At 69.8% G+C, this 56037-nt stretch carries 57 protein-coding genes (2 of these 57 running past the window's edge); 36 read left to right on the top strand and 21 right to left on the bottom strand.

Translation table 11 applies throughout. The annotated features are described in order from the left end of the window. Positions 1 to 596 carry the 3' portion of a PhzF family phenazine biosynthesis protein gene (locus tag AB0L64_RS37345; RefSeq protein ID WP_363717699.1) on the top strand. The gene continues 211 nt to the left of window position 1, outside the view, so 596 of the gene's 807 nt are visible here — the last part of the coding sequence; its start codon lies off the left edge, out of view; the stop codon is at positions 594 to 596. Here AB0L64_RS37345 and AB0L64_RS37340 read toward each other — a convergent pair. After that, positions 593 to 1213, bottom strand: coding sequence for a hypothetical protein (locus AB0L64_RS37340; protein WP_355695425.1), 621 nt, complete (start codon positions 1211 to 1213; stop codon positions 593 to 595). The two genes, AB0L64_RS37345 and AB0L64_RS37340, sit on opposite strands and share 4 nt — an antisense overlap. Before the next feature lie 248 nt (positions 1214 to 1461). Between AB0L64_RS37340 and kdpF the strand changes: the two genes are divergently transcribed. The 7 genes from kdpF to AB0L64_RS37305 all read left to right on the top strand — a co-directional run bounded on the left by kdpF (position 1462) and on the right by AB0L64_RS37305 (position 10060). After that, positions 1462 to 1551: a K(+)-transporting ATPase subunit F gene (gene kdpF, locus AB0L64_RS37335; protein ID WP_137256202.1), complete on the top strand. Its 90-nt coding sequence runs from the start codon at positions 1462 to 1464 to the stop codon at positions 1549 to 1551. Further along, positions 1551 to 3212 carry a potassium-transporting ATPase subunit KdpA gene (gene kdpA, locus AB0L64_RS37330; protein WP_363717698.1) on the top strand — a complete coding sequence of 554 codons (1662 nt, stop codon included), beginning with the start codon at positions 1551 to 1553 and terminating at the stop codon, positions 3210 to 3212. Before kdpF ends, kdpA begins: the two co-directional genes overlap by 1 nt. A gap of 62 nt (positions 3213 to 3274) precedes the next feature. After that, on the top strand, positions 3275 to 5290 hold the full coding sequence (kdpB, locus tag AB0L64_RS37325; protein WP_363717715.1) for a potassium-transporting ATPase subunit KdpB: 2016 nt from the start codon (positions 3275 to 3277) through the stop codon (positions 5288 to 5290). Positions 5291 to 5303: 13 nt separating this feature from the next. Further along, complete coding sequence (gene kdpC, locus AB0L64_RS37320) at positions 5304 to 5921, top strand: K(+)-transporting ATPase subunit C (RefSeq protein WP_363717697.1); 618 nt, start codon at positions 5304 to 5306, stop codon at positions 5919 to 5921. A gap of 12 nt (positions 5922 to 5933) precedes the next feature. Further along, positions 5934 to 8513, top strand: coding sequence for a DUF4118 domain-containing protein (locus tag AB0L64_RS37315; RefSeq protein WP_363717696.1), 2580 nt, complete (start codon positions 5934 to 5936; stop codon positions 8511 to 8513). Further along, on the top strand, positions 8491 to 9168 hold the full coding sequence (locus tag AB0L64_RS37310) for a response regulator (RefSeq protein WP_363717695.1): 678 nt from the start codon (positions 8491 to 8493) through the stop codon (positions 9166 to 9168). The genes AB0L64_RS37315 and AB0L64_RS37310 overlap by 23 nt, the downstream gene beginning before the upstream one ends. A 49-nt stretch (positions 9169 to 9217) precedes the next feature. Beyond that, complete coding sequence (locus tag AB0L64_RS37305) at positions 9218 to 10060, top strand: hypothetical protein (RefSeq protein ID WP_363717694.1); 843 nt, start codon at positions 9218 to 9220, stop codon at positions 10058 to 10060. A gap of 93 nt (positions 10061 to 10153) precedes the next feature. Here the strand turns inward: AB0L64_RS37305 and AB0L64_RS37300 are convergent, their stop codons facing one another. Beyond that, positions 10154 to 11575 (bottom strand): aromatic amino acid lyase, encoded by a 1422-nt coding sequence (locus AB0L64_RS37300; protein WP_363717693.1) that lies wholly within the window; start codon positions 11573 to 11575, stop codon positions 10154 to 10156. Positions 11576 to 11680: 105 nt separating this feature from the next. Between AB0L64_RS37300 and AB0L64_RS37295 the strand changes: the two genes are divergently transcribed. Beyond that, positions 11681 to 12052: a nuclear transport factor 2 family protein gene (locus AB0L64_RS37295; protein WP_363717692.1), complete on the top strand. Its 372-nt coding sequence runs from the start codon at positions 11681 to 11683 to the stop codon at positions 12050 to 12052. Positions 12053 to 12113: 61 nt separating this feature from the next. On the opposite strand, the gene AB0L64_RS37290 is transcribed toward AB0L64_RS37295, so the two are convergent. Together AB0L64_RS37290 and AB0L64_RS37285 are read right to left on the bottom strand one after the other, a co-directional pair. Then, positions 12114 to 12359 (bottom strand): type B 50S ribosomal protein L31, encoded by a 246-nt coding sequence (locus AB0L64_RS37290; protein ID WP_359930961.1) that lies wholly within the window; start codon positions 12357 to 12359, stop codon positions 12114 to 12116. Then, positions 12356 to 13429 (bottom strand): GTP-binding protein, encoded by a 1074-nt coding sequence (locus tag AB0L64_RS37285; protein ID WP_363717691.1) that lies wholly within the window; start codon positions 13427 to 13429, stop codon positions 12356 to 12358. The genes AB0L64_RS37290 and AB0L64_RS37285 overlap by 4 nt, the downstream gene beginning before the upstream one ends. Positions 13430 to 13532: 103 nt before the next feature. Between AB0L64_RS37285 and rpmG the strand changes: the two genes are divergently transcribed. Further along, positions 13533 to 13700 carry a 50S ribosomal protein L33 gene (gene rpmG / locus AB0L64_RS37280; RefSeq protein WP_355695408.1) on the top strand — a complete coding sequence of 56 codons (168 nt, stop codon included), beginning with the start codon at positions 13533 to 13535 and terminating at the stop codon, positions 13698 to 13700. Continuing rightward, on the top strand, positions 13700 to 14005 hold the full coding sequence (gene rpsN, locus AB0L64_RS37275) for a 30S ribosomal protein S14 (RefSeq protein ID WP_363717690.1): 306 nt from the start codon (positions 13700 to 13702) through the stop codon (positions 14003 to 14005). Before rpmG ends, rpsN begins: the two co-directional genes overlap by 1 nt. 51 nt (positions 14006 to 14056) lie before the next feature. Here rpsN and AB0L64_RS37270 read toward each other — a convergent pair whose 3' ends face one another. The 3 genes from AB0L64_RS37270 to AB0L64_RS37260 are packed head-to-tail and all read right to left on the bottom strand — an operon-like array spanning position 14057 to position 15915. Next, on the bottom strand, positions 14057 to 14815 hold the full coding sequence (locus AB0L64_RS37270) for an IclR family transcriptional regulator (RefSeq protein ID WP_363717689.1): 759 nt from the start codon (positions 14813 to 14815) through the stop codon (positions 14057 to 14059). A gap of 15 nt (positions 14816 to 14830) precedes the next feature. Continuing rightward, complete coding sequence (locus AB0L64_RS37265) at positions 14831 to 15022, bottom strand: hypothetical protein (protein ID WP_363717688.1); 192 nt, start codon at positions 15020 to 15022, stop codon at positions 14831 to 14833. After that, entirely contained in the window at positions 15019 to 15915 is an 897-nt protein-coding gene (locus tag AB0L64_RS37260) for a GNAT family N-acetyltransferase (RefSeq protein ID WP_363717687.1), read from the bottom strand. Before AB0L64_RS37260 ends, AB0L64_RS37265 begins: the two co-directional genes overlap by 4 nt. A gap of 107 nt (positions 15916 to 16022) precedes the next feature. Between AB0L64_RS37260 and hutH the strand changes: the two genes are divergently transcribed. From hutH to hutI, 9 genes are all read left to right on the top strand, one after another. Continuing rightward, positions 16023 to 17564 (top strand): histidine ammonia-lyase, encoded by a 1542-nt coding sequence (gene hutH / locus AB0L64_RS37255; RefSeq protein WP_363717686.1) that lies wholly within the window; start codon positions 16023 to 16025, stop codon positions 17562 to 17564. Positions 17565 to 17580: 16 nt separating this feature from the next. After that, positions 17581 to 19236: a urocanate hydratase gene (hutU, locus tag AB0L64_RS37250; RefSeq protein WP_363717685.1), complete on the top strand. Its 1656-nt coding sequence runs from the start codon at positions 17581 to 17583 to the stop codon at positions 19234 to 19236. Positions 19237 to 19368: 132 nt separating this feature from the next. After that, complete coding sequence (locus tag AB0L64_RS37245) at positions 19369 to 20367, top strand: ABC transporter ATP-binding protein (RefSeq protein WP_363717684.1); 999 nt, start codon at positions 19369 to 19371, stop codon at positions 20365 to 20367. Continuing rightward, a complete protein-coding gene (locus AB0L64_RS37240) occupies positions 20364 to 21020 on the top strand; it encodes an ABC transporter permease (protein ID WP_363717683.1) in 657 nt (218 codons plus the stop codon). The genes AB0L64_RS37245 and AB0L64_RS37240 overlap by 4 nt, the downstream gene beginning before the upstream one ends. A gap of 1 nt (position 21021) precedes the next feature. Further along, complete coding sequence (locus AB0L64_RS37235; RefSeq protein ID WP_359930992.1) at positions 21022 to 21672, top strand: ABC transporter permease; 651 nt, start codon at positions 21022 to 21024, stop codon at positions 21670 to 21672. 79 nt (positions 21673 to 21751) lie between these two features. Then, positions 21752 to 22675: an ABC transporter substrate-binding protein gene (locus AB0L64_RS37230; RefSeq protein ID WP_363717682.1), complete on the top strand. Its 924-nt coding sequence runs from the start codon at positions 21752 to 21754 to the stop codon at positions 22673 to 22675. Beyond that, positions 22672 to 23859 (top strand): allantoate amidohydrolase, encoded by a 1188-nt coding sequence (locus tag AB0L64_RS37225; RefSeq protein WP_363717681.1) that lies wholly within the window; start codon positions 22672 to 22674, stop codon positions 23857 to 23859. Before AB0L64_RS37230 ends, AB0L64_RS37225 begins: the two co-directional genes overlap by 4 nt. Then, positions 23856 to 25166 (top strand): formimidoylglutamate deiminase, encoded by a 1311-nt coding sequence (locus AB0L64_RS37220; RefSeq protein WP_363717680.1) that lies wholly within the window; start codon positions 23856 to 23858, stop codon positions 25164 to 25166. Before AB0L64_RS37225 ends, AB0L64_RS37220 begins: the two co-directional genes overlap by 4 nt. Then, positions 25163 to 26326 carry an imidazolonepropionase gene (hutI, locus tag AB0L64_RS37215; RefSeq protein ID WP_363717679.1) on the top strand — a complete coding sequence of 388 codons (1164 nt, stop codon included), beginning with the start codon at positions 25163 to 25165 and terminating at the stop codon, positions 26324 to 26326. Before AB0L64_RS37220 ends, hutI begins: the two co-directional genes overlap by 4 nt. Before the next feature lie 60 nt (positions 26327 to 26386). Here hutI and AB0L64_RS37210 read toward each other — a convergent pair whose 3' ends face one another. Beyond that, positions 26387 to 27262: a type IV toxin-antitoxin system AbiEi family antitoxin domain-containing protein gene (locus AB0L64_RS37210; RefSeq protein ID WP_363717678.1), complete on the bottom strand. Its 876-nt coding sequence runs from the start codon at positions 27260 to 27262 to the stop codon at positions 26387 to 26389. Positions 27263 to 27559: 297 nt separating this feature from the next. Here AB0L64_RS37210 and AB0L64_RS37205 point away from each other — a divergent pair, with 297 nt between their 5' ends. After that, positions 27560 to 27994, top strand: coding sequence for a phosphoribosyltransferase family protein (locus tag AB0L64_RS37205; protein WP_363717677.1), 435 nt, complete (start codon positions 27560 to 27562; stop codon positions 27992 to 27994). Here the strand turns inward: AB0L64_RS37205 and AB0L64_RS37200 are convergent, their stop codons facing one another. Then, positions 27995 to 28435: a hypothetical protein gene (locus AB0L64_RS37200; protein ID WP_363717676.1), complete on the bottom strand. Its 441-nt coding sequence runs from the start codon at positions 28433 to 28435 to the stop codon at positions 27995 to 27997. Between the two features lie 119 nt (positions 28436 to 28554). Continuing rightward, positions 28555 to 29031 (bottom strand): GNAT family N-acetyltransferase, encoded by a 477-nt coding sequence (locus AB0L64_RS37195; RefSeq protein WP_363717675.1) that lies wholly within the window; start codon positions 29029 to 29031, stop codon positions 28555 to 28557. Between the two features lie 217 nt (positions 29032 to 29248). Here AB0L64_RS37195 and dnaK point away from each other — a divergent pair, with 217 nt between their 5' ends. The 11 genes from dnaK to AB0L64_RS37140 all read left to right on the top strand — a co-directional run bounded on the left by dnaK (position 29249) and on the right by AB0L64_RS37140 (position 41940). After that, the gene (dnaK, locus tag AB0L64_RS37190; protein WP_363717674.1) at positions 29249 to 31111 is read left to right on the top strand and encodes a molecular chaperone DnaK; all 1863 of its coding nucleotides are present in this window, start codon (positions 29249 to 29251) and stop codon (positions 31109 to 31111) included. Beyond that, positions 31108 to 31803, top strand: a complete 696-nt coding sequence (grpE, locus tag AB0L64_RS37185) for a nucleotide exchange factor GrpE (protein ID WP_363717673.1) — start codon at positions 31108 to 31110, stop codon at positions 31801 to 31803. Before dnaK ends, grpE begins: the two co-directional genes overlap by 4 nt. Before the next feature lie 27 nt (positions 31804 to 31830). Beyond that, complete coding sequence (gene dnaJ, locus AB0L64_RS37180) at positions 31831 to 32994, top strand: molecular chaperone DnaJ (protein WP_363717672.1); 1164 nt, start codon at positions 31831 to 31833, stop codon at positions 32992 to 32994. Beyond that, the gene (locus AB0L64_RS37175; RefSeq protein ID WP_359931025.1) at positions 32994 to 33449 is read left to right on the top strand and encodes a helix-turn-helix transcriptional regulator; all 456 of its coding nucleotides are present in this window, start codon (positions 32994 to 32996) and stop codon (positions 33447 to 33449) included. The genes dnaJ and AB0L64_RS37175 overlap by 1 nt, the downstream gene beginning before the upstream one ends. Positions 33450 to 33664: 215 nt before the next feature. Then, a complete protein-coding gene (locus AB0L64_RS37170; RefSeq protein ID WP_363717671.1) occupies positions 33665 to 34198 on the top strand; it encodes a GNAT family N-acetyltransferase in 534 nt (177 codons plus the stop codon). Between the two features lie 167 nt (positions 34199 to 34365). Continuing rightward, positions 34366 to 36945, top strand: coding sequence for an ATP-dependent chaperone ClpB (gene clpB / locus AB0L64_RS37165; protein ID WP_363717670.1), 2580 nt, complete (start codon positions 34366 to 34368; stop codon positions 36943 to 36945). A gap of 74 nt (positions 36946 to 37019) precedes the next feature. Continuing rightward, positions 37020 to 37568: a hypothetical protein gene (locus AB0L64_RS37160; protein WP_363717669.1), complete on the top strand. Its 549-nt coding sequence runs from the start codon at positions 37020 to 37022 to the stop codon at positions 37566 to 37568. 220 nt (positions 37569 to 37788) lie between these two features. Continuing rightward, positions 37789 to 38388, top strand: a complete 600-nt coding sequence (locus AB0L64_RS37155; RefSeq protein ID WP_363717668.1) for a hypothetical protein — start codon at positions 37789 to 37791, stop codon at positions 38386 to 38388. Beyond that, positions 38385 to 41006 carry a hypothetical protein gene (locus AB0L64_RS37150; protein ID WP_363717667.1) on the top strand — a complete coding sequence of 874 codons (2622 nt, stop codon included), beginning with the start codon at positions 38385 to 38387 and terminating at the stop codon, positions 41004 to 41006. The genes AB0L64_RS37155 and AB0L64_RS37150 overlap by 4 nt, the downstream gene beginning before the upstream one ends. A gap of 104 nt (positions 41007 to 41110) precedes the next feature. Beyond that, positions 41111 to 41575: a hypothetical protein gene (locus AB0L64_RS37145; RefSeq protein ID WP_363717666.1), complete on the top strand. Its 465-nt coding sequence runs from the start codon at positions 41111 to 41113 to the stop codon at positions 41573 to 41575. A 14-nt stretch (positions 41576 to 41589) separates the two neighbouring features. After that, complete coding sequence (locus tag AB0L64_RS37140; RefSeq protein WP_363717665.1) at positions 41590 to 41940, top strand: ArsC/Spx/MgsR family protein; 351 nt, start codon at positions 41590 to 41592, stop codon at positions 41938 to 41940. Here AB0L64_RS37140 and AB0L64_RS37135 read toward each other — a convergent pair. Both AB0L64_RS37135 and AB0L64_RS37130 read right to left on the bottom strand, forming a co-directional pair. Then, complete coding sequence (locus AB0L64_RS37135) at positions 41930 to 43084, bottom strand: pyridoxal phosphate-dependent aminotransferase (protein WP_363717664.1); 1155 nt, start codon at positions 43082 to 43084, stop codon at positions 41930 to 41932. The genes AB0L64_RS37140 and AB0L64_RS37135 overlap by 11 nt on opposite strands. A 3-nt stretch (positions 43085 to 43087) precedes the next feature. Next, on the bottom strand, positions 43088 to 43519 hold the full coding sequence (locus AB0L64_RS37130; RefSeq protein WP_363717663.1) for a MarR family transcriptional regulator: 432 nt from the start codon (positions 43517 to 43519) through the stop codon (positions 43088 to 43090). 94 nt (positions 43520 to 43613) lie between these two features. Between AB0L64_RS37130 and AB0L64_RS37125 the strand changes: the two genes are divergently transcribed. Continuing rightward, positions 43614 to 45161, top strand: coding sequence for an MFS transporter (locus AB0L64_RS37125; protein ID WP_363717662.1), 1548 nt, complete (start codon positions 43614 to 43616; stop codon positions 45159 to 45161). Positions 45162 to 45224: 63 nt separating this feature from the next. Here the strand turns inward: AB0L64_RS37125 and AB0L64_RS37120 are convergent, their stop codons facing one another. The 6 genes from AB0L64_RS37120 to AB0L64_RS37095 form a co-directional block, all read right to left on the bottom strand. Further along, positions 45225 to 45638 (bottom strand): hypothetical protein, encoded by a 414-nt coding sequence (locus AB0L64_RS37120; RefSeq protein ID WP_363717661.1) that lies wholly within the window; start codon positions 45636 to 45638, stop codon positions 45225 to 45227. Between the two features lie 55 nt (positions 45639 to 45693). Beyond that, the gene (locus AB0L64_RS37115) at positions 45694 to 46488 is read right to left on the bottom strand and encodes a LuxR C-terminal-related transcriptional regulator (protein ID WP_363717660.1); all 795 of its coding nucleotides are present in this window, start codon (positions 46486 to 46488) and stop codon (positions 45694 to 45696) included. A 69-nt stretch (positions 46489 to 46557) separates the two neighbouring features. Further along, positions 46558 to 48510 (bottom strand): glycosyl hydrolase family 28-related protein, encoded by a 1953-nt coding sequence (locus tag AB0L64_RS37110; protein WP_363717659.1) that lies wholly within the window; start codon positions 48508 to 48510, stop codon positions 46558 to 46560. A gap of 71 nt (positions 48511 to 48581) precedes the next feature. Next, a complete protein-coding gene (locus tag AB0L64_RS37105; protein ID WP_363717658.1) occupies positions 48582 to 49022 on the bottom strand; it encodes a GNAT family N-acetyltransferase in 441 nt (146 codons plus the stop codon). After that, entirely contained in the window at positions 49019 to 49717 is a 699-nt protein-coding gene (locus AB0L64_RS37100) for an FCD domain-containing protein (protein ID WP_363717657.1), read from the bottom strand. The genes AB0L64_RS37105 and AB0L64_RS37100 overlap by 4 nt, the downstream gene beginning before the upstream one ends. Before the next feature lie 94 nt (positions 49718 to 49811). Continuing rightward, entirely contained in the window at positions 49812 to 50450 is a 639-nt protein-coding gene (locus AB0L64_RS37095) for a pyrimidine 5'-nucleotidase (protein ID WP_363717656.1), read from the bottom strand. 53 nt (positions 50451 to 50503) lie between these two features. Between AB0L64_RS37095 and AB0L64_RS37090 the strand changes: the two genes are divergently transcribed. Beyond that, a complete protein-coding gene (locus AB0L64_RS37090; RefSeq protein ID WP_363717655.1) occupies positions 50504 to 51280 on the top strand; it encodes an SDR family oxidoreductase in 777 nt (258 codons plus the stop codon). A 115-nt stretch (positions 51281 to 51395) separates the two neighbouring features. Further along, the gene (locus tag AB0L64_RS37085; RefSeq protein WP_363717654.1) at positions 51396 to 53648 is read left to right on the top strand and encodes a N,N-dimethylformamidase beta subunit family domain-containing protein; all 2253 of its coding nucleotides are present in this window, start codon (positions 51396 to 51398) and stop codon (positions 53646 to 53648) included. A 1-nt stretch (position 53649) separates the two neighbouring features. On the opposite strand, the gene AB0L64_RS37080 is transcribed toward AB0L64_RS37085, so the two are convergent. Further along, on the bottom strand, positions 53650 to 54549 hold the full coding sequence (locus tag AB0L64_RS37080; protein WP_355695333.1) for a LysR family transcriptional regulator: 900 nt from the start codon (positions 54547 to 54549) through the stop codon (positions 53650 to 53652). Then, entirely contained in the window at positions 54506 to 54748 is a 243-nt protein-coding gene (locus AB0L64_RS37075) for a hypothetical protein (RefSeq protein ID WP_363717653.1), read from the bottom strand. Before AB0L64_RS37075 ends, AB0L64_RS37080 begins: the two co-directional genes overlap by 44 nt. 312 nt (positions 54749 to 55060) lie before the next feature. Between AB0L64_RS37075 and AB0L64_RS37070 the strand changes: the two genes are divergently transcribed. Beyond that, entirely contained in the window at positions 55061 to 55954 is an 894-nt protein-coding gene (locus tag AB0L64_RS37070) for a LysR family transcriptional regulator (RefSeq protein ID WP_363717652.1), read from the top strand. On the opposite strand, the gene AB0L64_RS37065 is transcribed toward AB0L64_RS37070, so the two are convergent. After that, a protein-coding gene (locus AB0L64_RS37065) for an aldo/keto reductase (RefSeq protein WP_363717651.1) crosses the window boundary here: on the bottom strand, positions 55951 to 56037 show its final stretch. The gene runs 738 nt beyond the window's last position; 87 of the gene's 825 nt are visible here — the last part of the coding sequence; the start codon falls outside the window, past its right edge — the gene reads right to left on this strand; it ends in the stop codon at positions 55951 to 55953. The genes AB0L64_RS37070 and AB0L64_RS37065 overlap by 4 nt on opposite strands.

Below are 56037 nucleotides of genomic sequence, written 5' to 3'. Positions count from 1 at the left end.
TGGTGCTCTGCGGGCACGCGACGCTGGCGACGGCCCACGTGCTGGCCGCGGACGGGAAGGTGTCCGGGAAAACCTCGTTCGCGACGCTGAGCGGGGTGCTGCTGGCGGACGTCGCCGACGACGGGATCACGCTGGACTTCCCGGTGAACCGGCCGATCGAGGAGCCGGTGCCGGACGGGCTGGCCGCCGCGCTCGCGGTCGAGCCGCAGCAGGTCTACGTCACCGGCGAGCTCCGTGACCTGCTGGTCGTCGTCCAGGACGAGGCGACGGTGCTCGCGGGCGTACCCGACTACGACGCGATCGCCGGGATCACCCGGCGCGGGAACCTGCGCGGACTGATCGTGACCGCGCAGGGGACGGAGTACGACTTCGTGTCGCGCTTCTTCGCGCCCGCGAGCGGGATCCCGGAGGATCCGGTGACGGGGAGTGCACACACCAGCCTGGCGCCGTACTGGGCCGAGCGCCTCGGGCGGGACGAACTGGTGGGCTACCAGGCGTCCGCCCGAGGCGGTGTCGTCCAGGTGGTGCCGTCGGGCGACCGCGTCTACCTGAAGGGCCGGGCCGTCACGGTGCTGGACGGTGAACTGCTGGTCTAGGCCCAGGTCTCGGCGTGGGTGGCCACGCCGTTCGGGGCGATCAGCTCGGTGACGACGTCCTCGGCGTCCGCGTCGAGCGGCTCGAACGGCGGCTCGGGTACGACGTACGCCCGGGCGCCGGCGACCATCTCGATACCGGGCAGCTCGAACCAGGCCTCGCCGACCTCACGGCTGATCTCGTAGATCGCCTGCTCGGCGGAGTCGACCGGCTCCCGGTCGCCGGACTCGTCCAGCTCGGCCGGGTGCCGCTCCTGCGCGGCGCGACCGGCCTCCAGCAGCGCGTCCAGGTCGACCACGCGCAGGTCGAACCGCGAGACGACGCTGATCACCTGGTCCTGCTCGACCTCCTCGTCCTCGTCGTCGACCGCGTCGTCCAGCAGCAGCGGCGCCGTACCGGTGTGCTCGAAGACCGCGTCGTTCCAGTCCTCGACCACGCCCTCGAGCGCGGCGTTGTGCTCGAACAGCGTGGTGTGGTCCTCGTCGCCCGTCATCGCGAGCAGGGCGTCGGTGTGTGCCTGGAGCCGCTCGGCGAGCTTGCGGCTCGCCTCGGCGAGCGCGGTCCGGGTCTCCGCGGAGAAGAACTGCTCGGCGGTGGCGGGCGTGTCCAGTTCAGTCACGTGTGTGTTCTTCCCTTGTCTGTCGGTGGGAATGCCAGGCGTAAGTATGTGAGAAGCCTGTGAGAGCTGTGTCAGCGGGTGTGAGAGCCCTGCGAGAACCCTCCTGACCGGGCAGCTAGCGGTGTCCAGTTGAACCCATGAGCACATTCGTCGTGAGGTGTCGCCGTCATGGGTGACGTCGTCTACCTCGCACTCATCGTCGTCGTGTTCGCGGCCGTCTGGTCCGCGCTGCGCGGAGTGGAGAAATTGTGAGCGCCGAGAACATTGCCGGCCTGGTCGTGGCCGCTGCTCTGGTCCTCTATCTGATCGCCGCCCTGATCTTCCCCGAGAGGTTCTGATGTCCGACACCGCGGCCGGCCTGTTGCAGGTCGGCCTCCTGATCCTGTGCCTGGCGGCCGTCTACCGGCCGCTGGGCGGGTACATGGCTCGCGTCTACACCTCCGACAAGGACCTGCGGGTGGAGCGGGCGACGTACAAGCTGTTCGGCGTCGACTCGAAGGCCGACCAGACCTGGGCCGTCTACGCCCGGTCGCTGCTCGCGTTCTCCGCGGTCAGCGTTGTCCTGCTCTACCTGCTCCAGCGTCTGCAGCACTGGCTGCCGCTGTCGCTCGGCTTGCCGAACGTCGAGTCCGGACTGGCATTCAACACCGCCGCGTCCTTCGTCTCGAACACCAACTGGCAGAACTACGTGCCCGAGGCGGTCCTGGGCCACCTGGTCCAGTTCGCCGGTCTCGCCGTCCAGAACTTCCTGTCGGCGGCCGTCGGCATGGTCGTCGCGGTCGCGCTGATCCGCGGGTTCGCCCGCGCGAAGACCGACCGGCTCGGCAACTTCTGGGTCGACCTGACCCGGACCACGCTGCGGATCCTGCTGCCGATCGCGGTCGTCGGCACCCTGGTGCTGGTCGCCATGGGTGTCGTCCAGAACTTCTCCGGCGGGCACGAGGTCACCTCGGTGGTCGGCCAGGGCCAGCACCTCCCGGGCGGGCCGGTGGCCAGCCAGGAGGTCATCAAGGAGCTCGGCACCAACGGCGGCGGCTACTACAACGCCAACTCGTCGCACCCGTTCGAGAACCCGAACCCGTTGTCCAACCTGTTCGAGATCTTCCTGCTGCTGGTCATCCCGGTCTGCATCACCCGGACCTTCGGACTGATGGTGAAGGACAAGCGGCAGGGGTACGCGATCCTCGGCGTGATGGGCACGCTCTGGGCCGCCTTCACGTTCTCCGCGACGTTCTTCGAGACCCAGGGAGCCGGTACGGCGACCCAGGCCGCGGGCGCGGCGATGGAGGGCAAGGAGACCCGGTTCGGCGAGTGGGCGTCGGCGCTGTTCGCGACCTCGACGACCGGTACGTCGACCGGCGCGGTGAACTCGATGCACGACTCCTTCACGCCCCTCGGCGGCGGCACGGCGCTGTTCCACATGATGCTCGGCGAGGTGTCGCCCGGCGGCACCGGCACCGGGTTGTACGGGATGCTGATCCTGGCGATCCTCACCGTGTTCGTCGCCGGCCTGATGGTCGGGCGCACCCCGGAGTACCTGAAGAAGAAGATCACCGCCCGCGAGATGAAGCTGGTCTCGATGTACATCCTGGCGACGCCGACCGTCGTCCTCGTCGGCGCCTCGCTCGCGATGGGCCTCGCGGCAGCGCGGGCCTCGATCCTCAACACCGACAGCCCGCACGGGTTCTCCGAGGTGCTGTACGCGTTCACGTCGGCCGGTAACAACAACGGCAGCGCGTTCGCGGGCCTGAGCGGGAACATCCCGTTCTACAACACCGCGCTCGGCCTGGTGATGCTCCTCGGCCGGTTCGTACCGATCGTGCTGGCGCTGGCCCTGGCCGGGTCGCTCGCCCAGCAACAGCCGGTGCCGGTGACCCAGGGCACGCTGCCCACCCACAAGGCCCTGTTCGTGACGATGCTCGTCGGTGTCGTCGTGATCGTGACCGGCCTGACCTACTTCCCCGCTCTGACTCTTGGACCCCTCGCGGAGGGACTGTGACCACGCTGACGACGCCGCCCGTCCCGAAACCGGCGGCAACCACCAAGAAGGCGCCCTCGGGCCTGTTCGACCCGAAGATGCTGCTCACCTCACTGCCGGACGCGCTCCGCAAGCTCGACCCGCGGGTGATGGTGCGGAACCCGGTGATGTTCGTGGTCGAGGTCGGGGCCGTCGCGTCGACGATCTTCGCCGTCACCGACTCCAGCGTGTTCGTCTGGTGGATCGTGGTCTGGCTCTGGCTGACCGTGATCTTCGCGAACCTCGCGGAGGCGGTCGCCGAAGGCCGGGGCAAGGCCCAGGCCGAGACGCTGCGCCGGGCCAAGACCGAGACCACCGCGCGCCGCCTGACCGCGGACGGCGGCGAGGAACAGGTACCGGCCACCCAGCTGGGACTCGGCGACCTGGTCGTGGTCGAGGCCGGCCAGATCATCCCCGGCGACGGTGACGTCGTCGAAGGTGTCGCGTCGGTCGACGAATCGGCGATCACCGGCGAGTCGGCGCCGGTCATCCGCGAATCCGGCGGCGACCGGAGCGCGGTCACCGGCGGTACGAAGGTGCTCTCGGACCGGATCGTCGTCAAGATCACCACCCGGCCCGGTGAGAGCTTCATCGACCGGATGATCGCGCTCGTCGAGGGCGCGTCGCGGCAGAAGACGCCGAACGAGATCGCGCTGAACATCCTGCTGGCGAGCCTGACGATCGTGTTCCTGATCGCGACGGCGACGCTGCCGACGTTCGCGAACTATGCGCACACTGATCTGAGCCTGGTGATTCTGGTGGCGCTGCTGGTCTGCCTGATTCCGACCACGATCGGCGCGCTGCTGTCCGCGATCGGGATCGCGGGTATGGATCGGCTGGTGCAGCGCAATGTGCTGGCGATGTCGGGTCGTGCGGTCGAGGCGGCGGGGGATGTGAACACGCTGCTGCTGGACAAGACCGGCACGATCACGCTGGGCAACCGGCAGGCGTCAGAGTTCATCCCGGTGGACGGCGTGTCCGACACCGAGTTGGCCGACGCGGCGCAGCTGTCCAGCCTCGCCGACGAGACGCCGGAGGGCCGATCGATCGTCGTACTCGCGAAGACGGGCTACGGGCTGCGTGAGCGCCACACCGGAGAGTTGCCGCATGCAACCTTCGTGGAGTTCACCGCGCAGACCCGGATGAGCGGCGTGGACGTCGACGGCCGGCAGGTCCGAAAGGGTGCCGCGGGCGCGGTGAACAACTGGATCGGTCAGCACGGCGCTACGACGGATCCGCGGCTCGGCGAGATCGTCGACGGCATCTCGGCCTCCGGCGGGACTCCGCTGGTCGTTGCCGAGAGCATCGACGGGAAGGCTCGCGCGCTCGGTGTCATCCACCTCAAGGACGTCGTCAAGGAAGGGATGCGGGAGCGCTTCGACGAGATGCGCCGGATGGGTATCCGGACCGTGATGATCACCGGCGACAATGCGCTGACCGCGAAGGCGATCGCCGACGAGGCCGGGGTCGACGACTTCCTGGCCGAGGCGACGCCCGAGGACAAGATGGCGCTGATCAAGAAGGAGCAGGAGGGCGGTCGCCTGGTCGCGATGACCGGTGACGGCACCAACGACGCTCCGGCGCTGGCGCAGGCCGATGTCGGCGTGGCGATGAACAGCGGTACGTCGGCTGCCAAGGAGGCCGGCAACATGGTCGACCTCGACTCGAACCCGACCAAGCTGATCGAGATCGTCGAGATCGGCAAGCAGTTGCTGATCACCCGCGGTTCACTGACGACGTTCTCGATCGCGAACGACGTGGCGAAGTACTTCGCGATCCTGCCGGCCCTGTTCGCGGCCGCGTACCCCGGGTTGGACAAGCTGAACATCATGGGCCTGCACTCGCCGCAGTCGGCGATCGTGTCGGCGATCGTGTTCAACGCCCTCATCATCGTGCTGCTGGTGCCGCTGGCGCTGCGCGGCGTCCGGTACCGGCCGTCGTCGGCGTCGGCGATGCTGCGCCGCAACCTGCTGGTGTACGGCGTCGGCGGCCTGATCAGCCCGTTCGTCGGGATCAAGCTCCTCGACCTGGTGATTTCGCTGATCCCCGGTCTCCGCTGAAAGGTAGTTGTCGATGACAAGCAGTTTCCGCCAGTTCGGGGTGGCGGCCCGGGTGCTCCTGTTCTTCACCGTGGTGCTCGGCATCCTGTACCCGCTGGTGATGACCGGCGTCGCCCAGGTGCTGTTCCACGGGAACGCGAACGGCTCGATCGTCAAGGTCGACGGCAAGACCGTCGGCTCGGACCTGATCGGCCAGGCGTACACCATGGACAGTGGGAAGAAGGACTCCGACGGCGAGGCGATCATGGTCGCCGACCCGAAGTGGTTCCAGACCCGGCCGTCCGCGAGCGACTACGACGCGGCCGCCAGCGGCGGGTCGAACCTCGGTCCGAACAACGCGGACCTGGTCGCCGCGGTCGACGAGCGCCGCAAGGCGGTCGCGGCGCTGGAGGGCGTCGCCCCGTCCCAGGTCCCGCCGGACGCGGTCACGGCCAGTGGCAGCGGGCTCGACCCGGCCATCAGTCCGGCGTACGCCGCCCTGCAGGTCAACCGGGTCGCTCGGGAACGCGGGCTGAGCGTCGAGGAGGTCCAGAAGCTGGTGAAGGCAAGCACGGAGGGTCGCACCCTCGGTTTCCTGGGTGAGCCGCGCGTCAACGTGGTCAAGCTCAACAGCGCGCTCGCCGCACTCTGAGAGCATGGAGCTATGAGCAGGAGCGGCCGCGGGCATCTGCGGATCTATCTGGGGGCCGCGCCCGGCGTTGGGAAGACCTACAAGATGCTGGGCGAGGGTCGTCGCCGGCATGCCCGGGGCACCGACGTCGTGGTCGGCCTGGTCGAGACCCACGGCCGCAGGTACACCGAAGAGATGCTCGACAGCATGGAGACGGTGCCGCGGCGGATCCTGGACCACCGCGGCGCCAGCTTCACCGAGATGGACCTCGACGCGGTGCTGGCCCGGCGGCCGGAGGTCGCGCTGATCGACGAGATGGCGCACACCAACGTGCCGGGCAGCCGCAACGAGAAGCGCTGGCAGGACATCGAGGAGCTGCTGAACGCCGGGATCGACGTGATCTCGACGCTGAACATCCAGCACCTCGAGTCGATCAACGACGTGGTCGAGAAGATCACCGGCGTACCGCAGCAGGAGACCGTTCCGGACCGCGTGGTGCGGGCCGCGGACCAGATCGAGCTCGTCGACATGACCCCGGAGGCGCTGCGCCGGCGGATGGCGCACGGCAACATCTATGCCGCCGACAAGGTGGACGCTGCCCTGGGCAACTACTTCCGGGTCGGCAACCTGTCCGCTCTGCGGGAGCTGGCGCTGCTGTGGCTCGCCGACCGGGTGGACGCCGGTCTGCAGCAGTACCGCGCCCAGCACGACATCGACTCCACCTGGGACACCCGGGAGCGGGTCGTGGTCGCGCTGACGGGTGGACCCGAGGGCGAGACGCTGATCCGGCGCGCCGCCCGGATCGCCGCCCGGTCCGCCGGCGGCGACGTCCTCGCGGTGCACGTCGCGCGCTCCGACGGCCTGACCGGCGCGAACCCGACCAAGCTCGCCGAGCAGCGCAATCTCGTCGAGAAGATCGGCGGGACCTACCACCAGGTAGTCGGCGACGACATCCCGGCGGCGCTGCTCACCTTCGCGCGGGCGGAGAACGCCACCCAGCTGGTGCTCGGCGGCAGTCGCCGGTCCCGGCTGGGTTCGCTGTTCACCGGCCCGGGGATCGGCGCCACCACGATCCGCGATTCCGGCGACATCGACGTCCACATCGTCACCCATTCGCAGATGGGCCGCGGTCGGCTGCCGCGGCAGCGCGGCGCGCTCTCCCGGCGCCGCAAGATCCAGGGTTTCGTGCTGTCGATCGTCCTGCCGCCGCTGCTGGCGCTGTTGCTGGGCCTCGGCGGCGACACGCTGAATCTGACGAGCAACGTGCTGGCGTTCCTGTTCGCGGTGGTCGTGGTCGCGCTGGTCGGTGGCATGTGGCCGGCGATGGTCACCGCGATCGGCGGTTCGCTGGTCCTCAACTACTTCTTCACGCCGCCGACGAGGACGTTCACGATCGCCGAGGTGAACAACGCCCTCGCGCTGGCGATCTTCGTGATGGTCGCCGCGATGGTCAGCTCGGTCGTCGACCGCGCCGCCCGCCGTACCAGGCAGGCGGCCCGGGCGGCCGCGGAGTCGGAGACGCTGGCGACCCTGGCCGGCTCGGTACTGCGGGGCGAGACCGCGCTGCCCGCTCTGCTGGAGCGGGTCCGGGAGGCGTTCGGGATGACCGGGGCGTGCCTGATGGAGCGCGTGGACGACGACGAGCTGACCGAAGTCTGGCGACCTTTGGCCTCGGCCGGGACTCTCACGTGCACCCGGCCGGAGGAGGCCGACGCGGAGATCCCGGCCCGCGACGACCTGGTGCTGGTGCTGCAGGGCCACCAGTTGGAGGCGGACGAGCGGCGGCTGGTCGGGGCGTTCGCGGCGCACGCGGCGGCCCTCGTCGATCGGGCCCGGTTGAGTGAGGCGGCCGCCGAGGCGAAGCCGCTGGCCGAGGCCGACAAGCTGCGTACGGCGCTCCTGCGGGCCGTCGGCCACGACCTGCGATCCCCGTTGGCGTCGGCGAAGGCGTCGGTGACTTCGCTGCGCAGCGACGACGTCGAGTGGAGCGAGTCCGAGCGGGCCGAGCTGCTGGAGACCGCGGACGAGTCGCTCGACCGGTTGTCGCGGCTCGTCGACAACCTGCTCGACCTGAGCCGGCTGCAGGCCGGCGTACTCCCGGTCTTCACCCGGCCGATGGCGCTCGACGAGATCCTGCCCGGCGTACTCTCCGAGCTGGGCGACGACGCGGACCAGGTGACCGTCGACGTCCCCGACACGCTGCCGCTGGTCGAGGCGGACCCGGCGCTGCTCGAGCGCGTAGTGGCGAACCTGCTGGCGAACGCGATCCGCTACTCGCCGCCCGGCCGGGCGCCGCTGATCACCGGGAGCGCGCTCGGCGACACCGTCGAGGTCCGGGTGGTCGACCGCGGACCGGGCATCCCGCGGGCGGACCGGGACCGGGTGTTCGCGCCGTTCCAGCGACTCGGCGACACCGACAACACGGTCGGCGTCGGACTCGGTCTGGCGCTCGCGCGGGGACTCGCCGAGGCGATGCACGGCACCTTGCAGCCCGAGGACACCCCGGGTGGTGGACTGACCATGGTGGTCGCCATCCCGACTGCCCCAGCTGACGTGCCGGTCCCCGGCAGCCGTGAACGATCGGAGCAAGGTGACTCGGGTATTGGTGGTTGACGACGAGCCGCAGATCGTGCGGGCGTTGCAGATCAACCTGAAGGCACGCGGGTACGAGGTGCATCTGGCCGGCACCGGTACGTCGGCCCTGAAGGTCGCTGCGCAGCATCCGCCGGAGCTGGTGATCCTCGACCTCGGGCTGCCGGACTTCGACGGCGTCGACGTGATCCGCGGGCTGCGCGGCTGGACCGACGCGCCGATCCTGGTGCTGTCCGGGCGGACCGACCAGACCGACAAGGTCGAGGCGCTGGACGCCGGCGCGGACGACTACGTGACGAAGCCGTTCGGGATCGACGAACTGCTGGCCCGGATGCGCGCCGTTCTCCGCCGCAGCAACGTCGCCCAGGACCAGCCGGTCGTCACTGTCGGGAGCGCTGTGGTCGACCTGGCCGCGAAGCGCGTCACGCTCGCGAACGGCGAGGACATCCGCCTCACCCCGACCGAGTGGCACCTCCTCGAAGTCCTGGTCCGCAACCCCGGCAAGCTGATGTCCCAGCGCCAGCTCCTCACCGAGGTCTGGGGCCCCGGTTACGAGACCGCCGGCGGCAACCTCCGCTTCTACATGGGCCAGCTCCGCCGCAAACTCGAACCCGACCCGGCCCGCCCCAAACACCTGCTCACCGAGCCCGGCATGGGCTACCGCTTCGAACCCTGACGTCCGATTCGTTCAAGACCTGCCGGTGCGGATGGGGAAAGGTGGGGGCATGGACATCTTCACGGCAGGACGGGACTTCGTACGGCGCGACGCTCGGGTGCTCGAGCGGCGGCTCTTCGCCTCGGTGTTCGAAGGAGCTGACCCGCAGGGGGTGGTCGACGCGCTGCGCGGGTTCCAGAACGCCGACGGCGGCTTCGGGCAGGGCCTGGAGCCGGACAAGCGGTGCCCGGACAGCCTGCCGCTGGACGTGGAGGTCGCGTTCGACACGATGCTCGCGGCTGGTGCGCGTGACGAGGACATGATCCGGCGGGCGGTGGACTGGCTCGATTCGGTCGCGACCCCTGACGGTGCAGTGCCGCTGTGCGGTCCGGCGGTCGAGGGCTACCCGCGCGCCGAGCACATCACCGAGTGGACGTACCAGCCCGGCATCAACCCGACCGCGGGCCTGGTCGGCCGGCTGCACAAGCTCGGCGTCGAGCACCCGTGGCGTGATCGCGCCGCCGCCTGGTGCGCCACCGAACTGGCCGCGGGCTTCCCGGAGGACGCACACGGTCTGCACGAGGCGCTGGAATTCCTGGAGCACACCGCTGACGCCGACTTCGACCGCGTGCGCGAGTGGCTCCCCAAGCTTCAGCATTACCGTGGTGACGCTGCCGACCCGTCGTACGGCGTGACGCCGCTGCACCTCGCGCCGACCCCGGACAGCTTCTGGCGGCCGCTCTTCACCGACGCCCAGCTCGAGGCCCACCTTGACCGCTTGGTCGAGGACCAGCAGGACGACGGCGGCTGGGCGATCACCTGGGAGCCGCCGGGCCCGGCCGCGACCCTCGAGTACCGCGGCATCGTGACCGTCGGTGCCCTGCGCACCCTGAAGGCCTACAACCGGCTTTGAGGGTGCCGAACGACAGGAGGTAGCGCACCTCGGTGGCATGCCCGAGCGTGACTGAGTCCGCCGGAGGCGACTACCTCCTGTTCTTAGGGACCGTTAGCCAGACTCAGCCGGGTGTTCGACCTGGCGGTCGCCCCACTGGGTGAGCAGCCCGCGGGCGATTTCCAGGTCCTCCCGAAGGGATCGGTCGGCCAAGTCCCCCGGGAGTGCCGCCAACGCGTCCGCCAGCCAGGGGCCGACGGCCGCGGGGGCGAGGTCGTCCGGGGTCAGGCCGGCCAGGCGGATCGCGCGGACGGCGGTGACGAGTTCGCTGGCGAGGACCTCGCGGAGCGCGTCGAGGAGCTGGGCCGTCAGTACGGCGGCTTGCGGGGCGAAGCTGGCGTGCAGCTCGGCGCCGCGGGACAGGGTCGCCGTGCCGAGGGTCGCGGGCTGCGCGGCCGAGCGGACCGCGGCGAGTGCGTCGTGCGCGACGTACTCGATCATCATCACGCCCGAGCTCGCCTCCGCCCCGCTGGCGAGGAACCGGCTGAGGCCCGTGTAGTCCGGGTCGACCAGGTTCGCCACCCGGGTCGTCGACAGCGTGGCGACACTGTGCAGGCTGAGCCGGAGCGAGTCCAGCGCGAGCGCGATCGGCATCGCGTGCCAGTTGCCGTTGTGCAACACGGTGTCGCCGGCCACCAACGGGTTCTCCGCCGCCGCGTTGATGTCGATCCGCACACTGTTGCCGAGGGCATCGGAATGGTCGACGGCCGGGCCGAGCACCTGCGCGAAAGCTCTGAGCCCGAACGGGTCCTGCACTCGCGCGGGGGGGATCGGCAGGTCGTCGAGCAGCTCGCGCATCCGGCGCGCGACCCGGACCTGGCCGGGCTGCGGACGGGCCTCGTGCACCCGGACGTCGTACACCTCGGCGTTGCCGCGCAGCGCGACATGGGACAGGGCGCCGACCAGCGGTACGACGTTGATCAGCGTGGACGCCTCGACGTACGCGAGGCAGCACTCGGCCAGCGTGAGCGCGTTGCTCGACAGCAGCGGGAGCGCGCTGGTCCCGTCGATGACGTCGCCGAGCGCGAGGCCGAGTTCGGCGAGCGGGCCGAGGTCGCCGGTGCCGATCGCGCCGCCGCGGTGCAGGTCCGGAAGGTCGTCGTCGTTGAGCAGGTCGACGATCGCGTCGGCGACCGCCGGTTCGAGTCCGGATCCGCCCGCCGCGAGCTGGTTGACCCGGATCAGCAGCCCCAGCCGGACGACGTCCTTCGGGTACGACGTGGTACCGGTCGTGGAGTGCGATCCGAGCAGCCGCGCGCCGTGCTCCGGGTCGGACGTCAGCACGTCCCGGTTCGCCCCGACGCCGGTGGTCCGCCCGTACACCGGCCGCCGCCCGGCCACGTCGGCCACCACCTGCGCGGACTCGTACATCCGCTTGCGGGCCTCGTCGCTCAGCCGCACCGCCGTACGCCGCTGCCCGAGCGCGACCGCCTCCAACGGCGACAGCCCGGCACCCGTGAGTTCCACCGGTTCCATCCCCTCAGTGTGGAACCGCCCCGGCCTGTGGAGTAAGCGCCGCGCCCGCTCGAACGTCTCGGATTCGAGACGCGAACGCCGGCGGGGGAGCGCAGAATCGGACGCATGACAGTCGAGGACGAAGTGCGCGCCCAGGCGGCCGAGTCGGACGCGGTGCTGATCGGCAACGACGCCGAGCTGATCGCGAAATGCTGGACCGGCGACTGGGTGGCCGTCGACGCCACCGGGGTCACCTCCAAGGCCGACATCATCGGCTGGATCGCGTCAGGCCGGTTGCAGCATCACTCCATGACCACTGTCGGCGGCGAGCGGATTGCCCGGGTGAGTGACACCGTCGTCCTCACCGCGCGGAAGGCGAGTTCCGGGACCTGGGACGGGACGGCGTACGAGATCGAGGAGTGGATCAGCCAGGTCTACGTCCGTTCGGACGGCCGCTGGCTGCAGGCGTTCTGCCACAAGGCGACCGTTACTGCTTGAGTGGCAAGCAAACAGCCCGTCACCCTCGGTGGGGGTGACGGGCTGGTGATGTTGCCGGGGTTTACGACTGACCGTAGCGCTTCTTGAACTTCTCCACGCGGCCCTGGGTGTCCATCACGCGCTGCTGGCCCGTGTAGAACGGGTGGCTCGCGGACGAGATCTCGACGTCGACGACGGGATAGGTGTTCCCGTCCTCCCAGACGACGGTCTCGTTGCTCTCGCGGGTCGAACCGGTGAGGAAGCTGAAGTTGCCGGACTTGTCCCGGAAGACGACCCGGCGGTAGTCGGGGTGGATGTCCTTCTTCATGCTGCGGTACTTCCTTCCAAGTAGGGGGCGAACGGATCGGTCAGGGGGTGGACCGCTTCGTCCGCACGCAGGACACAACCGTCGAGGCGCTCCTGTAATTCCCGGGCGTCCAGATCGGCGCCGGTGAAGGACAGGTACGACGCGCGGTCGCCGTACTCGGGGTGCCACTCGAGGGCCGAGCGGGTCTGGTGCTGCTGCCCGACGCTCGCCCAGCGATCCGCCGGGAGGTCGGCGAGCCACGGACCGAGGACGCCGATCGAGATGTTCGTGCCGAAGCTGTCCCAGCTCAGCCGGTTGCGGTGTTGTGTCGCGATCCAGAGCGTCCCGCGGCCGCGGCACGTGCCGGCGACCAGGTCCTCGAGGGCGTCGTACAGCCGCTCGGGGTGGAAAGGCCTGGCCGACTGCCAGATGAAGGTCCGCTCCGTCGGAACCGCGATCGAGCCCGGTTCGACGGCGGGGACCGTGAGGCGGAGGCCGATCAGGCCGGTTGTTGTGGTCCTGACCAGCAGATGCGGGTTGATCGCCTGCAGCAGGTCACGGACCGAGTCGTCGTCAGTGCTCAGGACTGCGACGTTCGCGGACTCGAGTTGCCGTACGACGACCTCGGCGATCGCGCGACCGTCCTCGGCCGCGGTCGGGACGCCGCGCTCCCGGACCAGCTGGTCGCCGGTGAGATCGGCTGTCACGGTGGCCGTGTCGACGGTGGTGACGACGGCGTCGACGAGCAGGTCGGTGTCGCGGTCGATCTCGGTCGCGATCGCGTGTGTGTCACCGGCCGCGGGCACGTTGACGATCGCGACGTCGTACCGCTCGACGGCGGCGACGCTCGCCAGCAGCTGCACCAACGAGCCGCGCAGAGCACAGGAGACGCACGGATGCTCCATCGTGATCACCTCGCGGTCGATCACTCCGGCGGCGGTCCGGGCCGTCCGCACGACGTTGCCGCTGCTCAGGCCGCTCACGTCGTACTCCACGAGGACGCCGGCCGGGCCGGCGGCGGCCAGCAGGTTCCACGCCACGGCACTGCGGAACCCGTCGTCGAGGCCCGTCACCAAGGTCACCGGCAGCATCGACTCTCCCGTCTTGTTGAAAACGATAACCAGTACAAAGTACCCTGCGAGGCGGAATAGCCGCCACCCGGCCGGCGTTCAGCTGAGTAAGAGAAAGGACAGCATGGCCAAGCGCAACGACCTCCGCCCGATCATCAAGCTCCGCAGCACGGCGGGCACCGGCTTTACCTATGTAACGCGGAAGAACCGCCGGAACAATCCCGACCGGCTGGTGATCCGCAAGTACGACCCGACGCTGCGTGAGCACGTCGACTTCCGCGAAGAGCGCTGATGGCGACCACGGCGAAGATCGCCCGCAACAATCACCGCCGCCGCACCGCCGCCCACTACTCCGAGCGCCGGTCCACGCTGAAAGCGATCCTCGCCGACCCGCACTCCACCGCACCGGAGCGCGCCGAAGCTCAACTCAAGCTCCAGAAGCTCCCCCGAGACGCCAGCCCCGTCCGAATCCGCAACCGCGACGCCGTAGACGGCCGCGCCCGCGGCTACATCGGCAAGGCAGGCATCTCCCGAATCCGCTTCCGCACCATGGCCCACCGCGGCGAACTCCCCGGCATCACCAAGTCGTCCTGGTAGCCCTCAGATGTAACCCTCCGATCCAGGCGGATCGGAGGGTTGTCTGTCTTGCTACCCGTGCAGCCGTCGGGTGAGTGCCTTGGCGGCCTGGCGGACTTTGTGGGCTAGGCCAGGGCGGTCTGTGGTGGGGACGGTGTCGGTGCGGAACGTGACGCTGATGGCAGCGACCGGATGGCCGGCGTGGTCTACGGCGGCGCTGGCGACAGAAGCCACGCCGGGGGTGATGAAAGAATCCTCGACCGCATAGCCCTGGCGTTTCTCGTCGGCGAGGAGGCGGCGGAGTTGGGTGAGGGTTTGCGGGCCGAGGTCGGTGCGGCGGACGAAGGATTCAGGGGTGGGGAAGAGAGCCCGGACCTGGGCCGGCGGCAACTCCGCCAGCAGCGCCCGGCCGGATGCGGTGAGCGTGGCAGGCAGCCGTACGCCGACGTCGGTCACCAGCGTTACCGGCCGCGGCGGCTGCTCCTTCAGCAGGTAAACCAGCTCCCGCCCGTGCAATACGCCGAGATGTGCCGTCTGCCCGACCTCGTGCACCAGCTGCGCGAGCAACGGCCGCGCCAACCGCTCCAGCGGGTCATGCCGCAGGTAGGCGGACCCGATCTCGAAGGCCGCCACGCCGAGCCCGTACCGCTTCTCCTCGGGCAGGTGGACGACGAACCCCTCGTCGATCATTGCCCGCAGCAAGTGGTACGTCGACGAGCGCGGCAGGCCGACCGCGGACGCGATGCGCTCCATCGGTACCGGACCCGGCTGGGTGGCCAGGAACGTCAGCACGCGCAACGTGCGGGTCGACGCGGGAACGTTGCCGCTCACAACGGCAGCGTAACCTCACACGCTCGACGAGTCCCGCTTCTTGGCCCGGTTCCGGCGCAACCAGAACCGGAAGCCCTCACCGGCGATCGCGACCGCGAACAGCCCGCCGGCCACCTCCCAGTCCATGAACGCGGGCCCGGACACCAGGTAGCCGATGACCAGCGACAGCACCAGGAAGAACGTCAGCGACGTCGCGAGCCGCTTCACAGCGGCTTCTCCGCGGTCCAGGCGCCCGAGGTCTGCTGGTAGCCGAGCCACCGGTTCACCGCGAGCATAGGCTCGTTCGCCGCGTCGTTGCCGGTCGACGCGACCGTGAACCCGGCATCCCGCGCCCGGGCCAGCGCCACGGACTTCACCACCTTCGCCAGCCCGCGGCCGCGCGCCGAGGGGATCGTGCCGGTCAGGTTCGACCAGATCACTTGCCGGTCCGGGTCCGCGGTCGTGGTCACGAACGACAACACCTGGTCGCCGTCGAGGACAGCGATGCTCAGGTCGTACCGGATGTCCGGGTTGTCCCACGACGTCCGCACCCATTCCTCGTACGCCGGTCCGCCGGACAGCCCGCTCGGGTCGTCGTCGCGGACCTGGACCTCGGCGTCGTACAGCTGCCGCGGGTCCAACGCGTCGTACGTCGCCACGCGCAATCCCTCCGGCGGAGCGAGTGGCTCGCGCGCGGCGGTCAGGTCGGCGGCGGAGTGCGACATCCGCCGCCCGATCGCGAACCCGCGCTTGTCCGCGAACGTCTTCGACTCGGGATCGTCGGCCACGACCACCAGCAACCGCCCCGCGCCGAGTTCCACAGCCCGCTCGGTGATCGTGTCGGTCAACGCACTCCCGATGCCGCGCTTGCGGTACTCCGGCGGCACCTGGATCGTCACCCGCACCCGAGGCGCCGAAGCGTCCGGCGGCGGCAGGTAGATGTTCGCGTACCCGACCACATCCGGGCCGTCGACGGCGATCAGCACCTCTTGGCTGTGGGCATGCCGCAGCTGCAACTCGATCGCGCGCGCGGTCTTCACCAGTTGCGGCATCACCGCTGCCCAGACCCGGGCGACCCCCACCGCATCCTCCGGCCGCGCCGTCCGGATCTCGAACACCATGGCAGGACTCTACGGCTACCGAGGGTCGCGAATGCTGTCTCAGATCCGAGACGGAAAGTACTGCGGTGCTGCTGTCGGGGATCGTTCCCGCGCGGTGCAATGTTCGGGTGGAACACACAGTGAATGTCGGCACCGGACCGCTGACCCCGGCCGAAGTGGTCGCGGTCGCGCGGTACGGCGCGCAGGTACGGATCGACGACCAGGCACTCGAGGAGATCGCGAAGTCACGCGCCGCGATCGAGGCGCTGGCCCACGCGGACACCCCGCACTACGGCGTCTCGACCGGATTCGGCGCGCTCGCGACGCGGCACATCGCGCCGGAGCTCCGGGCGCAGCTGCAACGCAGCCTGATCCGCTCGCACGCGGCAGGCTCGGGCCCCGAGGTGGAGACCGAGGTCGTCCGGGCACTGGCCCTGCTGCGGCTGTCGACGCTCGCCACCGGCCGCACCGGCGTGAAGGTCGAGACCGCCCAGGCGTACGCCGGTCTGCTCAACGCGCAGCTGACACCGGTGGTGCACGAGTACGGCAGCCTCGGCTGCTCGGGTGACCTCGCGCCGCTGTCCCACGTCGCTCTCGCGGTCATGGGCGAAGGCAAGGTCCGCGATGCCGACGGCAACCTCCTCGACGCGGGCGAGGCGCTGGCCCAGCACGGTCTGCAGCCGGTCGTGCTGGCCGAGAAGGAAGGCCTCGCGCTGATCAACGGCACCGACGGCATGCTCGGCATGCTGCTGCTCGCGCTCGCCGACCTCGACCGGCTGTTCAAGACCGCCGACCTGGCCGCCGCGATGAGCGTCGAGGCCCAGTTGGGCACCGACCGGGTCTTCGCCGAGGACCTGCAAGCTCTGAGGCCCCATCCCGGTCAGGCGAAGGCCGCCGCCAACCTGCGCGCGATCCTGAAGGACAGCGCGATCGTCGCCAGCCACCGCGGGCCGGACTGCAATCGGGTGCAGGACGCCTACTCCCTGCGGTGTTCGCCCCAGGTCCACGGCGCCGCCCGCGACACCGCGGCACACGCGGCGACCGTCGCCGGCCGTGAGCTGGCCGCCGCGATCGACAACCCCGTCGTACTCCCGGACGGCCGGGTCGAGTCCAACGGCAACTTCCACGGCGCCCCGGTCGGATACGTGCTCGACTTCCTGGCGATCGCCGTCGCGGACCTGGCAAGCATCAGCGAACGCCGTACCGACCGGTTCCTGGACGTCGCCCGCAGCCATGGGCTGAACGCGTTCCTGGCCGACGACCCGGGCGTGGACAGCGGCCACATGATCGCGCAGTACACGCAGGCCGCGATCGTCTCCGAGCTGAAGCGCCTGGCGGTCCCGGCCAGCGTCGACTCGATCCCGAGCAGCGCGATGCAGGAGGACCACGTCTCGATGGGCTGGTCCGCCGCGCGCAAGCTGCGCCGGGCCGTCGACGGCCTGGAGCGGGTGCTGGCGATCGAGATCCTCACCGCCGCACGGGCGCTCGACCTGCGCGCGCCGCTGACGCCCGCCCCGGCCACGGCTGCGGCCAGAGCAGCCCTCCGGGAGCACGTCGAGGGGCCGGCCACCGACCGCTTCCTCGCGCCCGAGCTCGAGCACTCCGTCCGGCTTGTTGCCGATGGCACCTATGTTACCGCTGCCGAGGCCGTCACCGGCCCACTTTCCTAGAAAGGCTGGATCACCCATGTCCGGACCACGTCCCGTCCGCGCACCCCGCGGCACCACGCTCACCGCCCGCGGCTGGCAGCAGGAGGCCGCGCTGCGGATGCTGCAGAACAACCTCGACCCGGAGGTCGCCGAGCACCCCGACGAACTCGTCGTGTACGGCGGCTCCGGCAAGGCCGCCCGGGACTGGAACTCGTTCGACGCGATGGTGCGCACGCTGACCACGCTGAAGGACGACGAGACGATGCTCGTCCAGTCCGGCCGCCCGGTCGGCGTGATGCAGACGCACGAATGGGCGCCGCGGGTGCTGATCGCGAACTCGAACCTGGTCGGCGACTGGGCCACCTGGGAGGAATTCCGCAAGCTCGAGGCGATGGGCCTCACGATGTACGGTCAGATGACGGCCGGGTCGTGGATCTACATCGGCACGCAGGGCATCCTGCAGGGCACGTACGAGACGTTCGGCGCGGTCGCGGAGAAGAAGTTCGGCGGCTCGCTCGCCGGGACGATCACGCTGACCGCCGGCCTCGGCGGCATGGGCGGTGCGCAGCCGCTCGCCGTGACGATGAACGACGGTGTGGCGATCTGCATCGACGTCGACGAGTCGCGGATCCAGCGCCGCATCGAGCACCGCTACCTCGACGTCCGGGCGTCCTCCCTGGACGAGGCGTTGCGGCTGGCGGAAGAGGCCAAGAAGGCGCGCCGGCCGCTGTCGATCGGTGTCCTCGGCAACGCCGCGGTGATCGTTCCCGAGCTGCTCGAGCTGGGTGCGCCGATCGACATCGTCACCGACCAGACGTCGGCGCACGACCCGTTGATGTACCTGCCCGTCGGCATCGACTTCGAGGACTGGGCGACCGCCCGCGAGAAGGACCCGAAGGGCTTCACCGAGCGCGCACAGGCCTCGATGGCGCGGCACGTCGCGGCGATGGTCGGCTTCCAGGACGCGGGCGCCGAGGTCTTCGACTACGGCAACTCGATCCGCGACGAGGCCCGGAAGGCGGGCTACAGCCGCGCCTTCGAGTTCCCCGGCTTCGTGCCGGCGTACATCCGGCCGTTGTTCTGTGAGGGAAAGGGCCCGTTCCGGTGGGCGGCGCTGTCCGGCAACCCGGCCGACATCGCGAAGACCGACCAGGCGATCCTGGACCTGTTCCCGGACAACGAGCACCTCAGCCGGTGGATCAAGATGGCGGGCGAGCGGGTCGCGTTCCAGGGCCTGCCGGCCCGGATCTGCTGGCTCGGCCAGGGCGAGCGCGACAAGGCCGGCCTCCGGTTCAACGACATGGTGGCCTCCGGTGAACTCGAGGCGCCGATCGTTATCGGTCGCGACCACCTGGACACCGGCAGCGTGGCGTCGCCGTACCGGGAGACCGAAGGCATGCTCGACGGCTCGGACGCGATCGCGGACTGGCCGTTGCTGAACGCGATGGTGAACGTGGCCAGCGGCGCGTCCTGGGTGTCGATCCACCACGGCGGCGGCGTCGGCATCGGCCGGTCCATCCACGCCGGCCAGGTATCGGTTGCCGACGGCACCGACCTGGCCCGGCAGAAGCTGGAGCGGGTGCTCACCAACGACCCGGCGATGGGCGTCATCCGGCACGTCGACGCGGGCTACGACAAGGCCGTCGAGGTCGCGGACGAGCGCGGCGTCCGGGTTCCGATGCGCGAGGGCTAACTGTCTGCGACCGTGGCAATCTGTAGTGCTACGGTGCACTTTCCCACAGGGTGAGAGACCGCGCTACCGCGTGGATTCGGTCTTTCGTTCCGCTAGGGTCAACTGGGCGACCAACGAGCGCGAAGGGGCGCCATGATCGAGTTCGAGGACGTCACCAAGCGGTATCCGGACGGCACCGTCGCCGTCGACGCGTTGTCCCTGCGGATCCCGAGCAACCAGATCACCGTGTTCGTCGGCCCGTCCGGCTGCGGGAAGACCACGTCGCTGCGGATGATCAACCGCACGATCGAGCGGACCGGCGGCACCATCTCGATCGACGGCGAGGACATCAACTCCCAGGACCCGGTCGCGCTGCGGCGCGGCATCGGGTACGTGATCCAGAACGCCGGCCTGTTCCCGCACAAGACCGTCGTGGAGAACGTCGCGACCGTGCCGAAGCTGCTCGGCTGGGACAAGCGCAAGGCGCACAGTACGGCGATGGAGCTGCTCGAACGCGTCGGCCTGGACCTCAAGCTCGCCGAGCGGTATCCGGCGCAGCTGTCCGGTGGCCAGCAGCAACGAGTCGGCGTCGCCCGGGCGCTGGCGGCCGACCCGGCGATCATGCTGATGGACGAGCCGTTCAGCGCCGTCGACCCGATCGTGCGCAACCAGCTGCAGGAGGAGTTGCTCCGGCTGCAGCGCGACATCGGCAAGACGATCGTGTTCGTCACCCACGACATCGACGAGGCGATCAAGCTCGGCGACACCATCGCGGTGATGCGCGTCGGCGGCAAGCTGGCCCAGTTCGCGCCGCCGGCCGAGCTCCTCGCCGAGCCCGCCGACGACTTCGTCCGTGACTTCGTCGGGCGGGACCGGGGTTACCGTGCCCTGACGTTCGTGCACCCCGAAGAGCTGCCGGTGCGGCCGTTGCCGGACGCGCTCGCCCTGCAGGACGGCGTACCGCTCGGATGGCGCAATGGCTCGCAGGAGCTGCTGCCGCTCGGCGCGGTGTTCAAGCGCGGCGACTCGTTACGCGCGGCACTGGACGCTGTACTCACCTCGCCGACCGGCTGCGGTGTCTGCGTGGACGACGACGGGAAGGCCATCGGCGTCATCGACCAGGCCACGGTCGCCGAGGCGCTCCGCTCATGAGCTGGATAGCGGACAACCTCGGGCTGATCTGGGACCAGCTGGTCGAGCACGTGTACCTGGCGATCATTCCGGTGATCCTCGGGCTGATCATCTCGGTGCCGCTCGGGTACGTCGCGACGCGCTATGGGTGGCTGGCGAATCCGCTGGTCGCGTTCGGCGGCATCCTCTACTCGCTGCCGTCGATCGCGCTGTTCATCGTGCTGCCGGCGATCCTCGGCACCAAGGTGCTGTCCACGGTGAACATCATCGTGGCGCTGACCATCTACACGGTGTCGCTGTTGATCCGGAACGTGATCGACGGACTCCGCTCCGTCCCACCCGACGTCCGGCAGTCCGCGATCGCGGTCGGGTACGGCTCCCTGCACCGGCTGGTCGCGGTGGACCTGCCGATCGCCGTACCGGTCATCTTCACCGGGCTGCGCGTCGTCACGGTCGCGAACATCTCGATGGTGAGCGTCGGCGCGGTGATCGGGATCGGCGGCCTGGGGGAGCTGTTCACGCTCGGCTTCCAGAAGGACTTCCTGACCCCGGTCGTGGTCGGTGTCGTGCTGTCGCTGGCCCTGGCGTTGCTCGCCGACCTCGTGCTCGTGACGCTGCAGCGGGTGCTGACCCCGTGGGCCCGCGTCGCAACCCCTGTGGGAGAGGTGGCCTGACATGTGGGAGTACCTGACCGACTCGTACAACTGGTCCGGCCCCGAAGGTATCTGGGCGCGCATTCTCGAACACCTCTGGTACACGTTTGCCGCGCTCGGACTGTCGACGGCGATCGGGCTGCCGATCGGGCTGCGGATCGGGCACACCCGGCGCGGCGCGTTCCTGGCCATCAACACCGGCAACGCGGCGCGGGCGCTGCCGAGCCTCGGCCTGCTGATGCTGGCGGTGCTGCTGACCGACCAGATCGGGTTCCTGCCGGTGCTGATCGCGCTGGTCGCGCTCGGTATCCCGCCGATCCTCGCGTCGACGTACGCCGGGATCTCGGGTGTCGATCCGGCCACGATCGACGCCGCACGGGGGATGGGGATGACCGGGCAGGAGATCCTGACCAAGGTGGAGATCCCGATCGCGATGCCGCTGATCATCTCCGGGATCCGCAGCGCGACCCTGCAGATCGTGTCGACCGCGACCATCGCGGCGCTGGTGTCGCTCGGCGGCCTCGGGAGGTACGTCATCGACGGGCTGAAGCTGCGCGACTTCCCGCAGATGTTCACCGGCGCGCTGCTGGTGGCGCTGCTGGCGCTGCTGCTCGACGCGCTGTTCGCGCTGATCGGGCGGATCACGGTCTCGCCGGGACTGAAGATCGGCTGAACTGTCCGGGGTACCTGATGAACTTGAGACACATCCATCGGCACCGGCCGGTGGCTGAACGAGAACACTGGAGGCTCTCGTGTTGAGATCCACACTCATCCGTACTGCGATCGCCGGGGTGGCGGTGCTCGGCCTGGCCGGTTGCGGGGGTGGGGGCGACCAGCTCGGCAACGACAACGCGGGGTCCTCGCCCGCGCCGTCGAAGGTGAGCAGCATCACCGTCGGGTCCGCCGACTTCTCCGAGAGCCAGCTGCTGGCGGAGATCTACGGCCAGGCCCTGGCCGCCAAGGGCATCGAGGTGAAGAAGAAGCCGAACATCGGCAACCGCGAGACCTACATGGCCGCGATCAAGGACGGGTCCGTCGACCTGGTGCCGGAGTACACCGGCGCCGCGCTGGCGTACTTCGACAAGAACTCCACCGAGACCGACGCCGACAAGGCGTACGACGCGCTGAAGAAGGCGCTGCCGTCCGGGCTCGAGGTGCTGGACAAGTCGCCGGCCGCCGACGAGGACACGATCGTGGTCACCAAGGCGACGGCGGACAAGTACAGCCTGAAGTCGCTGGGTGACCTGAAGGACAAGAACCTGGTCGCGGGCGGCAGCTCCGAGTTCAAGGTCCGGTCGGCGGGTCTGAAGGGGCTGAAGGAGAAGTACGGCGTCGAGTTCAAGGAGTACAAGACGCTGGACGCGGGCGGTCCGCTGAGCATCAAGGCGCTGCTGGACAACCAGATCCAGGTGACGAACCTGTTCACCACGCAGTCCGTGATCAAGGACGAGGGTCTGGTCCAGCTGGACGACCCGGAGAACATCCTGCCGCCGAACAACATCGTTCCGTTGATCCGGACCGACCACAAGTCCGACGACATCGTGGCGACCCTGAACGCCGTCGACGCCAAGCTGACCACGGACGTGCTGACCGACCTGGTCAAGCGGATCGACGTGAACAAGGAGAGCGCGGACGCGGTCGCCAAGGACTGGCTGGCGAAGAACCCACTGTCTTGAGCTTCGAATCCCTCTGGGCCGACCAATCCGCCATCGGCCGCGACCCCGACACCGGCGGCTACACCCGCGGCGGCTGGACCCCCACCGAACGCGAGGCGACGCACTGGTTCCTCGACCAGTGCGCCGCCCGCAACCTCACCGTCGAATCCGACGGCATCGGCAACCTCATCGCCTGGTGGGGAGCTGGTGACGCGCCGGGAGTGGTGACGGGTAGTCACCTGGACTCGGTGATTGATGGTGGGGCTTTTGATGGGCCTCTGGGGGTGGTGTCTGCGCTGGCGGCTCTGGATCGGTTGCGGGCGGAGGGGTTCGAGCCTCGGGTGCCTATCGGGGTGGGGGCATTTGTGGAGGAAGAAGGGTCGCGGTTCGGGATGCCATGTCTGGGGTCTCGGGTCGCGGCCGGGGTTCTGTCGGCCGAGAAGGCGCTTCAGCTGACGGACAGGGCCGGGGTGCGTCTCGGACAAGCGTTGGAAGGGGCCGGGATCGATCCGGCCGGTCTCGGGCCTTCGCCGCTTCTGCGGCGGATGGGGACGTTCGTCGAGCTGCATGTGGAGCAAGGCAGAGGGCTGACCGCGCCGGTGGGTGTGGCCAGCTCGATCTGGCCGCACGGGCGGTACCGGTTCACGTTCGGTGGTGAGGCCAACCACGCCGGCACCACGCTGATGGAGGACCGGCACGATCCCATGCTCACGTACGCGATGACCGCCCTCGCCGCCAACAAACAGGCCCGGCTCGCCGGTGCCCGCGCGACCTTCGGCCGCCTGTCGGTGGAACCCAACGGAACAAACGCCGTACCGTCGCGGGTCACCGCCTGGCTGGACGCCCGGGCCGCCGACACCGCCACGCTCGAATCATTGCTCGCAGCAATCACCAAGCAGGCGACCGAGCGCGCCGAGCGGGACGGCACCACCCTCGAGGTGACGCCCGAGTCGGTCTCGCCGATCGTGGACTTCCCGGCCGGCCTGCGCGACCGCCTGGTGAACGTGCTCGACGGCGCCCCGGTGCTGCCGACCGGCGCCGGGCACGACGCGGGCGTGTTCTCGGACGCGGGGATCCCGACCGCGATGCTGTTCGTGCGCAACCCGACCGGCGTCTCGCATTCGCCAGCCGAGTATGCCGAGATGGACGACTGCCTGGCCGGCGTCGACGCGCTGGCCGCCGTACTGAAGGACCTCGCCAAGTGACGTCGTACTGGTGCTCGACCGCGCTTCTTCCCACCGGCATCGCGGAGCGCGTCCTGGTGACCGTCGCGGACGGCCGGTTCGCGACGGTGGAGACCGATGTGGACCCCGGCGACGCGCACATGCTGCACGGCCTGGTGATCCCCGGTCTCGCGAACTGTCACAGCCATGCGTTCCACCGCGCGCTCCGCGGCCGTACGCAGACCGAGCGCGGCACGTTCTGGACCTGGCGTGACCAGATGTACTCGGTCGCCGCAGCGCTCACCCCCGACACGTACTACGAGCTCGCCCGCGCCGTGTACGCCGAGATGCTGCTCGCCGGCGTCACCGCGGTCGGGGAGTTCCACTACCTGCACCACGCGCCCGGCGGCGCCCGCTACGACGACCCCAACGCCATGGGTACGGCGCTGATCGAGGCCGCCCGGGACGCCGGCCTGCGGATCGCGCTGCTCGACACCTGTTACGTCGCCGGCGGGATCGACCAGCCGCTCAATGAGGTCCAGCAACGCTTCAGTGACGGCGACGCGACCGCCTGGGCCGCCCGGGTCGCGCAGCTCAAGGGCGCGGAGGACGTCGTGATCGGCGCGGCGGCGCATTCGGTGCGCGGCGTACCGCACGACCAGCTCGGCGCGGTCGCGGCAGCGTTCCCCGACGTACCGCTGCACATCCACCTGTCCGAGCAGGTCGCCGAGAACGCGGCGTGTCTCGAGGCGTACGGCCGGACGCCCGCGCAGATCCTCGACGAGACCGGCTTCCTCAGCGGGCGGACGAGCGCGGTGCACGCGACCCATCTGACGCCGGTCGACATCGGATTGCTCGGCAGCTCCGCGACGTACTCCTGCTTCTGCCCGACCACCGAGCGCGACCTCGCGGACGGGATCGGCCCCTCGGTGCAGTTGCGGGACTCGGGGTCGGCGTTGACGCTCGGGTCGGACAGTCACGCGGTGATCGACCTGTTCGAGGAGATGCGCGCCGTCGAGCTGGACGAGCGCCTGGCGTCGCAGGAGCGCGGTCACTGGTCGGCGGCCGAGCTCCTCAGAGCAGCGACGACGGACGGCCACCGCTCGATCGGCTTCGAGGACGCGGGCGTGATCGCTCCCGGCGCCCGCGCCGACCTCGTCGCCGTCCGCACGGACACCGTCCGCACCGCAGGCACCGGCGGCTCACTGGAAACCGTTGTCTTCGCCGCAGCTGCCGCGGATGTGTCGGATGTGATCGTCTCGGGCAACCATGTGGTTGCTGACGGCAAGCACGGTCGTCTGGACGTCCCGGCACAGCTGGCCGCTTCGATCGCGGCGGTGACCCAATGACCTCGCTGCTCCTGACCGGCATCAGCTCGCTGGTCAGCAACGATCCCACACACGGCGGCCCGCTCGGCGAGCTCCACGACGCGGCGCTGGTGATCGACGGCAGCAAGGTCGCCTGGACCGGCCGACGAACCGCGGCCCCGGCAGCCGACGCAGCGGTCGACCTCGGCGGCCGGGCGGTGATCCCGGGCTTCGTCGACTCGCACTCGCACCTGGTGTTCGCGGGCGATCGCGCCGAGGAGTTCGCGGCCCGGATGACCGGTACGCCGTACTCGGCCGGCGGGATCCGGACCACGGTGGCGGCGACCCGCGAGGCCACCGACGAGCAGCTGACCGCGAACGTGGCCCGCCTGGTGACCGAGATGCGCCGCCAGGGCACGACCACCGTCGAGATCAAGTCCGGCTACGGGCTGACGGTCGCCGACGAGGCGCGGGCGCTGCGGATCGCGCGGCAGTTCACCGACGACACGACGTACCTCGGCGCCCACGTCGTACCGGCCGACTACGCCGACGACCCGGCGGGGTACGTGGCGCTGGTGACCGGGCCGATGCTCGACGCGGCGGCCGAGCACTCGACGTGGGTCGACGTCTTCGTGGAGCGGGGAGCGTTCGACGCGGACCAGGGGCGGGCGATCCTCCGGGCCGGGCTGGCGCGGGGCCTGCAGGCTCGTGTGCATGCCAACCAGCTCGGCGAGGGTCCTGGCGTCCAGCTCGCGGCCGAGGTCGGCGCCGCCTCGGCCGATCACTGCACCTATCTCACCGATGCGGATGTCGACGCACTCGCCTCGAGCGGCGTCGTCGCCGGTCTGCTCCCGGCGATCGAGTTCTCCACCAGGTCGCCGTACCCAGACGCCCGCCGTCTCCTCGACGCCGGCGTCACCGTGGCCCTCGCCACCGACTGCAACCCCGGCTCCGGCTACTCGTCCTCGATGCCGTTCTGCATCGCCCTGGCCGTCCGTGAAATGCGCATGACCCCCGCCGAGGCCCTCTGGTCCGCCACCGCCGGCGGCGCCGCCTCCCTCCGCCGCACCGACGTCGGCCACCTGACCCCCGGCGCCCGAGCCGACCTGGCCGTCCTCGACGCCCCGTCGTACCTCCACCTCGCCTACCGCCCCGCCGTCCCCCTCGTCACCCAGACCTTCACGGCCGGCCGACCGGTGTAGGCGGACCGCCATCACTCACCAACCTCGCGTCACCTGCCCACCGCACGCTCAGCTGCCGGGTCAGGCGGCGCGCAGCAAGTGGTTGGTGAGTGACGGGAGTCCGGCTGCCCGCTCGATCGTGGCGATCACCCAGTGGGGGTCGTACATGATGTCCTCCCAGCTGAAGCGGAGCACTCGCCAACCTCGGGCCGTCAGGTTCGCCTGCCTGCGGCAGTCCTTGACCAGCGCTCGCCGCGTCCCGTGGAAGGCGAATCCGTCCGCCTCGAGGCCTAGAAGCAGCCGGGGGTGGCCGAGGTCGAGGCGAGCCGAGAACTCCGCGTCCCGCACCGGCAGTTGAGGAACGAAACCTTCGATTCCCCGCTCGATCAGCAAGTAGCGCAGGACGGATTCCAACACTGATTCCGCGCGACCGTCGGCGAACGCGACCATCCGCTGAACCCGCCGACGGTGTGGTCCTCGAAGCCGGAACGCTGCGGCGAGGAGCGTGTCGTGCTCGACACTTCCCGTGCGTAAGGCCGAGTCCGCTACGGCGAGCCCTTCCGCAGGCGGCAAAGTACGCAGGCAGTCCAGGACGGTCCGAAGCGGGGTGGTGACGTCGTCCAGCGCGGGAACCTCCGCCCAGTGCGGGACGCAGGGCAGCCCGCTGCGGCGTCGGGCCCGGCCGGGCGGCAGCGTGACGTGCGGCAGGCCGGGCGGGTTGATCACCCCGAAACCCCAGTGCTGCGCAGCGCTGAGATGCGAGACGACACCGCCGTGGCTTCGAGCCGCGGTCAGTGCCGGTGGTGCGACAGGCAACGCGTAGACACCTTTCGCCACCCGGTTGATCACTCCCGACCTGAGCGCGTTGCGGACCGCGCGTGCGGACACCACTGCGCGCAGATCCGCGAACGTCGCGGATCCGCCGCGCCTGCCGATCACCTCGGCCACGTTTGCCATGTGTCCAGCATGGTGAATTCGCGCGCCGCGGCGCGGGCGTTGTCCACAGGCGGACCGCCACCACCCAGTAAGCACGCCATCTGTGGGGCACTACGCGCGACCGGGCGTGCGAGGTGCGCTTTCGGGCGCCTTGGTGGGTGATGGCGGTTCGCAAAACCACATGCCCCAACCTCGCAACCAGGGCACCATTGCCGTATGGACACGAGAGCACGGCTTCGGGGAGCGTTTCGGTGGCAGACGGATCGGGGCGTCTGAAGTAGTTGTGCGGACGTCACCGGGTGGTGGCGGGACGCGGAGTTGTTGCGGGAGATCGGGCCGGCGCTGGCGGGGCTGTACGACGTGCAGCCGACGGTGGTGCTCGGGCCGGTGTCGCGGGGGTCGCTGGTCGGGGCGTTGACGGCGGCCGCGCTCGGGGTCGGGTTCGTGGAGATGCGGAAGCACAGCGGCTCGTCTGTCGACAGTGATCGGTGGGTACGGCGTACGACGGCGCCCGACTACCAGGACCGGCACGTGGTGTTCGGGTTCCGGCGGAAGCTGATCGGGGCCGGGGATCGCGTGTTGATGGTCGACGACTGGGTCGACACCGGGGCAACCGCACGGGCGGCGCGGGCACTGGTGGAGGACTGCGGCGCGCACTGGGTCGGCGCGGCGTGCATCGTCGACGCACTCACCGATCCGCGGCTCCGCCACGACCTCCCGGTCCGCTCACTCCTCGACGTACGCCAGCTCTGATCAGCGCACACCCTGGTAAAGGCCGGGCGGGGCGAACTGGCGGGCCGCCTCGTCCAGCGCCGGGACGAGCTCGGGGTTCGGGCCGAGCGGGATCGCGAACTGACCGTCCGCGTCCCGACGGCCTGCGAGCTCGGGGTGCCGGTTGGCGAACTCAGGACCGGCCGGCACCAGGAGCAGGTTGATCGTCGGGCCGTAGGCCTGCACCAGCTGCGTCTGCGCGTTGCGGACCTGGTGCCCGGACGTTTGTACGACGAGGGCGGCGAGCTCGCTCCACCCACAGGCCCAGGGCCCGGCCGGGTCTTGGTACCGCAGGCCATTGGGGTCGAACAGGATGCGCCTGGGCCGGAGCAATGTCCGCAGCTTCAGCGCGGGGAGGCCGGCGACGGTGAGCAGGATCACGGCGAGGACCAGGAACGTGATCCGGACGCCGCCGCCGGCCACGACCGCCAGGACCAGGCAGATCGCCGCGGCGACGCCAGGCCGACGACGCCTTTGACGATCGTGCGGTTGTTGCCGGAAGAGACATCGATCGCGAGGCTCATCACATCGAGGCTAGGCCCTCAGGCTGCGAGGTCCTTCGACAGCAGCGCCGTTGTGGTGCCGTCGGGCAGGCGCTGCTTGCCGACCTCCTCGTAGCCGCGCGCGGTGTGGAACGCGTACGCCGGGGTGTCGGTCGGGGCCGCGGCGACGGTCCGGTCGAACGGCCGGGCGGAGCGTTCGATCGCGCGGTACACCGTCGAGGCGATGCCCTGGCGGCGGTGCTCGGCCGCGATCACGATCCGCTCGATGTACAGGAAGCGGTCGGCGTAGGTCTGCGTGAACGCCTCGAAGGCGAGCCCGTCGTACGCCGAACCGGGAGTGAACGTGAGCACGAAGCCGGCCGGGGCGCCGTCCAGGTCGACCACGACGGCGTGCGCGGCGATCAGCCGGAGCCAGTCCAGACGGTCGGCGCCCAGGGGCTCGACGAGACCTTCGGCGGTGGCGTTCAGCTCGAGAACCGCGGCGACGTCGGCGGCGGTCATCGGGCGGAGCTTCACAGTGATCAGGATCGCACGGTAAACGCTTGCTTCGGGAGGGGTCTCCCTGGAGCCACCCTGGCCGGGACCCCGAAATCGGGGGGCGCCCTTGGGAATGACCTGACGGGTGTGCAATGTTGAGTCCAGTGAACTCAAGTTTGTTCAGTCACGGATTTGAAACCGAGGCGGACGAACGGCAACATTGAGTCTGCATCACTCAACTCTGTGGAGGTAAAGCATGGCCCGCGCGGTCGGTATCGATCTCGGTACGACGAACTCCGTCATCGCCGTACTGGAAGGTGGCGAGCCCACCGTCATCCCCAACGCCGAGGGAGCGCGCACGACGCCCTCGGTGGTGGCTTTCGCCAAGAACGGCGAGGTCCTGGTCGGCGAGGTGGCGAAGCGCCAGGCCACCACGAACGTCGACCGCACCATCCGCTCGGTCAAGCGCCACATGGGCGAGGCCTGGAGCGTGGACATCGACGGCAAGAAGTTCACCCCGCAGCAGATCAGCGCGTTCGTGCTGCAGAAGCTGAAGCGGGACGCCGAGGCGTACCTCGGGGAGCAGGTCACCGACGCGGTCATCACCGTGCCGGCGTACTTCTCCGACGCGCAGCGCCAGGCGACCAAGGAGGCCGGCGAGATCGCGGGCCTGAAGGTGCACCGGATCGTCAACGAGCCGACCGCGGCAGCGCTCGCCTACGGGCTGGACAAGGGAGCCGAGCAGACCATCCTGGTCTTCGACCTCGGCGGCGGCACGTTCGACGTCTCCCTGCTGGAGATCGGTGACGGCGTCTTCGAGGTGAAGGCGACCAGCGGTGACAACCACCTCGGTGGTGACGACTGGGACAACCGGATCGTCAAGTGGCTGGTGACCCAGTTCAAGAACAAGAACGGCACCGACCTGTCCGGCGACAAGATGGCCATGCAGCGCCTCACCGAGGCCGCCGAGAAGGCCAAGATCGAGCTGTCCAGCACCGCCGAGACGACGATCCACCTGCCGTACCTGAGCCTGACCGAGTCCGGCCCGCTGCACCTGGAGGAGAAGCTCTCCCGGGCCGAGTTCCAGAAGATGACCAGCGACCTGCTCGAGCGCGCCCGCGCCCCGTTCAAGGCCGTCATCAAGGACGCCGGGATCGACGTGTCGAAGATCGACCACGTGATCCTGGTCGGTGGTTCGACCCGGATGCCCGCGGTGGCCGACCTGGTCAAGGAGCTCACCGCAGGCAAGGACGCGTACAAGGGTGTGAACCCGGACGAGGTCGTCGCGGTCGGCGCCTCCCTGCAGGCCGGTGTGCTGAAGGGTGAGGTCAAGGACGTCCTGCTGCTCGACGTGACCCCGCTGAGCCTCGGTATCGAGACCAAGGGCGGCGTGTTCACCAAGATCATCGAGCGCAACACCACGATCCCGACCAAGGGTTCGGAGATCTTCACGACGGCCGAGGACAACCAGCCGTCGGTGATGATCCAGGTCTACCAGGGCGAGCGCGAGATGGCCCGCGACAACAAGTCGCTCGGCAACTTCGAGCTGACCGGCCTGCCGCCGGCGCCGCGGAACGTGCCGCAGATCGAGGTCACCTTCGACATCGACGCGAACGGCATCGTGCACGTGAACGCCAAGGACCTGGCCACCGGCAAGGAGCAGCGGATGACGGTGACCGGCGGCTCGGCGCTGCCGAAGACCGACATCGACCAGATGGTCCGCGACGCCGAGCAGTACGCCGAGGAGGACCGCAAGCGCCGCGAGGCGGTGGAGAGCCGCAACCAGGCGGAGAGCCTCGTCTACCAGACCGAGAAGTTCCTGCAGGAGAACGAGGACAAGGTCCCCGACGACGTCAAGACCGAGGTCAAGGACGGCGTCGCCGAGCTGAAGAAGGCGCTCGAGGGTGACGACGCCGAGGCGATCAAGGCCGCCTCGGAGAAGCTCGCCCAGTCCAGCCAGAAGATGGGCGCCGCGATGTACGCGAACGCCCAGGCCGCCGGCGGCTCGACCGACGGCGCCACCTCCGAGGACGCGACCTCGAGCAGCAACGACGACGACGTCGTCGACGCCGAGATCGTGGACGAGGACCGGCCGCAGGACAAGACGGAGGACAAGTGACGGATCGACCGACTGGCAGCGAGTTCGGTGACGGAGAGCCTGTCATCCGCGACAAGCGCCGGATCGACCCGGAGACCGGCAAGCTGCGGGAGCCTGCGGAGCAGTCCGCGGCGCCCGCAGCGGCCGGCCCGGCCGGACAGCCGCCGCGCGACCCGTCGGACCTGATCGGCCCGTCCGCCCAGGAGGCCCTGCTGACCGAGGCGCTCGCGGAGCGTACGGCGGACCTGCAGCGACTGCAGGCCGAGTACGTGAACTACAAGCGCCGCGTCGACCGGGAGCGGGAAGCGTCCCGGGAGCTCGTCATCGGCACTGTGCTGACCGAGCTGCTCGGGATCCTGGACGACATCGGCCGCGCCCGCGACGCGGGTGAACTGGACGGCGCGTTCAAGGCGGTCGCCGAATCGCTGGAGCGGGTCACCGAGAAGCTCGGCCTGGTGAAGTACGGCGAGAAGGGCGACTCCTTCGACCCGCGGATCCACGAGGCCCTGCTGCACAACTACTCCGACGAGGTCGACGGCCCGACCGCGACGATGATCATGCAGCCGGGCTACCGGCACGGTGAGCGGATCCTCCGGGCGGCCCGGGTGGCCGTGTCGGAGCCGACCGAACAACTGCCGGCCGACGCCGCGAAGGCCGACGGACCGGTGGAGAGCACTGATGACGAACAGGCCGCGGACAAGTCTGCGGAGTAGTCGACACGACGGGAGGGGAGGCGCCAGATGAGTACGAAGGACTGGATCGAGAAGGACTTCTACAAGGTTCTCGGCGTCTCCAAGACCGCCGAGGCCGACGAGATCAAGAAGGCGTACCGCAAGCTGGCCCGGCAGTACCACCCGGACTCCAATGCCGGGGACACCAAGGCGGAGGCCAAGTTCAAGGAGGTCTCCGAGGCGTACGACGTCGTCGGTGACCCGAAGAAGCGCAAGGAGTACGACGAGGCGCGGCGGCTGTTCGGCAGCGGCGGCTTCCGGATGCCGAGCGGCAGCGGTCAGGGCGGCGGCTTCGACTTCAACGTCGGCGACCTGTTCAACCGTGGCGGCCAGGGTGCCGGCGGCGGGCTCGGCGACATCCTCGGCGGCATGTTCGGCGGTGGCGGCCGGACCACGACCAGTACGACCGCCCGTCCGCGGCGCGGTCAGGACATCGAGACCGAGGCGACGATCGAGTTCGCCGAGGCCGTGAACGGTGTCACGGTCGGGCTCCGGATGACCAGCGACGAGCCGTGCCCGACCTGTCGGGGGACCGGCGCGAAGTACGGCACCGTCCCTAAGGTCTGCCTCAAGTGCGAGGGCACCGGTATGCAGACCTCGGTGCAGGGCGGCGTCTTCGCGATGACCGAGCCGTGCACCGAGTGCAAGGGTCGCGGCCTGGTCGTCGACCAGCCGTGCGAGACCTGCCACGGTTCCGGCCGCGGTACGTCGAGCAAGACCATGCAGGTCCGCATCCCCGCGGGCGTGCAGGACGGTCAGCGGATCCGGCTGAAGGGCAAGGGCGCGGCCGGCGAACGGGGTGGCCCCGCGGGCGACCTCTACGTCACCGTGCACGTCAAGCCGCACCGGATCTTCGGCCGGCAGGGCGAGCACCTGACGCTGAACGTCCCGGTCAGCTTCACCGAGGCGGCGCTGGGTGCCGAGATCAAGGTTCCGACCCTGGACGGCATGCCCGTCACGGTCCGGATCCCGGCCGGTACGGCGAACGGCAGCAAGCTGCGCGTCCGCGGCAAGGGATCGGTCCGGCGGGACGGGACCAAGGGCGACCTGCTGCTCTCCCTCGAGGTGCAGGTGCCGCACGAGTTGACCGACGAGCAGAAGGAGAAGCTGCAGGAGTTCAGCTCCGCGTCGGACCAGCCTGATCTGCGGGCCGGGTTGTTCGGGAGTCCGTGATGGGCATCCCGTTCAGCCAGGTGCCGACCTGGGACGACCGCACCCCGATCTATGTGATCTCGGTGGCGGCCCAGCTGGCCGGTATGCACCCGCAGACGTTGCGCCAGTACGACCGGCTCGGCCTGGTGGTGCCGAGCCGGGCGTCCGGCCGCGGCCGGCGCTACTCGGCGTACGACGTGGCGAAGCTGCGCTACGTGCAGCACCTCAGCCAGGAAGAAGGTGTCAACCTGGCGGGCATTCGGCACATTCTCGCGCTACAGTCCGAAGTGGAGGACCTGCGCAAGCGGGTCAACCAGCTACTGGCAGAGGTCCAGCGCGGTGTCGGCGCCTCCCGGCGTCCCGCCGCCAGCCGGGTCTTCTCTGCCGGTCCCGCCGGCGACGTGATCGCCATGGGCCGGCAGCAGACCACGACCCGGTGGATCCGCACCCAGCCTCTGGAACTCGGCTCGCGCTGATCCCCCGCCCACCAAGCCGCCGGAGGTTCTCCGAAACCCACTCCTCGGATCCTCCGGCCAGGTGGAGGTCGACGTTCCCCCACGACGCCTCCACGAGTCGAGGGCGCGCTATCCCCCCAGCGCCCCTCGGCCCCCGCAGGGTGGTCCGTTCCAGGACCGCCCTGCGGCTCTCTTCGTGCTCTTGCGCCCGGTCGGACAGCGCATACCCTGGCGGGGTGACCCTGAAGCTGGAGACGGACCGGCTGCTGATCCGGGACTGGGAGGAAGACGACGCCGACGCCGCGCTGGAGATTTTCGGTTCCGCGGACGTGGCGCCCTGGTTGTCACCGGCCATCGACAAGGTGCCGGACACCGCGACCATGCGAATGATCCTGCAGTCCTGGATCGAGGCCCAGCCGAACTTCGTCGTCCCGGCGGGTCGCTGGGCGGTCGAGCGCCGGACCGACCACGAGGTCGTCGGCGCGTTGCTGATCCGGCTGCTGCCGCCGTACGAGGAGGATCTCGAGATCGGCTGGCAGTTGCGGCCGAGCGCCTGGGGTCACGGGTACGCGACCGAGGCCAGCCGCGCGCTGATGCGCTGGGCCATCGGCGGCGGCGAGGTCGACGAGCTGTTCGCAGTGGCGCGACCGGCCAACCAGCGCGCGATCGCCACCGCGCGCCGTCTCGGGATGGAATGGGTCGGCGAGACCGACAAGTACTACGACCTGAACCTGCAGGTGTACCGCATCCGCGCCTCCGAGTTCAGCTGACGAAGAGCATCCGGTGGAGGGGTGGTGCCCACGGGGCGCCACCCCTCACGTCTGTCCGGAACCCTGAGTTCTCCCGGAGATTTTTCAGAGTTGAGTGGAATGGACTCAACTTTGGATAGGTTGTATCCAGTGACTGTTGTTGCTGGAACTTGAAAGGCTGGAACCAGATGGATGTTCAGCGGTTGACGACGCTGGCCCGGGAAACCCTGTCGGTCGCGATCCGTCAGACCTCCGCGGCGGGCAACCCGACCGTGGAACCGATTCACCTGCTGTCCGCGTTGCTCGCGCAGCCCGAGGGCACGACGATCGGTCTGCTCGAGGCGGCCGGCGGCGACCTGGATGCGGTCCGCCGGAAGACCGCCGAGCAGCTGAGCCGGCTCCCGAAGGCGAGCGGCGGCAGCGTGCAGGCTCCGAGCCTGTCGGGGAAGACCGGTGACGTGCTGAATCAGGCGGAGCAGCGGGCCCTCGGGCTCGGGGACGAGTATGTCTCCACCGAGCACCTGCTGATCGCGCTGGCGACCGTGGAGGGCGCCGCGAAGACCGCGCTCGGCGTGACCGCCGACGCGCTGCTGCAGGCGTTCGACCAGATGCGCGGCAACCGCCGGATCACCTCGCCCGAGGCCGAGGGCACCACGAAGACGCTGGAGAAGTACGGCGTCGACCTGACCGAGCGCGCCAGGGACGGGAAGCTCGACCCGGTGATCGGCCGGGACTCCGAGATCCGGCGCGTGGTCCAGGTGCTGTCCCGCCGGACCAAGAACAACCCTGTCCTGATCGGTGAGCCCGGCGTCGGCAAGACCGCCGTCGTCGAGGGGCTGGCCCAGCGGATCGTGGCCGGGGACGTGCCCGAGTCGCTGCGTGGCCGCCGGCTGATCAGCCTGGACCTCGGAGCGATGGTCGCGGGCGCGAAGTACCGCGGTGAGTTCGAGGAGCGGCTGAAGGCCGTGCTGACCGAGATCAAGGAGTCCGACGGTCAGATCATCACGTTCATCGACGAGCTGCACACCGTCGTCGGCGCCGGTGCGAGCGGCGAGGGCGCGATGGACGCCGGCAACATGCTGAAGCCGATGCTGGCCCGCGGCGAGCTGCGGATGATCGGTGCGACGACCCTGGACGAGTACCGCACGCGGATCGAGAAGGACCCGGCGCTGGAGCGCCGTTTCCAGCAGGTGTTCGTCGGCGAGCCGTCGGTCGAGGACTCGATCGCGATCCTGCGCGGGCTGAAGGAGCGCTACGAGGCGCACCACAAGGTCGCGATCTCCGACTCCGCGCTGGTCGCCGCGGCGACGCTGTCGAACCGGTACATCACCGGTCGCCAGCTGCCCGACAAGGCGATCGACCTGGTCGACGAGGCCGCGTCCCGGCTGCGGATGGAGATCGACTCGTCCCCGGTCGAGATCGACTCGCTGCGCCGGACCGTGGACCGGCTGAAGATGGAGGAGCTCGCGCTGTCCCGCGAGGACGACGCCTCGTCGCAGGAGCGACTGGAGCGGCTGCGCGCCGACCTCGCCGACCGCGAGGAGGAGCTGCGCGCGCTGGAGGCCCGCTGGGAGCGGGAGAAGACCGGCCTGAACCGGGTCGGTGAGATCAAGGAGCGCATCGACGAGCTGCGCGGCCAGGCCGAGCGCGCCCAGCGCGACGGCGACCTGGAGACCGCGTCCCGGCTGCTGTACGGCGAGATCCCGCAGCTCGCCAAGGAGCTCGAGGAGGCCGACGCCGAGGAAGAGGTTGCCGAGGGCCCCGAAGCGATGGTCAACGAGGAGGTCGGCCCGACCGAGATCGCCGAGGTGATCGCGATGTGGACCGGGATCCCGACCGGCCGGCTGCTCGAGGGCGAGACCGGCAAGCTGCTCCGGATGGAGGACGAGCTCGGCCGCCGGCTGATCGGTCAGCGCGAGGCGGTCAAGGCCGTGAGCGACGCCGTACGGCGGGCGCGCGCGGGCATCTCCGACCCGGACCGGCCGACGGGTTCGTTCCTGTTCCTCGGCCCGACCGGTGTGGGCAAGACCGAGCTGGCGAAGGCGCTCGCGGACTTCCTGTTCGACGACGAGCGGGCGATGGTCCGCATCGACATGTCGGAGTACGGCGAGAAGCACAGCGTCGCGCGACTGGTCGGCGCCCCGCCCGGCTACGTCGGGTACGAGGAGGGCGGCCAGCTGACCGAGGCGGTCCGCCGCCGTCCGTACTCGGTGATCCTGCTCGACGAGGTGGAGAAGGCGCACCCCGAGGTCTTCGACGTCCTGCTGCAGGTGCTGGACGACGGTCGCCTGACCGACGGCCAGGGCCGCACGGTCGACTTCCGCAACGTGATCCTGATCCTGACCAGCAACCTGGGGTCGGCGTACTTGGCCGACGTCACGCTCGACGACAAGATCAAGCGCGACCAGGTGATGGCCACCGTGCGGCAGTCGTTCAAGCCGGAGTTCATCAACCGGCTGGACGAGATCGTGCTGTTCGACGCGCTCGGCAGCGAGGAGCTGACGCAGATCGTCGGGCTGCAGATCAACGCGCTGCAGCGCCGCCTGACCGACCGGCGGATCACGCTCGCGGTCGACGAGGGCGCGATGGAGTGGCTGGCGATGACCGGGTACGACCCGGTGTACGGTGCCCGCCCGCTCCGCCGCCTGGTGCAGTCCGCGATCGGCGACGAGCTCGCCCGCGGCCTGCTGAACGGATCGATCCGCGACGGCGAGACCGTCAAGGTCACGCTCAACGAGTCGAAGGACGCACTCGACGTCACTGTCTGAGCAGTTGGTTGGGGCCCGGTCATTCATGACCGGGCCCCTTCGGCTTACGTGGGTTGGTCGGGAAGAATGGCCGGGTGACTCCGCGCGCCGACTGGATCAACACGACCCACGACTGGGCTGCTTCGGTCGATCACGAGCACCTGGAGCTGGTTCGCGCGAAGCCCGAGCTGTACGCGCCGGGCGGAGTGCTCCACCTGCTGCTGGAGGTGCTCGCGTACCCCGGCGACGAAGCCGAGTCGACGGGGCGCCGCCCGGAGTGCTCGGTGGAGCTGCACGCTGACGGGTCGATCGCGGTCACCGACTACGGGCGCGGCACGGACACCCGCGTCGACGAGCACGGCAATGTCGTGAAGAAGCCAGTCATGGCGACCAAGGACCTGCGGTTCTTCGAGGATCCGGAGGCGCCGCTGCTTCCGGACGGTCACCCGCGCCGAGGCATGTCCGTGGTGGCTGCTTCGAGCGAGTGGCTGGTGCACACCAACCGGCGTACCAACGGTTCGTGGACCCAGCGCTACGAGCTCGGCGTCCCCGTGACCGACCTCGAACCGATCCCCACGGACGGCACCACCGGCACCACGGTCCACTTCCTCCCGTTGCCGCACCTGGCCCCACTCTTCGGCTAGAGCTCCTTGCGGGACCCACCGGGCTTTTGTATTGGCCGGGAATGCCTTCAAACACTTGAACTTCCGGTTGTAGCGAGTCGGTATCTCTCCGCTCTTGAAACCAAGGGTTACTGCTTGGTAGGAACGTCCGTCAGCTAAGTACTGAACAGTAGTTCAGGTACCTGAAACTTGGATTTTCCGGCGGGGGGTCCCCGGAGTCCGGCAGCGAGTGGAGGACTCAATGCAGCGCAGTACCTTGCTATCCGGTGCGCTGCTGGCCGTCGTCGCGGGTCTGTTGTGTCTGGTCGGAGAAGCTCTCGGTCTGAACACAGAGCACGTGGCGCTGGTCGGCGGGGCCCTGGGGGGTGTGGTGGGGCTGGTGCAGGATCGCACTCCGGCGATGCGCGCGACCGGCTTCTTGATCGGGTTGTTCATCGCCTGGCTCGGATTCGCCGTCCGGGCGCTCTATCTGCCGGACTCGGCGTCCGGGCGGGCCGTCGCGGCCGTCGCCGTGGTGGCCGTCTGCGTGGCGTTCACGGCCGGCTCGGGCGAAAAGATCCCGTTGTGGACGCTGCTGCTCGGCGCGGCCGCGATGGTCGCCGTCTACGAGGAGACCTACACCGCGGACAGTCCGGCTTTCCTGGCGCAGTCGCCGTCGGCGGCCACCGGCGTACTGCTGGCGGCCGGGATCGGGTTCCTGGCGACCTCGCTCCGGCGGCCGCAGCCGGAGCCCCCGGCCGAGCGGTCCGAGGTTCCGCCCGACGAGCCGGCGGAAGAAGACGTCTGGGTTCCCGCCGACGACACCCGTGAGCTTGCCTCGACCGAAGGAGACCGTGCGTGACCGCCCGACGCATCACCCGGGGACTGGCTGTCGCCGTCGCCGTCCCGTCCGCTTTCGTCCTGTCGACGTCCCAGGCGCTGGCCACCTCGAGCGCACTGTCCGCCGGCCCTGTCACGGTCACCAACACCGAGACGGTGCAGGCCAGGCTCGACCCCAGCGGCAAGGTCGAAGGCGCCCGTATCTACGAGCAGCTCGCCTTCGTCGGCACCGGAAAGGTGAAGGTCGACAACCCGGTGTCGACCGACAGCCTGCGCAACCTGGACAGCTTCGGCGGCTTCGCGGTCAAGGACGGCAAGATGGCCGTCGACCTGTCGGTGGACGGCGAGCAGCGGATTCGCACCGTCAGCGACTTCGACAAGAAGAAGCTGCCGATCAAGGTCGCCGTCACCTACACCCTGAACGGCAAGAAGCTGTCCAAGCCCAGTGACGTCGTCGGCAAGAAGGGCCGGCTGGAGGCGCACTACGTCGTGGAGAACACCTCGGCCAAGACCGAGTCGGTGACGATCACCGACGGGTACGGCAAGCAGGTCGTCGAACAGGCCGACGTCGTCATTCCGATGGTCGGTCAGCTCACGACGGTGCTGCCGCCCGAGTTCGGCGATGTCACCTCGGCCGAGGCGAACAAGGCCGGCGACGGCAAGGGCGGTACGAAGCTGAGCTTCACCGCGACGCTGTTCCCGCCCGTCGGCGCCGCGACCGCGGAGTTCGGCTGGTCGGCCGAGGTCAAGGACGCGATCGTCCCCGAGGCCGAGCTGACCGCGTTGCCGGTCAGCCCGCTGGAGAGCCCGGCGTTCAAGACCGCGGTCACCGGATACGAGAGCGGCGCGGCGAAGGGTGCCGACCTGGTCGAGGGCGGCACGACGCTCGACTCGAACCTGATCCGGCTGCGGGACGGCGCGCAGAAGCTGCTCACCGGCCTGCTCCAGCTGAACGCCGGTGCGAAGGCCTTGAACGACGGCCTCGCCAACCAGGCCGCGCCGGGTGCCACGAAGCTCTCCAGTGGTGCATCGCAGCTGGCCGGCGGTATGGCCGAGCTCGAGTCAGGTGCATCTGTGCTGCGCACGAAGACCGGCGAGGCCGCCAAGGGGGCGGGCAAGCTGGACAAGGGCGCCGGCGAACTGCAGAAAGGCGCGAAGGACCTCGCCGCAGGTGCCGGCAAGCTGAAGACCGGTACCGGCAAACTCGCGTCCGGCCTGGACGAGGCCACCGGCAAGGCTCCTGCATTGATCGACGGACTGAACCAGGTCAGCGGCGGCTTGAAGAGCGTCGAGGACGGACTCGGTCAGATGTACGGCGGCATCGGCCAGCTGCCCGCCAAGGCGAAACCGCTGCACGACGGCGTGGCCCAGCTCCGCGCAGGGATCGGCTCGGTCGGAAGCGAGGGAACGCTGCTCGGCGGACTGGAGACGCTGAAGAAGCAGCTCGCCGCCTCCGGTCCGGGGATCGACAAGATGCGCGGCGGCGTGCACTGCGCGGCGGATGCGCTCGACGCGGTCAGCAACGGCAAGCCGGCCGGAACGTACAGCGAGGCCTGCTACGGCGCCGCTGCCGCGCAGCTGAACGGGCCGGCCGGGGCGCTGAACGTCGGGCCGGAGACCAACCCGGTCAAGAAGATGATCCTCGACTCGGTGATCGCCCAGATGGGCTCGATGGGTGACCCGGTACCCGATCTGGACAAGCCGCTGCCGGATTCCGCCAAGCTGCAGGCTGCGCTCGCTTACCTGAAGGGCCGGCTGACCCAGCGCGCCGTACCAGGGATCGCGCAGCTGCAGTGCGGGCTCGACAACCGGGTCTCGGGCTGTCCGGACTCGGAGCCCGGTCTGATGCAGGGCCTCGTGGCGCTGGATGCCGGCGTGACCAAGCTGGTGTCCGGTGTGGTGGCCAGCGTCCAGGGCGGTGTCGGCACCTCGAAGGACACGCCGGCCAGCAAGACCCTGCGTGGTGGGGTCAACGGGCTGCAGACCGGTGTCGGACAGATCCAGGCGGGTGGCAAGACGCTGCTGGCCGGCCTCAACCAGCTGTCGGACGGCGCTGACCAGCTCGACACGGGCGCGGGTGCGCTGTCCACCGGGACCGGCAAGCTCAAGGCGGGTGTCGGCGTGCTGGTCAACGGCACCGGGCAGCTCGACAGAGGGCTCGGATTGCTGGCCGGCGGTACGGGCAAGCTGGCCGACGGCGTCGGCCAGGCCAAGACCGGCTCGGACCAGCTGGCGCAGGGCTCCAAGGATCTGGCGACCGGCATCGGCTCCGCGGCCGAGGGGTCGGGCAGGCTGTCGGAGGGTCTCAACACTGCCACCGAACAAGCGCCCGCTGTCCCCGACGGCGCCGGCCGGCTCTCGAAGGAAGGTGCGAAGGTGCTGACCAAGAACGGCGCCGACACCGCAGTCGACTTCGGCCGCCGCTACAGCCTGCTCTCCGCTGCCGCAGACCGCGCCAAGACCGAGTCGATGCCGTTCGGCGCTCCCGAGGGTGCGACCGGCGCAACGGCGTACTCGCTCAAGCTGGCCGGGGCCACCGGTGAAGGCGACCGCAGCTGGATCCGCCTGCTTGCCGGCCTGGCCGTGTTCGGTGTCGCCATCGGCGCCACCAGCCTCCTCCGCAGGCGCACCACCCCCTGAGGCTCGCCGCCCGAGCCGGGCCGGTCGTGCAGACCGGCCCGGCTCGGGCGGCGTTGTTTGGCCGATCTGGGAGGATCGGAGCAGGGGTCGTGGAAGGACGTTGGATGACTGGGCAGCGTGGTGACGAGCCGGTGCGGGACGGGCCAGGTCCGTACAGCGGGTTGTTCGGTTCCGCTCCGGATACGTACGGCTACCAGACGGCGACACCGAAGCAGGTCACCGTCGCCTCGGTCATCGCGATCGGGCTCGGCGCGCTGTGCCTGCTGGTGGCGGCTCTCACGCTCACGTCGGCCGGGGACCAGATCTCCGAGGTGCTCACCGGCTCCCGCGGCAACACATCGGTCGCGGTCGCGGCCACCCTCGTCTGCGCGGTCGTCTACCTGGTCCCCGCGCTCTACCTCCGCAAGCGCCGCGCCTGGGCTCGGTACGTGCTGATCGCCGTCGCCGCCATGGGCATCGCGGGCGGGATCATGGCCCTCCCGGCCAGCCTGCTCGGTCTTGCCGTCCATGCGACCCTGCTGATCCTGATGCTCCAGCGACCCACCAGACTGTGGTTCACCCACCGCTGACGCCGGGAGACCTCGTGGAGATCTGGATCAACCCCGCCTGCTCGAAATGCCGCGCGGCCACCAAGGCCTTCGACGAGGCCGGCATCGACTACACCGTCCGGCGCTACCTCGACGACCCGCCGACGGCCGAAGAACTGACCGCCGTCCTCACCCGCCTCAACCTCGAGCCCTGGGACGTCGTCCGCCACAACGAGCCCGCCGCGAAGCCGCTCAAGACCCTGCCCCGCGACCCGGCCCACCGCCCCGACTGGATCGAGGCCATGGTCGCCGACCCCATCCTCATCCAGCGGCCCATCATCACCGCCGACGACCGAACCGCCGCCATCGCCCGCGACCCCGAATCCGTCGCCAGGTTCATTCCCTGAGCTTTTGCAAGCGGTCGAGGGCTTCTTCGAGGACCTCGGGTTGTTTGCAGAAGGCCCAGCGGACCAGGGGGCGGCCGGATTCGGTGTTGTCGTAGAAGACCTGGTGGGGGATGGCGACGACGCCGGCTCGTTCGGGGAGCATGCGGCAGAACTCGATGCCGTCGGTGTGGCCGAGGGGACGGATGTCGGTGGTGACGAAGTAGGTGCCGGCCGGGCGGTGGACCTCGAAGCCGAGGTCGGCGAGGCCGTCGGCCAGCAGGTCGCGGCGGGAGCGCAGGTCGGCGCGCAGCGCGTCGTAGTAGTCGTTGCCCAGGGCAAGTGCGTTGGCGACGGCGGGCTGGAAGGGGGAGCCGGAGGTGAAGGTGAGGAACTGTTTGGCGGTGGTCACCGCGGTCACCACCGACGGCGAACCGGTCATCCATCCGATCTTCCAGCCGGTGACCGCGAACGTCTTCCCGGCGCTGCTGATCGACACGGTCCGCTCCGCCATCCCGTCGTACGACGCCAGCGGCCGGTGCGTGCCGTCGTACACCAAGTGTTCGTAGACCTCGTCGGTGATCACGACCAGGTCGTGCTCGACCGCGACGTCGCGAATGCCGCGCAGCTCCTCGTCGGTGAGGACCGTGCCGGTCGGGTTGTGCGGTGAGTTGATCAGCAGCACCTTCGTCCGCGGCGTGACCGCGGCGCGCAGCTCGTCGAGGTCCAGCCGGTACGACGGCGCGCGTAGCGTCACCGGTACGCGCCGGCCGCCGGCGAACGCGATGCCGGCCGCGTACGAGTCGTAGTACGGCTCCAGGGCGATCACCTCGTCGCCCGGCTCGACGAACGCGAGCAGTGCGGCGGCGACCGCTTCCGTCGCGCCGGTGGTGACCAGGACCTGCGTGTCCGGGTCGTACGTCAGGTCGTAGAAGCGCTGCTGATGGTCGGCGATCGCGTGCCGGAGCGCGGGCACCCCGCGCGCGGGTGCGTACTGGTTCGCGCCGGCGCGGATCGCGGCGATCGCGTCCTCGAGCAGCGAGTCCGGACCGTCGCGGTCCGGGAAGCCCTGCCCGAGGTTGACCGACCCGGTCGCCAGCGCGAGCGCGGACATCTCCGCGAAGACCGTCGTACCCAGACCGTCCAACCGCTCAGCATGTCCGCGCATTTTCTAACCCTCGACCGCGGTGACCATGTGCGCAAGCCAGGCCCGCGCGGTGGCGCGGTCGGTCGCGGTGAAGGAGGCCTCGAGGTCCTCCTCGACCTTGCGGATCGCCGGGGCGGCCTCGGCCAGCCGGCGCTCGCCGCCGGGGGTGAGGTGGACCTGCTGGGTACGCCGGTCCTTCGGGTTCGGCCGCCGCTCGACCAGCCCGGCGCGTTCCATCCCGGCGATCAGCTCGTTGGCGGACTGCCGCGTCGTCCCGACCACGCGGCCGACCTCGGCCACGGTGAGTCCCGGCGACTCCCGGACGCAGAGCAGTGTGCCGTACTGCTGGACCGACAGCCCGTGCTCGTCGAGCGCGACCGCGAGCGCGGACCGCATGCTCAGCCAGGCGTGCCGCACCAGGAAAGTCACACACCCGGTCTCGTCATTGACGTCCATGCACCACATTCTGCCGAAAAGGAGATTGACAGGAACCTGTCAATCTATGACGATGGGAAACCTCGTCAGGGTCCTGTCAATCATAGGAGACTTCGTGTCTGCGATCGACCCCCCGCGGCAGCGCCGCATCCTCGCGATCCTGGTCGTCTCGGCCGTCCTGATCTGGATCGACTCGACCGTCCTCGGTATCGCTCTCGAACGCCTCGCCGATCCCGTGCAGGGCCTCGGCGCCACGCCCGGCCAGCTGCAGTGGGCCGTCGGCATCTACTCGCTGTTGTTCGCCACCGCCCTGTTCCTGGCCGGCGCCCTCGGCGACCGCTACGGCCACCGGACGATCCTGATGCTCGGCCTGCTGGTCTTCGGCATCGCCTCCGCCTGGGCCGCGTGGGCCACCGATCCGGTCGGCCTGATCCTCGCCCGCGCGACGATGGGTCTCGGCGGCGCGCTGATCATGCCCACCTCGATGGCGATCATCGGCTGGACCTTCCCGCCCGAGCGCCGGGCCGGCGCGATCGCGATCTGGTCGTCCTCGGCCGGTGTCGGCGTCGCCGTCGGGCCGGTCCTCGGCGGCGTGCTGATCGACCACTTCTGGTGGGGTTCGGTCTTCACGATCAACCTGCCGATCGTCGTGTTCGGCCTGATCGGCGCCGCCGTCGTCCTGCCGAACCCGCGCAGCCCGCAGCGTCGTCGCCTCGACCCGCTCGGCCTCGGCCTGTCCACGCTCGGGCTGCTCGGCCTGTCGTACGGCTTGATCGAAGGCGGTCACCAAGGCGGCTGGGACCGCTGGCAGGTCTGGGCGAGTATCGGTGCGGGCCTGCTGTTGCTCGCCGGTTTCCTGTTCTCCGAGGCGCGTGAGCACGAGCCGAGCTTCGACCCGCGCCTGTTCCGCAACCGCCGGTTCGCGGCCGGCAACTTCGCGCTCGCCTCGGTCTTCCTGACGCTCACCGGGCAGAGCTTCTACCTGGCGTTCTACCTGCAGGGCGCGCGCGGCATGAGCGCGTTGGACGCCGGCCTGATGTCGTTGCCCGGGGCAATGGGCGTGATCGTCGGCGCACCGCTCGGCGCCCGGCTCGCGGCCCGTTTCGGCGTCGCCAAGGTCTCGGGTACGGCGGTCCTCACGCTCGCGGCCTGCTTCGCGCTCAACCTCACGTACGACGTCGGCACGTCGCTCGTGGTGATCGGGATCATCGGCGGGATCGCCGGTCTCGCGATCGGCCTGACCGTCGCACCGACGACCGCGGCGGTGATGGCGACGCTCCCGATGGACCGGATCGGCGCCGGCTCCGCGGTCAGCAACGCCCTGCGCCAGGTCGGCAGCGTGCTCGGCGTCGCCGTCCTCGGGACCGTCGTGTCGTCGACGTACCAGCACCGGATCGCTCCCGAGCTGACCGGTCTGCCGAACCCGGAAGCCATCGGTACGTCGGCCGAGGCGACCCGGCACGCGGCCGGCGTGCTGCACCGGCCGGACCTGGTGCAGGTCGCGAACGACACCTTCGTGCACGCGATGCACGTCGCCGCTCTCGTCGCGGCAGGCATCGTCCTCGTCGGCGCGGTCGTCCTCGCGGCAGCGTTCCGGACCCCCAGGCCATCACAATCCGCGGATCCGGAAGGAGTCACGCCGGAGCGCGCAGGCATCGCGTAATTGTGATGGCCTGGGGATCCGGAGGTACGGCGGCAGCGTCAGGCGCCGCCGCCGTACCCGGCCTCACTTCCGGAACTGGCGGGCGCCCGCGTAGTTGCAGCGGTCCCAGAAGATCACGCGGTCGTCGGGGTTCGAGGCCCACTCGCCGCGGCACAGGTACCCCTCCAGGAGCGTGTTCTCGTCGTACGAGTTGAGCGTGCAGTTCACGCCGGACGTGTCGGCGCCGGTGCTGTCCCAGCAGGCGACGCCGCTCGAGACGCCCGGGCGGTGCACGAACAGCAGCAGCGAGTGGCCGTCGGCCTCCTGGTCGTTGACGTGCATGACGTTGCCGGTGTCGGTGTAGCTCGCCGTGCCGATGTTGTTCCCGTCCGCCTTCTCCCACAGCCACGTCACCGCCGCGCTGGCCTGCGTCGCGGTCAGTGTCACCAGTGCGGCGGTCGTGGCCAGTGCGGCTCCCACCCGTGTGATCGTTCGCATCTCGTCATCCCCTTTGCTGAGACTGCCCGGACCCAGGCGGGGGCCCGGTGCGGGCTCAGCGTCGCCGGGACGCGTCGGAGGCGGCGAATCTGTTGCAGGTTCCTGCAACCGCGCGGTCCTCGACGGCCTGCATCCGGGCGTACCGGACCCCGGCCGCGAACCGGGTGGTGACGTCCAGGACCTCCAGCAGCCGGGCCACCTCGTAGCGCACGGTCCGGACGCTCACCCCGAGTTGCTCGGCGATCTCCTCGTCGGTGCGGCCGCACTCGAGTTCCTTGGCGATCACCCGCTGGCGCGCGGTCAGCTCGCCGATCCGCTCCCGGAACTCGGACGCGCGCACAGCGGTCTCGCGGACGGCGCGCAGGTACTGGCCGGTCGCGTTCACCGCCTCCAGGCAGCGCAGCACCATCAGGCTGCGCCGGCTGTTCACGACCGGCCCTTCGACGACGACCCGCTCGCGGTCCAGCAGCTTCACCTGCAGCGCACCGTCGGCGAGGTGGTACGGCATGTCCTCGGCTCCGATGATGAAGTCGGTGACCTGGTCCGCGCCGCCGCTGATGTCGAAGTAGCTGGTCATCCGCTGGCCGCCGTCGATCAGCTTCTGGTTGAACGCGTGGCTCTGCCGGAACCCCTGCAGCGTCTGGCACCGCGTCGACGTCACCGCGACCAGCTCCTCGGACCGCCGGCACTGGTCCTGCAACCAGTCCCGCAGCGCCTCGGAGTCGTCCCCGAAGACCTCGACCTCCGCCGTGCCGTGACCCGCGAACCACTCGTCGCAGCTCCGGGCTCGTACGACCTGCAACCGCAGTGATGCGTCCAGCACCACCTGACGACTCGCCGCATGACTCATCCCCCACCCCCGCTCCCCGGGCGAGATCGTCTCATGTACGGCGGGTTAGCGCACGCCTCCGCTACGCATTCAGTTCCACGGGGACGGCGGTGGCGGCGGTACGACGGCAGGCCGGTCCTCGCACCAGGTCGCACCGGTCCAGCCGCCGTCGTTGCCGCCGAGCAGCTGGACGTCGAACTCCGGCGGGCCGTCGAAGTGGAACGTGCCGCAGTTGTTCACGAACGGCGCCCCGACGTTGCGGGCGTCGACGTTCTCGAACGTCGCCCAGCCGCCGACCCGGGCGTTCACCACGTTGGTCCCGGTGCCGTCGACCAAGATGTCGCGCACGGTCACCCCGGTGATCGCGTAGTCGTCCTTCACCGGCCAGTCGACGACGAACATCATCGCGTTGTACGTCGAGTCCAGGAACGAGCTGTCGGTGATCTGGATCGAGGCGGACATCGTGGACTGCAACGCGTACAGCCAGATCGCGCCGAGGCCGATGTCCCAGTTGAGATCGCGCGGGCCGCCGCGGACCGTGGTGTTGCGGGCGAAGGTCAGCGTGCCCTCGAACGGCGTCGCGCCGAACCGCGAGCCGGCGTGCAAGGTGCTGCCCTCACGGATCGGATCGGCGACCAGGTTGTCGGTGACGGCGTTGTCGCGGCCGCCGTAGATCGCGATGTTGTTCGCCAGCACCGGCGTCTGCACGGTGTTGTGGTCGTAGACGTTGTTGTGGTTCGCCAGCCCGGCGGGGTTGGCCTCCGACCACATCGCGAGCCCGTCGTCGCCGGTGTTGCGGACGAAGTTGTCGGTGGCGCGGACGTTGGACACCCCGAGGTGCAGGTTCATGCCGTCGGCGATCGCGTCGGTGACGACGTTGTTGCGGATCAGCAGGCCGTCCATCGGCCCGTCGAGCCAGATGCCGACCTTGGTGTGGTGCAGGTACAGGTTCTCGATCGTGGAGCCGCCGCCGATCGCGCCGCCGATCCCGTTCACCTGGTCGGTGTCGATGCGCTCGCGGACGTCGCTCTCGATCGCGAAGTCCGACAGGTGTACGGCGGTGCTCCCGCCGTCCGCGGCGTACCTGCCGTAGAAGCCGGGCGCGCTGTGCACGGATTTGTCCGGCGCGGGCTCCGCGAGCGGCAGGACGCGGCCCTTGATGATCGTCCACCAGTTCCCGGCGCCGCGGATCGTCACCCTGTCGACGACGATGTGCCGGTTCACCTGGAAGGTGCCGGCGGGGATGAACACCGACCAGCCGATGCGCTGGGCGGCCGCGATGGTGCGTTCGATCGCGGGCGCGGCGTCCCGGCGGCCGGTCGGGTCGGCGCCGAACAGCCGGACGTCGAGGAACTTCCGGGGCTGCTTCAGCGGCGCGTCGACCAGCTCGAAGTCCGCGACGTCGAGGACGGTCCAGGCGGCGGGCGTGGTCCGCGGTACGGCGAAGCGGACGCGGTCACCGGCCCGGTACGTCCGGTCCAGCAGCACGCGCTGCTCGTCGTAGAAGCGGTTCGGGCGGAACGGCTTGGCGACCGGGTCCGGTTCGGGCTTCCACCAGCCGGGGATCGGGTCGACGTTCGGGTCGTTCGAGAACGGATACATCCCGTACAGCCAGGCGTACTGCGAGGTCAGCGTCATGGTCTGCTTGCGCTTCCCGTTGACGGTCACGTCCAGCGGTGCCGTGATCCCGCCGCCGGCCGGTGCGTCCGGGATGCTGTACCGCAGAGTGAAGGCGTTCGCGGGCTGTGTCAGCGTGAACTCGACGTACTGCTTGGGCTGCAGTCGTACGGCGGTGCGCCCGGAAGCCTCGGCCGGCAGCGTGTACGCATCCCGCCCCGGGCCGATCTTCTCACCGGTGAAGGCGGCGTTCTCCGCCTCCTGCTCGACGAACGGTACGTCGGCGCCGCGGCCGGTCACGAGCGCCGGGTCGAGCCCGGCCCGGGTGATGCGTGGGTCCGGGGCAGCGGCGGCCGGCTGGGTGGTGAGTGTGGCACCGAGGAGCGCGGTGGTCAGCGCGACCGCGAGCAGGTGTGAACGGGACATTGGCGGATCCCCTCCGGACGAAGTGTCTGGAGGTTATGCAGCCGACGCCCGAGGCGCAAGATCTCGACAGGTCAGAGAAATTTCCGGACCATGAAGACGTCGACCGGATCCTCGTCCTCGACGACGAAGCCGTGCCGCTCGTACAGCTTGCGGGCCGGGCTGCCTTGGAGAACGTTCAGCCTGACGGTCGCGCGTTCCGCGTCGGCGGTGGTGAGCACGGTTCCCAGGACGGCGGTGCCGAGGCCCCGGCCCTGGTGGCGTGGGCTCAGGTAGAAGTGCTCGAGCCACCGGACGTCGGCGGTCGCCGGGCGGACGCTGACGGAGCCCGCGAATTCGCCGTCGACCTCGATGATCTGGGTGTGCTCGGGCGCGTAGGCGTCGCGTAGGCGCTGCCGGACGCGGTGTTCGTCGTACCGGCCGAGGCGTTCCAGGTCCGGGCGCATGACGACCGCGCGGAGCTCGGCGAGCTCTTCGAGGTCCTCGTGCATCGCGGGCCTCAAGGTCCAGTTCATGGCAGTTCCGGTTGGGGGTCGGGGCGCAGGGCGCGGAGCCAGAGTTCGGTCTGGGCGATGTGGGCGGAGGCGGCGGTCGCGGCGGCCGCGGGATCGCGAGTGGTGATGGCGTCCAGGATTTCCCGGTGGCCGCGGTCGCTGGTCCGCTTGATCGCGTCGAAGTCCACGCCCGGCTCGAAGATCCGGTAATGCCCGCCGCGGCCGCGGATCACGCCGGTGAGCGCGGTGACGGTCGAGTTTCCGCCGGCGGCGCAGATCGCGCCGTGGAACTCGGCGTCCAGGTGCTGGATCTCGGTCGCGTCGGTGGTCGACTCGAGCCGGTCGAGGATCGCGCCCAGCCGCTGGGCCAGCTCCGGGTCCTGCCGGGCCGCCGCGGCGGCGGTGGCATGCGACTCGAGCACGCGGCGTACCTCGAGCAGTTCGAGGACGCCTTCGAGCGGGATCAGCTCGACCGACAGCGAGAACCTGCTGATGATCGCGGCCGGGTCCAGGGCCGAGACGTAGGTGCCCGACCCGTGCCGGGACTCGATCACGCCGAGCGCGCCGAGCGACCGCACGGCCTCCCGCAGCGAGCTCCGGGACACCCCCAGGTGGTCGCACAACTCGGGCTCCGGCGGGAACTTCGCCCCCGGCCCGAGCTCCCCGGACGCGATCATCTGCCGCAAACCGGCCAGCGCCTTGTCCGTAGCAGCCATCCCCTCACCTCCTCACGAACCGTAAGTCATCAGACCATTTCTGACACATTCTGCCTGCTCCCCGCCCGCGTCCTCGCGTCATGGCGGCAATTCATCAGATGTTTGCGCGCAGGAACTCCGGCAGATCACTTGTTCGCCAGCGCCGCGCGGCCAACTGCCCGGACGGCGTGCCACCGGTCACCCAGACGGTCGTCATCCCGCGCTCGTACGGTGCGGTCAGGTTCACCTCGAGGTCGTCGAACATCGCGGCGCGGGCCGGGGCGATCCCGAAGGCCGCCAGGAACGCGTCCAGGCTCGCGGCGTACGGCTTCGGGATCAGCTCGGCCGCGAGGATGTCGAAGACGCCGTCGACACAGCCGGTCAGCCCGAGCCGTCCGAGCACCTGGCCCGCGTGGTACGCCGACCCGTTCGTGTACACGTACCGCCGGCCGCGGAGGCCGCCGAGCACCTCCGCCAGCACCGGGTCGGGAGCGAGGACCGAATAGTCGATCGTGTGCTCCCACGCGAGGTAGTCGTGCGGGTCGATCGAGCGCGTGGTCATCAGGCCGCGCAGGGTCGTGCCGTGGTCGGCGACGAGCTGCTTCTGCAGCCGGAGCGCCTCGGATTCGTCGGTTCCGAACAGGTTGGCGAGGTAGGCACGGATCCGGACGTTCATCTGGTCGGCCAGACCGACCTGCGGCTGGTACAAGGTGTTGTCGAGATCCAGCACCCAGGTGTCGATGTCCGCCAGCATCAGGCAAGCGTAGGTGACACACTGGGGGCGTCATCGACGGGAGGACACGACCCATGCCCAAGAGGCCGACTGCGCTCGTCACCGGGCCGGCGACCGGGATCGGCCGGGCGTTCGCGGACAAGCTGGCGCGGGAGGGCTACGACCTGGTGCTGGTGTCGCGGGACGAGGCGCACCTCAAGGAGGTCGCTGCCGAGGTCACGCGGCTGCACGGTGTCGAGTGCGAGGTGCTGGCCGCCGACCTGACCGACGCGGCCGACCTGGCGCGGGTCGAGGAACGCTTCCGCACCGGGCCGATCGAGGTGCTGGTGAACAACGCCGGCTTCGGGCAGAAGAAGCCGTTCTGGGAGAACCCGATCGAGGTCGAGGAGAAGCAGTTCGACCTGCTCGTCCGCGTCGTCCTGCGGCTGACCCACGCCGCAGTCCAGCCGATGATCGAGCGCGGCTCGGGCGCGGTGGTCAACGTGTCCTCGGTGGCCGGGTTCCTGCAGCGCAACATCTACAGCGCGCACAAGGCCTGGGTGACGAGCTTCTCGGCCGGCCTGGCGACCGGCCTGCACGCCCAGGGCGTCGCGGTGATGGCGTTGTGCCCCGGCTTCGTGCACACCGAGTTCCACGAGCGGATGGGGATGGACAAGTCGCTCATCCCGTCGTTCCTGTGGCTCGACGCGGCCGACCTGGTCGACGAGGCCTGGAAGGACCTGATGCGCGGCAAGCCGATCTCGGTCCCGAGCCGCCGCTACAAGCTGCTGGTGCTCGCCGCCCGCTTCACACCACGGGCCCTGATCGCCCGCGTCTCCACCGTCGGGCTGGACGGCCGCCGCCGCTCCTGACCGCAGCAAGGGTCCAACGCCCCTAGGCGGAAACGCTTGCGCGTGGGATCTTGCTGTCTGTCGGCACCTGGGGGGCGCCCGGGGTGGGCGGGCAGGTGCCGGTGGGGGAGGCATCATGAACAGATTGCGTAAGCATGTCGTGGCGACGGTGGCGCTTCTGCTCACGTCGGCACCGCTGACGGTCGCTACGCCGGCAACTGCGGCGGTGGTGGCCAATGTCGCGATCTCGGCGGCCACGGCATCTAACGGTACGACGACCTTGAGCTACCGGGCCACGGTGACCCGGGCGGGGACCCTGCGCTACATCCTCGTCTCGATCCCGCCGGGGTCCGGCGGCCGGATCACCTCGGTCAACGGCGCGGTGCGCACGGTCTCGCCGGGCGTGCTGCAATGGCGCCCGACCAGGACGCTGACCGTCGCCGTCGGCGCCCGCTTCTCGATTCCGTTCTACGGCGTGCTGCTCCCGAGCGGAGGTCCGTGGACGCTGAGTTTCCGGGCGATCGGGACCACCGGAGCCGTCCTGTCCGCGGGGACCGGCACGCTGATCCGCCCGGCGAACGTCCGGATCACGGCGAGCAACCCGATCCCGGGGCAGCGGAGCACGCTCACGTACGCCGGCACGGTCGGCCGCCCGGGCGTCCTGGCGTTCGTGCGGATGAAGCTGCCGACCGGCGTCCGGGGAACGCTGACGAGCGTCAACGGGACGCTGACGATCGCGAGCGGTTACGCGACCTGGAGGCCGCGCTCGCGGCTCAGCGTGCGCGGCGGCGTCCGGCTGGCGATCCCGATCTACGGAGCCGTGCTGTCCAAGTACGGCGGGATCTTCCGGCTCGGGATGACCGCCACCGCGTCGACCGGCCTGCAACTGATGGCGGGGACCGGAAGCCTCGCGCTGATCGCACCGCCCGCACCGATGCCGACGATCCTTGCCGGCTCGTTCCCCGTGCGACCGGCCGGATGCCCGACCGCCTGGCCGACGACAGTCGCCGAGAACGCGAAACCGGGCACCGGTGCGTGGGTCATCCCGACCACGATGAACGGGCCGCTGGCGGCGTACCTGACCAAGGTCTCCGCAACCTGTGGCGCCACGGTCGACCTGAAGGTCACGTCCGGCCGGCCGGTCAGCGTGGTGGCCTACCGGATCGGGTACTACCAGGGGCTCGGCGGGCGGGAGGTCTGGCGTCGCGACGGCGTACCCACGGTGGTGCAGCCCGCTCCGACGATCGGTGGTACGGCCAACGGTCACCCGCTGCGGATGGCGTCCGCGGCGAACTGGTCGAGGACGTTGACCATCCCGATCGACCGGAACTGGATCCCGGGCACCTACCTGATCAAGGTGAGCGACGGCAGGTACGCCGCCTATGCGCCGCTGACGGTGCGCGACGACACGGGCCGCAAGCACAGCCTGCTCATCCAGCAGGCCACCACGACGTGGGAGGCCTACAACTGGTACGGCGGCCGGAGCTTCTACAGCAGCCCGACGACGGGTTCCGGCCGGCTGACGTTCGACCGTCCGTACGCCGAGGGTCAGGGGTCGGGGCAGTTCCTGCCGCTGGAGCAGGGTCTGATCCTGTGGGCGGAATCGATGGGGCTGGACGTCACCTACTGGACCGACAACGACCTCGACGTGTACGGCGGTCAGCTGGCTGCGCGGGCCGGGACGATCTTCCTGCCCGGGCACGACGAGTACTACTCGTTGCGGATGCGGGCATCGATCAGTCAGGCGATCAAGCGCGGCGTCAACGTGGCCAGCTTCGGCGCGAACGCGTCGTACCGGCGGATCACCTTCACCGACAGCACCCGGCGGTACTGGGACGTCGACCGGTACACCGCTGGCGGGAATTCGACGCTGTGGCGGTACCTGGGAGACGCGTACGCGTCGCAACCGCTCCTCGGCGCCGAGTACGGATGCGGCATCTCCGCGGCGAGCCTGAGGACCGCAAGCACTTGGCTGTTCCGGGGTATTCCGGCCGGCACCGTCGTACCGGGGTTCCTCGCCGGCGAGGTCGACTACCTCTGGCCGGGGCTGTACAAACATCCCGGTTTGGGCATTCTCGGCGGCGGCAGCGCCATCTGCCGGACGACGGGCCGGTCGACACCGATGCACGTCACGGTGTTCGTCGCGCCGTCCGGCGCTCGGGTGTTCAACGGATCGACGTTCACCTACGGCTGTTTCCTCGTTCGCCGGTGCCCCTCGAACCTGGGGATGCCCGCGCAGTCGGTCGCCTCCCGGCGGGTGGTGACCACGATGGTCACCAACGTCACCTCCTGGGTCAGCCGTGGGACGATCACGGTTCCGGGAGGCGCGGCCGCGCCCGAGTTGCGGATCGCGGTGCCCAACCACGAGCTCGCGATCGCCGAGAAGTGAGTCAGAGCTTCTCGGCGACCTCGGTGAGGACGGCAAGGGTGGCGGTGATCAGGGGGTGGTCGGCGCGGCTGGCGCGGACCGCGGCGTAGACGCGGCGGGTCGGGGCGGGCTCGGTGAGGGGGCGGGTGAGCGCGAGCGTCGACTCCGGTACGGCGAGGCGCGGGACGAGGGAGACGCCGCCGCCGGCCGCGACCAGGGCGGCGACGGCGCGGAAGTCGTCGGACTGATGGACGATCCGCGGCTGGAAACCCGCCTGCTCACAGGCGAGCAGGACGACGTCGCGGATCGGGTTTCCGGGCGCGGTCATCACCCAGTCGTCGTGGGCGAGCATGCTCAGCTCGAGCGGGTCCCGGTCCGCGGCCGGATGCGCCGGCGGCAGGACGGCGACGAACGGCTCGGCGTACAAGGGGATCCGGGCCAGGCGGCGGTCGTCGGGACGCGGTGAGCCGCGGTGCTCGACCGCGATCGCGAGGTCGGCGTCGCCGTCGAGCAGGTGGGTGATGCCCTGGTGGCCCTCGGCGTCGCGGACGACCAGGTCGAGGCCGGGGCTGGTCTCGCGGAGCCGGGTCAGCGCCGGTGCCACCAGCAGCGTGATCGCGGTCGCGAACGCGACCACGCGGACCTCGCCGTTGGCGCCGTTCGCGTGCAGCCGCATCGCGTCCTCGGCTCGCTCGACCTCGGCGAGGATGGTGTCGGTGTGGGCCAGCAGCAGGCGGCCCGCCGAGGTGATCGCGACCCGGCGGCCGCGGCGTTCGAGCAACTCCTGGCCGACCTCGGACTCCAGCGCGGCGAGTTGCTGTGAGACCGCCGAGGGCGTCAGGTGCAGCACCTCGGCGGCCGCGGTCACAGTCCCGTGGTCAGCAAGCGCGCGCAACACCCGCAGCCGTCGTACCTCGATCACGAACCTCAGCTTCGCACAGGTCGGTCGGGACGAGCTTCAGGGCGACAGCCGGCGGCGCCGGCACCCGCCGCTCGCGCCAACGGCGTACGGCGTCGCGGATCGGGTGGCGTTTCGGGACGAAGGGACGCAGCGGAACTGCCGGCATGGCGGAATGGGTCTGCTCGTGCATCGTCTTGAGGACGGTGTAGGGGATGTACATGCTCAGCTCGCAACATCTGTGAGACAAGGGGTGGGGCGGCAGGCGTCAGCGGCCGGACGCGACCTGGCGTGGCGGCGTACTGCTCGCAGCGGTCGCAGCACCTCGCGCAGCGGGTGGCGGGGCGGGCGGTGCGGGACGACCGGGGCGTTGGGCCAGGCCGAGTGGACTTCGTCGTGAACCTTCTTGATGACTTCTGTCGGGAAGACGTACATCGGTGTTCCTTTCCTCTGCCTTCGACAGTAGGAAGCGCACGTTGATACGTCCAATGAAAGTTCTGCGCGGACTTGATGTGTCTGGTGCATGATTGAGGCCATGGAACTGCGGCAACTCAGATCGTTCGTGGTGGTGGCCGAGGAGCTGAACGTCGGGCGGGCGGCCGTCCGGCTGCACCTCACCCAGCCGTCGTTGAGCCGGCAGATCGCGGCGCTCGAGCACGATCTGGGCGTGGAGCTGTTCGCCCGGGTGAAGCGCCGGTTCGTGCTGACGTCCGCGGGGGAGACGTTCCTGGCCGATGCGCGGGACCTGCTGCGGCGGTCCGACGAGGCCGTCCGGACGGCGCAGCGGACGCAGCGCGGTGAGCTCGGGACGTTGCGGCTGCGGTTCGTGCAGTCCGCGACGTTCGAGGTGCTGCCGCGGCTGCTGGGCGCCTTCCGGCAGGCGTACCCGGAGGTCGTGCTCGACCTGGAGTCGTGGACGACCCTGCGGCAGACCGAGGCGTTGCGCGACGGGCGGATCGACGTGGGGCTGCTACGGCCCAGCACACCCGCCGGTGCGAGCGCCGTCGTCCAGCTCGCGCCGAAGCTGACGTCGCGGGTGGTTGCCGAGGACGCGTTGGTGGTCGCGTTGCCGGCACAGCACCGGCTGGCGCGGCGGAAGCGACTACGACTGGCCGACCTCGCCGAGGAGCCGTTCGTCTTCTACGCGCGGCCGAGCGGGCCGGCTGTGCACGACACGATCGTCGGGTACTGCCGCGCCGCCGGCTTCACGCCGCGGATCGAGCAGGAGGCGGCCGACGTCCAGACGATCGTGTCGCTGGTCGCGGCCGGGCTCGGCGTCTCGCTGCTGATCGGTCCGACGCCGCCGTCCAACCCCGACGCGGTCGTGTACCGCGAGTTGTCCGACGACCTGCCACCCTGGCAACTCTCCGTAGCCTGGTCCCCGGACAACCGCTCCCCGGTCCTCGCCCGCTTCCTGGAACTGGTTTAGCCGAAGACGTCCGGGTCGCCGCCGGTCCGGACGCCGGTCTCCAGGTCCGCGATCGCGGCCATGTCGTCGTTGTCCAGCCGGAA

The organism is Kribbella sp. NPDC051936 (genome assembly GCF_040680955.1).
Classification (GTDB): Bacteria; Actinomycetota; Actinomycetes; order Propionibacteriales; family Kribbellaceae; genus Kribbella.
Note: the sequence above shows the minus strand (reverse complement) of the source record. Positions and strands in the feature narration are given on the sequence as shown.

Excerpts from the sequence above, each read along its gene's own strand:
- kdpA (WP_363717698.1), top strand. The coding sequence starts at position 1,551 with ATGTCCGACACCGCGGCCGGCCTGTTGCAGGTCGGCCTCCTGATCCTG.
- kdpC (WP_363717697.1), top strand. The coding sequence starts at position 5,304 with ATGACAAGCAGTTTCCGCCAGTTCGGGGTGGCGGCCCGGGTGCTCCTG.
- AB0L64_RS37315 (WP_363717696.1), top strand. The coding sequence starts at position 5,934 with ATGAGCAGGAGCGGCCGCGGGCATCTGCGGATCTATCTGGGGGCCGCG.
- AB0L64_RS37305 (WP_363717694.1), top strand. The coding sequence starts at position 9,218 with ATGGACATCTTCACGGCAGGACGGGACTTCGTACGGCGCGACGCTCGG.
- AB0L64_RS37300 (WP_363717693.1), bottom strand. The coding sequence starts at position 11,575 with ATGGAACCGGTGGAACTCACGGGTGCCGGGCTGTCGCCGTTGGAGGCG.
- AB0L64_RS37295 (WP_363717692.1), top strand. The coding sequence starts at position 11,681 with ATGACAGTCGAGGACGAAGTGCGCGCCCAGGCGGCCGAGTCGGACGCG.
- AB0L64_RS37290 (WP_359930961.1), bottom strand. The coding sequence starts at position 12,359 with ATGAAGAAGGACATCCACCCCGACTACCGCCGGGTCGTCTTCCGGGAC.
- AB0L64_RS37285 (WP_363717691.1), bottom strand. The coding sequence starts at position 13,429 with ATGCTGCCGGTGACCTTGGTGACGGGCCTCGACGACGGGTTCCGCAGT.
- rpmG (WP_355695408.1), top strand. The coding sequence starts at position 13,533 with ATGGCCAAGCGCAACGACCTCCGCCCGATCATCAAGCTCCGCAGCACG.
- rpsN (WP_363717690.1), top strand. The coding sequence starts at position 13,700 with ATGGCGACCACGGCGAAGATCGCCCGCAACAATCACCGCCGCCGCACC.
- AB0L64_RS37260 (WP_363717687.1), bottom strand. The coding sequence starts at position 15,915 with ATGGTGTTCGAGATCCGGACGGCGCGGCCGGAGGATGCGGTGGGGGTC.
- hutU (WP_363717685.1), top strand. The coding sequence starts at position 17,581 with ATGTCCGGACCACGTCCCGTCCGCGCACCCCGCGGCACCACGCTCACC.
- AB0L64_RS37245 (WP_363717684.1), top strand. The coding sequence starts at position 19,369 with ATGATCGAGTTCGAGGACGTCACCAAGCGGTATCCGGACGGCACCGTC.
- AB0L64_RS37240 (WP_363717683.1), top strand. The coding sequence starts at position 20,364 with ATGAGCTGGATAGCGGACAACCTCGGGCTGATCTGGGACCAGCTGGTC.
- AB0L64_RS37235 (WP_359930992.1), top strand. The coding sequence starts at position 21,022 with ATGTGGGAGTACCTGACCGACTCGTACAACTGGTCCGGCCCCGAAGGT.
- hutI (WP_363717679.1), top strand. The coding sequence starts at position 25,163 with ATGACCTCGCTGCTCCTGACCGGCATCAGCTCGCTGGTCAGCAACGAT.
- AB0L64_RS37210 (WP_363717678.1), bottom strand. The coding sequence starts at position 27,262 with ATGGCAAACGTGGCCGAGGTGATCGGCAGGCGCGGCGGATCCGCGACG.
- dnaK (WP_363717674.1), top strand. The coding sequence starts at position 29,249 with ATGGCCCGCGCGGTCGGTATCGATCTCGGTACGACGAACTCCGTCATC.
- dnaJ (WP_363717672.1), top strand. The coding sequence starts at position 31,831 with ATGAGTACGAAGGACTGGATCGAGAAGGACTTCTACAAGGTTCTCGGC.
- AB0L64_RS37175 (WP_359931025.1), top strand. The coding sequence starts at position 32,994 with ATGGGCATCCCGTTCAGCCAGGTGCCGACCTGGGACGACCGCACCCCG.
- clpB (WP_363717670.1), top strand. The coding sequence starts at position 34,366 with ATGGATGTTCAGCGGTTGACGACGCTGGCCCGGGAAACCCTGTCGGTC.
- AB0L64_RS37155 (WP_363717668.1), top strand. The coding sequence starts at position 37,789 with ATGCAGCGCAGTACCTTGCTATCCGGTGCGCTGCTGGCCGTCGTCGCG.
- AB0L64_RS37145 (WP_363717666.1), top strand. The coding sequence starts at position 41,111 with ATGACTGGGCAGCGTGGTGACGAGCCGGTGCGGGACGGGCCAGGTCCG.
- AB0L64_RS37135 (WP_363717664.1), bottom strand. The coding sequence starts at position 43,084 with ATGCGCGGACATGCTGAGCGGTTGGACGGTCTGGGTACGACGGTCTTC.
- AB0L64_RS37130 (WP_363717663.1), bottom strand. The coding sequence starts at position 43,519 with ATGGACGTCAATGACGAGACCGGGTGTGTGACTTTCCTGGTGCGGCAC.
- AB0L64_RS37120 (WP_363717661.1), bottom strand. The coding sequence starts at position 45,638 with ATGCGAACGATCACACGGGTGGGAGCCGCACTGGCCACGACCGCCGCA.
- AB0L64_RS37115 (WP_363717660.1), bottom strand. The coding sequence starts at position 46,488 with ATGAGTCATGCGGCGAGTCGTCAGGTGGTGCTGGACGCATCACTGCGG.
- AB0L64_RS37110 (WP_363717659.1), bottom strand. The coding sequence starts at position 48,510 with ATGTCCCGTTCACACCTGCTCGCGGTCGCGCTGACCACCGCGCTCCTC.
- AB0L64_RS37105 (WP_363717658.1), bottom strand. The coding sequence starts at position 49,022 with ATGAACTGGACCTTGAGGCCCGCGATGCACGAGGACCTCGAAGAGCTC.
- AB0L64_RS37100 (WP_363717657.1), bottom strand. The coding sequence starts at position 49,717 with ATGGCTGCTACGGACAAGGCGCTGGCCGGTTTGCGGCAGATGATCGCG.
- AB0L64_RS37095 (WP_363717656.1), bottom strand. The coding sequence starts at position 50,450 with ATGCTGGCGGACATCGACACCTGGGTGCTGGATCTCGACAACACCTTG.
- AB0L64_RS37090 (WP_363717655.1), top strand. The coding sequence starts at position 50,504 with ATGCCCAAGAGGCCGACTGCGCTCGTCACCGGGCCGGCGACCGGGATC.
- AB0L64_RS37085 (WP_363717654.1), top strand. The coding sequence starts at position 51,396 with ATGAACAGATTGCGTAAGCATGTCGTGGCGACGGTGGCGCTTCTGCTC.
- AB0L64_RS37075 (WP_363717653.1), bottom strand. The coding sequence starts at position 54,748 with ATGTACATCCCCTACACCGTCCTCAAGACGATGCACGAGCAGACCCAT.
- AB0L64_RS37070 (WP_363717652.1), top strand. The coding sequence starts at position 55,061 with ATGGAACTGCGGCAACTCAGATCGTTCGTGGTGGTGGCCGAGGAGCTG.